The sequence below is a fragment of the Nocardioides sp. zg-1228 genome (genome assembly GCF_017086465.1).
Taxonomy (GTDB): Bacteria; Actinomycetota; Actinomycetes; order Propionibacteriales; family Nocardioidaceae; genus Nocardioides.
The window spans coordinates 282285-337915 of the sequence record NZ_CP070961.1 but is presented as its reverse complement, the minus strand read 5'-3'; the positions used below and the strand labels follow the sequence as shown (position 1 = coordinate 337915).

Here is a 55631-nt window from a genome sequence, read left to right as displayed (position 1 = left end):
TCGGTGAGGGCCTCCCACCGGACGCCGGCGAGGTCCTCCATGCCGAGCAGCCGGTCGAGCCCGGGGCCGAGGGGGTCGCCGTCGACGAGCAGCGTGGGCGCGCGCCGCGCGTGCCACTGGGCGAGCGCGCAGGCGAGCGTCGTGGCACCGGCGCCGCCGGCTCCACCGACGACCCCGACGAGACGACCGGGTGAGGCCCGCTCGCCCACGTCGCCGAGCTCCTCCGACAGCCACGAGGCCCCCTCCGACAGGTCGACGGCGGAGGTCGCGCCGAGCTCCACCGCGGAGCGGAACGCGGTGTCGGAGAGGCCGACCCCGACGACGTGGACGCCCGCCCGTCGCGGCGGGGCGAGCCCGGCCAGCGCGGCGGCGAGGTCGTCGCCGACCAGCACGAGGTCGGCCTCGCGCCAGGCGGCCAGTGACAGGGCCGGCTCGGCGCACACCTCGACCCCGGCCCCCGCCGCCGCACAGAGGGGGACGACCGAGTCGTGGACGATCGGGGACCGGGTGATCAGGAGGACGGACATGCGGCCAGCGTCGCCGCCGGGCGCGACGCCGGAAAGCCCGCACCCGCGCGGCCTGTGGACGATGGCCGTACGCCGGCACCTGTGGACGTCGGCTGGCCCGACCGAGAACGGCGCAAGCCCTCGGCGTCGCGGGTCGGCGCCTACGATGGCCACATGACCCGCCCCCAAGCGGCCTTCTTCGACCTCGACAAGACGATCATCGCCAAGTCGAGCACGTTGGCCTTCAGCCGCGAGTTCCAGGCGGGCGGGCTCATCTCGCGGCGCGCGATGCTGCGCTCGGCGTACGCCCAGTTCGTCTTCTTCACCGGCGGGGCCGACCACGACCAGATGGACAAGATGCGCGAGTTCATGTCGCAGCTGTGCGCCGGCTGGGACGTCGCCACGGTGCGCGACATCGTCCACGAGACGCTCAACACGATCGTGGAGCCGCTGGTCTACGACGAGGCGGTGACCCTCATGGAGGAGCACCGGGCCGCTGGGCGCGACATCGTCATCGTCTCCGCCTCCGGCGTCGAGGTCGTCGAGCCGATCGGCGAGATGCTCGGCGCCGACCGGGTGATCGCCACCCGGATGGAGATCGTCGACGGCCACTACACCGGCAACATCGACTACTACGCCTACGCCGAGGAGAAGGCGCGGGCCATCGAGCACCTCGCCGAGACCGTCGGCTACGACCTCGACGAGTGCTACGCCTACAGCGACTCGGTCACCGACGTGCACATGCTGGAGGTCGTCGGACACCCGTTCGCCGTCAACCCCGACCGCGAGCTGCGCCGCATCGCCGCCGCCCGGGACTGGCCCGTGCTGTTCTTCGTCCGCCCGGTGGCCCTGCGCCGCCGGCTCCCCGTGCCCCCGGCCCGACCCACGCTGGCGGCCCTCGCCGTCGGCGGCGCGGTGGCGGCGGGCGGCTTGATCTGGGCCAGCCACCGACGGCGCGCGGCCGGCTGAGCCGACCCACCGGCACCGGGCAAAGTCAACCCTTGAAGGTCGCCGCGGACCGGGCTAGAACTGAAGCAGAACTCCACAGCAGCACGTGATCCGGGTACCCACGCGGCGATCCACCCATCCGATGGGGTGCTGGCCAGTTCGGGGTCCGCCCGAGGCAGCGATTGAGAAGTGCACGCTTGGTAGCCACGGTGTCACGTGTCGGCGGCGGCACCCGATCTACGCGAGCGGGTGCCGCTCGCACGTCCGGACGCAGCTACCTAGCCCCGCAACGGTGACGCCTCGGCGCCGGCGGCGAACGCCTCGGCACCGTAGAGCGCCCACGCGTGCACCCCGCTCGGCCCGCCCTCGCTGTAGGCGCGCAGGTTGGACTCGTACGCCGCGCGGAGGGCGAGGTGCCCGGCCTCGGGGACGACGAGTGACTTCGAGTCCACGCCGCGCGAGACCAGCACGAGCCGCTCGAGCGCGCGGGCCACGATGCCGTTGTGGGAGGCGAACGGCGCGGCGGTCGCCACGTCGGCGTGCGCGACGGCGGCCACCAGCAGGGCCGGCGCCGCGCTGTCGGCGAGCAGCAGCTCCGCGACCCCGCGCAGCCGGTCGGCGGACGCGGCATCGCGCGGGCGACCGAGCTGGTCGGGCGGCAGCGCCGACGAGGCGACCACGGTGTGCAGCCGCGCGATCGCCTGCAGCGGCGCGGTCTTGAGCAGCGGGGCGAGCGCGAGCATCGACGCCGAGAGCCGGACGGCGTCGGCCGCGATCTCGTCGGCCTCGCCCGCGCGCACCTCCTCGAGCGTCGACGACGACCCCTCCAGCACCGCGCTCGCGTGGGCGCCGCGCAGCAGCGACTCGGCGGTCAGCTCCGGCGACGTGCGCCGCAGGCCGCGGTCGCGCAGCATCGCATCGATCCCGTCACGGGTGCCGGCGTAGGCCGAGGGCACTCCCTCGAGGTCGACGAGCCAGGCGAGCGGGTCGGTCATGGCGACGACGGTAGTCGCGACCACCTCCGGTCCCGGCGCCGGCTCATCCCGCCCGGCCCCCGAACGATCGGCGCTCGCCCGGGGCAGGTCGCTGGCGCACCGGGCCGGGCCCCGCTTGTAGCCTGAGGCGGATGAGCGACGACCACCGCGAGACCTCCGCCACCGTCGACCTCGCACGGTCCTTCGGGCCGGTGGCCGAGGCGTACGACCGTGGCCGGCCGAGCTATCCCGCCGAGGCCGTCGCCTGGCTCGCCGGCGGCGATGCGAAGGTCGTCCTCGAGCTCGCGGCCGGCACGGGCAAGCTCACCCGTCAGCTGGTCGACCAGGGCCACGCCGTCTTCGCGACCGAGCCCGACGAGGCGATGCTCGAGGTGTTGCGCGCGCGGGTGCCGGAGGTGAGCGCGAAGGTCGCGGCTGCGGAGTCGCTCCCGGCCAACGACCGCTCGGTCGACGTGGTCGTCGTGGGCCAGGCGTTCCACTGGTTCGACCACGAGGCCGCCCTCTCCGAGGCGGCCCGCGTGCTCAAGCCGGGCGGCCACCTCGCGCTCGTGTGGAACAGCCGCGACGAGCGCATCCCGTGGGTCCGCCGGCTCGGCGACCTCCTCGGTCGCCAGGACCTCGACACCAGCTCCGCCGGCCACCTCGTGCAGAGCGAGCTCTTCGGCTTCGTGGAGGAGGCGACCTTCAAGCAGTGGCAGGAGGTCAACCGCGAGACGATCCTCGACCTGGCGCGCTCGCGCTCCAGCTTCGCGGCGATGGAGCCCGACGAGCGCGAGCACAACCTCGCCCGGGTGCGCGCCTTCTACGACGACTACGGCCGCGGGATGGACGGGATGCAGATCCCCTACGTCACCCGCTGCTACCGCGCGGTCGTGGTCGACCCGGACGACACCGGGCCCGCCCCGGACGACGAGGACCCCGACGGTCCCGTCGTGAGCGACGGCACCGACACCGACATGCTGCTCATCGACTTCCGCTAGGCCCACAACCTTCTGCGGATACGGTGCGTCCCACCGGCGACCGGCTGACACCAGATCTCGGGGGACCCCATGCGTGGTACGACGTCACTGACCGCTTGCGCCCTGCTCGGCCTCGCCCTGCTCGGGCCGACGGCGACGGCGAGTGGTGCCGAGGATGCCGACCCGCCCACCTGCCTCGGCCTGACCGCCACCATCGTGGGGACGCCCCGGGAGGAGCTGGCCGGCACGCCCGGTGACGACGTGATCGTCACCAACAGCGCCCAGCCCGTGGTCGCCGGCGACGGTGACGACGTGGTGTGCGTGACGACGGCCGAGAACGACACCTACCCCAGCGGCGTCGACCTCGACGCCGGACCCGGAGACGACGTGGTCGTGGCCACGGCCACGGGGTCCAACACGCAGACCGACCTGGGACCGGGGCGGGACGTGTTCCATGGAGGCGACAAGGAGGACTGGATCGAGGCCAGCCTCGACGACACCGTCGTCGCTGACCGCGGCGGCGACCTCGTGACCTACACGATCGCCCGCGGCGCACCGGTCCCCGACATCGTGGGCACACTGACGGCCCGGCGGACGGATGGCTGGATCAAGGTGGTGGCGCCCGGCCGCCGGCTCGTGATGGACGGACGGGAGGGCGTGGTCCGCCTCGACGGCCGCGTCGTGACCACCATCGGTGTCCCGCCCCGGATGCTGTACGGCGTCGCGCAGCGGGTCACGCTCCTGGGGACGCCCGGCGTCGACCGCCTGGCCGGCGCCGCGTGCGGTCAGAGCGTGCTACGGGGACTGGGTGGCGACGACGAGCTCGTCACCTTCCTCGACCGCGCGACCCCGCGCCCGGAGTGCCCGCACCGCCGGGTGTCCGCGTTCGGCGGGGCCGGCGACGACGAGATCATCGGGACGGCGTACGACGACGTCCTGCGCGGCGGACCCGGCCGCGACGACATCCGGGGCCAGGGCGGCGACGACGTGCTGCTCGGCGGCCCGGGCCGCGACCGGGCCGACGGCGGCAAGGGCCGCGACCGCTGTGACGCCGAGCGCGAGCGGCGCTGCGAGCGCTGACCCCGAGCGGGTCGAGTGCCGAGCCCGCCGTCGTACGCGCGTGGCCCGGCACTCGACCTGCGGCCGCTAGGGTCTCGCCATGGCCTGGAGATGGCGGCGCACGTCGCTGGGCGGCGAGGCGGACCGCGCCGCGTTCCGCGCCCTCCACAACGCCTCCCTCGCCAGCCCGGCCCTGCGCGAGGGCCTGACCACCGCGAGCGCGCAGCGCTCGGTGCACCACCTGCGCGCGCTGCTCGGCACCCCGGCCGCCGGCCTCGGTGACACCAGCGGGCTGCTCGCGTGGGACGGCCTGGGCAGCCACCACCGCCCCCAGCTCCCCGGCACGATCGGGCAGGTCGCCGAGACCGGGCGCACGATGATCGTCGACGCGCGCACCCTGGTCTGCGACGACGGCGGCTGCCAGGTCCGGCAGGCCATCGTCAGCCCGCTCGTCGTGGACGACACCCTCGTGGGAGCGCTCGTGGTCGGCGCCCCGCACACCACCGGCGGCCTGGTGCGGGCGGCCGACGAGGTGGCGTCGTGGGTCAGCGGCCAGCTCGAGCTCGCCGAGCTCGACCTCTCGCGCACCCGGCTGATGGAGGCCGAGGTGCGCGCCCTGCGCGCGCAGATCAGCCCGCACTTCATCTACAACTCGCTCGGGGCCATCGCCAGCTTCGTGCGCACCGATCCCGACCGCGCGCGCGAGCTGCTGCTCGAGTTCGCCGACTTCACCCGCTACTCCTTCCGCCGCCACGGCGAGTACACGACACTCGCCGAGGAGCTGCGCTCCGTCGAGCGCTATCTGCTGCTGGAGCAGGCCCGTTTCGGTGAGCGGCTGCAGGTGACCCTGCAGGTCGCGCCCGAAGTGCTCCCTGTCGCGGTGCCCTTCCTGTGCATCCAGCCGCTCGTGGAGAACGCCGTGCGCCACGGCCTCGAGGCCAGCGCCGACAAGGCCGACGGTGTCGGCCGGCTCTCGATCGTCGCGCGCGACCACGGCCAGGAGTGCGTCCTCGAGGTCGAGGACGACGGCACCGGCGAGGACCCCGAACGCGTCCGCCAGGCGCTGGCCGGCGACGCGTCGATGGACTCCATCGGGCTCGGAAACGTGGACGCGCGGCTGCGCAACGCCTACGGGGACGACTACGGTCTGGTCGTCGAGACCGCACCCGGGGCGGGCACCAAGGTGATCGTCCGGGTGCCGAAGTTCGCCCCCGGAGTGCAGGTATGACACAGCTGAAGGTGCTCGTCATCGACGACGAGCGTCCTGCCCTGGACGAGCTGGCCTTCCTGCTCGGCCGCGACCCGCGCATCGGCGAGGTGCGCAGCAGCGACTCCGCGACCGACGCGCTGCGGGTGCTGCAGGCCGAGGAGGTCGACGCTGTGTTCCTCGACATCCAGATGCCCGGCCTCACCGGCCTCGACCTCGCCCAGGTGCTCTCGCGCTTCCGGTCACCGCCGCGGGTGGTGTTCGTGACCGCCCACGAGGAGCACGCGGTCGCGGCCTTCGAGCTGCGCGCGGTCGACTACGTCCTCAAGCCGGTGCGCGAGGAGCGCCTCGCCGAGGCCGTGCGCCGGGTCGTGGAGGCCGCCGCCCCGGCGCCGTCGGGCGACGTGCAGATCCCCGTGGAGCGTGGCGGCGTCACCCGGTTCATCAGCCGATCCGAGATCACCCACGTCGAGGCGCAGGGCGACTACGCCCGGCTGCACACCGCCGACGGCTCCCACCTCGTGCGCACGCCGCTCTCGTCGCTCGCCGAGCAGTGGGCCGCGGCCGGCTTCGTGCGCATCCACCGGTCCGTGCTGGTCGCGCTCCCCCACGTCGAGGAGGTGCGCAGCGAGAGCGGACGGGTCAGCGTCGTCATCGGCGGCGCCGAGCTGCCGGTGAGCCGGCGCCACACCCGCGAGCTGCGCTCGGTCCTCACCCGGCGCGAGACATGAGCGAGCCGCCCGTCGAGCGCGTCCGGGTGACCGGACCGCCGCGGCGTCGCGCGGACGTCGTACGCCCCGTCGGCACGCGCGAGATCGACGCGGAGACGGCCCTGGGCGAGGTGTTCATGCGCTCACTGCTGCGCGAGCAGCTCATGCTCGCGCTGCGGGTGCTCGCCGCGCTGGCCGTCACCGTGGGCATGCTGCCGCTGCTCTTCCACCTCGTCCCCTCGCTCGGCGACGCGCGAGTGGGGCAGGTGCCGCTCGCGTGGCTGCTGCTCGGGGTGCTGACCTATCCGTGGCTGGTGCTGCTCGGCTGGCTCTACCTGCGCCGCGCCGAGGGCCACGAACGCGACTTCGCCGACCTCGTCGGGTCGGCCGGCACCCCCGGACCGGCGGACCCGCCGTGAGCACCGACATGGTGCCGGGCGTCGTCGCCGTCGTCCTCGTCTCGATCGCGACGCTGGTCATCGGCACCTGGGGGCTGCGGATCTCGCGCACGACGAGCGACTTCTTCGTCGCCTCGCGCACGGTGCGGCCTCGGCTCAACGCGAGCGCGATCGGCGGGGAGTACCTCTCCGCGGCCTCGTTCCTCGGCGTCGCCGGCCTGCTGCTCACCTTCGGCGCGGAGATGCTCTGGTATCCCGTCGGCTGGACCGCGGGCTACCTGGTGCTGCTGGTGCTCGTCGCCGCTCCACTGCGCCGCTCGGGCGCCTACACGCTGCCCGACTTCGCCGAGGCGCGGCTCGGCTCCCGCGACGTGCGCACGCTCTGCTCGGTGCTGGTCGTCGCGATCGGCTGGCTCTACCTGCTGCCGCAGTTCCAGGGCGCCGGCGTCACCCTGCGCGCGACGATCGGCGCGCCGCCCTGGGCGGGCTCCCTGGTGGTCGCCCTGGTGGTGCTCGCGTCGGTGAGCCCGGGCGGGATGCGCTCGATCACCTTCGTGCAGGCCTTCCAGTACTGGCTCAAGCTCACCGCGCTGCTGGTGCCGGTCTTCGTGCTGATGGCGGTGTGGGTGGCCGACGGCGCGGCCGACCCGGCGGCAGCAGCCCCGCACTCGTGGTCGATCCCGCTGGCCTCGCCCGGCGGCGGCATCGGGCTCTACACGACCTACTCCCTGATCGTCGCGACGTTCCTCGGCACGATGGGCCTGCCGCACGTGGTGGTGCGGTTCTACACCAACCCCGACGGCCGGGCGGCGCGTCGTACGACGCTCGCGGTGCTCGCGCTGCTCGGCGTCTTCTACGTCCTCCCGCCGGTCTACGCCGCGCTCGGGCGCATCTACGCGCCCGGCCTGGTCTCGGGGCGCTCCGACGTGCTGGTGCTGGAGCTGCCGTCCCTGATGGTGGGCGGCGCGGTGGGCGCCGTGCTCACCGGCCTCGTCACGGCCGGCGCGTTCGCGGCGTTCCTCTCGACCAGCTCGGGCCTGACCATCGCGGTGGCCGGGGTGCTGTCGCAGGACGTGACGGGACGGCGCTGGGGGTCTCGGCGGCTGGGCGGGGTGGCGGCCTTCCGGGTCGCGGCGGTGATCGCGGTCGTCGTCCCGCTGCTGCTCTCGCTGCCCGCCCAGGACGTGGCGGTGGCGCGCACGGTCGGGCTCGCGTTCGCGGTCACCGCCTCGACCTTCGCTCCCCTGCTGATGCTCGGGATCTGGTGGCGCGGGCTGACGCCGGCCGGCGCCGTCGCCGGGCTGCTGGTGGGCGGCCTGGGCTCGGGCGCGGCCGTGGCGTGGACGCTCGCCACCTCGTCGTCGACCGGCTGGACCGCGGCGCTGCTCGGCCAGCCGGCCGCGTGGTCGGTGCCGGCGTCGTTCCTCACGATGGTCGTGGTGTCCCGACTGACCCGCGCCACCGTCCCGGCCCACGCCGGGCGCTTCATGGTGCGCCTCCACACGCCCGAGGCGGTCGAGCTCCAGCGCTGAGCCGCCCAACTGCCTGCAGGGTGGTCACTCCCGCCGGAGGTGGAACTCGTTGCCGTCGGGATCGGCCAGCTCGACGTCGTCGCCGCGCGAGACGAGCGTCGCGCCGAGGGCCACCAGCCGGTCGACCTCGGCCTCGAGGTCGTCGGTGACCAGGTCGAACCACATCCGGTTGCGTCCACGACGCTCGTCCAGCGGCGGCCCGCCCCAGGCGATCTTCGGCCCGCCCCCGGGCGGCTGGATCGCGGTCTCGCCGTCCTCGTCGTGCACGAGCGGCCACCCGAGCGCCGCTGACCAGAACACCCCGACGTCCCGCGTCCCGTCGCACGCGAGCTCGCCGAGGAACGGCGTGCCGGCGAGCCAGCGGTTGCCCTGCTCGACGACGCAGAAGGCGTTGCCCTCGGGGTCGGCGAGCACGACGTGGTCCTCGTCGGGCAGCTGGCCGACGTCGAGATGGGCGGCACCCAGGGCGATCGCCCGGTCGACGGTCTCCTGCTGCGTCGAGGAGCTGCTCCTCAGGTGGAGGTGGACCTGGGCGGGCAGCCGGACCGGCTCGGCGGAGTCGACGAAGGTGATGCCGAAGGGCGCATCTGCGTCCGGGAGGAGCCCGGCACCGGCTCGGCGCCAGCCGAGCAGGCCGCCCCAGAAGGTCGCGGCGACCTCCACGTCCGCGGTGCGGACGGCGAGCGCGCGCAGGTGGGCGGTCATCCGGTGAGGCCGGGCGGTCCAGGGAGCTCGACGAGCTCCGGGCGCATCCCGGCCAACACCGCGAGCTGCTCGGGCGTGACGTAGGACGGGTTGCTGCCGGCCGGCATCCGCAGCACCTCCATCGCGGCGAGGTCGGGGTGCCCGACGAGCTCGGAGCGCAGCAGCGGGTCGCCGAGCGGAGCCAGGACCATCGGCATCACGCCGTCGCGAGCGGGCCCCGTGGTCCGGCCGTGGGCGTAGAGGCCCGCCGGCTGGTCGGCCTCACGCCCGCTGACCCACAGCAGGACCGACTGCCCGGCGGAGACGAGGTCGGTGCGGTAGGTGGGACGCGCGCACCACGTCCCCACCTCGGCGAACCCGGCGCGCACGTGCTCGCGGGTCGACGGTGCGGCGCCGCTGGCCTTGACCAGCCAGGCGCCGAGCGTGTCGGGCGAGAGGGCACGGTCAGCCATGCACCGAGCCTCGCACGCTGCGCGAGGCGCCGCCTCACACGTAGGGGTCGGTCAGCTCGCGCAGGCGCACCAGCGCCTCGCGCAGCCGGTCCGCGAGGTCCGGGCCGAGGTGATCGGTCCACTCCCGCTCCACGGCCGCCACGACCTGCCCCGCGTGGCGCGCGGCCTCGCGGCCCCGCGCGGACAGCCGGATCAGCCGGGCCCGACCGTCGTCGGGGTCGAGCACCCGCTCGACGATGCCCTCCCGCTCGAGGGCGGCGACGAGCAGGCTGGCGGTCTGCTTGGTGACCTGGGCGCGCTCGGCGAGCTCGGTCAGCCGTGAGCCCTCGTCGGCGATCCGCTGCGCCAGCCGCGACTGCGCAGCGGTGAGGTCGTAGCCCGCCTCGCGCATGGCTCGCAGCACCCGCTCGTCCATCGCACGGTAGGACACGTACATCAGCGTGGCCAGGTCCATCGTTCCCCTTGACATTGGTCAGCGTTGCTGACCATATTGGTCAGTATCACTGACTATCGTAGGGGATACCTCATGAGCAGCAGACTTCCTCCGGTCCGGGTCGCCCGGGCGGCCACCTCCGCCCGCACGGCGATGCAGGGCCTGACCCGGCGCATGGTGCCGCCGCAGGTCGGCGTGCTCGAGCTGGTCTCGGGCCTCATCGGCGCCAACACGGCGTACGCCCTCGCGCGGCTCGGTGTCGCCGACGAGCTCGCCGCCGGGCCGAGGACGGGAGCCGACGTGGCCGCCGGGCTCGGCACGCACCCCGACGCGACCCACCGGCTGATGCGGGCCGCCGCCGGGCTGGGGCTGCTGCGGCAGGACGGCGACACCTTCGCGCTGACGCCGCTCGGCCAGACGATGCGCTCGGACGTCGACGGCTCCATGCGGGCCGTGGTGCTGATGATCGGCGACCCGCGCTACCAGTCGGTGTGGGGCCGCCTGCCCGAGGCGATCACCACCGGCACCGCCCAGGCGGAGGCGGTGCACGGGATGTCGATGTGGGAGCTGCTCGACCGCGAGCGCGACTACGCCGACATCTTCCACGAGGCGATGTCGCGGCTCACTGCGCTCGACTGGCCCACCGTCGCCGCGGCCTACGACTTCGCTCCCTTCCGGCGGATCGTCGACGTCGGCGGCGGCCAGGGCCAGCTGCTCGCCCTGATGCTGGGCGCCGCCCCGCAGGCCGACGGCGTGCTGCTGGAGCAGCACGCGCTGCTGCCGGTCGCCGAGCGGCGGCTGCGCGAGGCCGGGGTGTTGGACCGGTGCCGCCTGGAGGCCGGGTCGTTCTTCGACCGGGTGCCCGACGACGGCGACCTCTACGTGCTGCGCCGCGTCGTGCACGATCTCGACGACGACCGGGCACTCGCCCTCCGGTCCACCGTGCGCGACCACGCGCCCGCCGACGCCACCCTGCTGCTGATGGAGGGCGTCGTCGCGCCCGGGAGTGGCCCCGACTTCACCAAGTCCCTCGACCTCGACATGCTGCTCTTCGTCGGCGGACGCGAGCGCACCGAGCAGGAGTACGCCGCGCTGCTCGAGCGGGCGGGCTTCCGGATGACGCGGGTGGTGCCCACCATCTCCACGATCTCGCTGGTCGAGGCACGACCGGCGGCCTGACGCCGGCCGGGCCGCGCCGGGTCGGCGGCGGGGGCCTGCTCAGCCGCGCAGGCCCTGGCGCAGCTCCTCGAGCGCGTCGGCGAGGCCGATCCGGGGAGTCCATCCCCAGCGCTGGGCGCGGTCGGAGACGATCCGGCCGGTCCACGCCGGACCCTCCTCCCAGACCGGCTCGAGGCCGAGCGCCTCGGTCACCGCGCCCAGGTAGTCGCGGTAGGCGGCCGGGCCCCCGGCGACGTTGACGGGCGTGCACCCGCCCGCGACCGGCCCGGCCTCGGGGTCGTCCGCCGTCGCGATCGCGCCGGTGGCGAGGTCGGCGGCGAGGTCCGCGAGGTCCGTGACGTGCACCCAGGCGAAGGCCTGGTCGGGGTTGCCGTGCCGCTGGGCCTCGTCGTCGCGGATCTCGGCCGGGCGGATCGAGTTCCAGATCGAGGTGTCGCCGGCGCCGAGGATGGCGGGCGGGCGCAGCAGCACCCGGGTCGCCCCGCCCAGCCGCTCCAGCGCCGCGTCGACGTCACGCTTGACCACGCCGTAGGCCGACGCGTCGTCGGGCACCAGCGGCGAGGACTCGTCCACGTCGCCCATCCCGGGACTGCGGTCGTAGACGCCGGCGGTCGAGACGTGGACCAGGAGCGGCACCCCGGCGTCGACCGCGGCCTCCGCGATCGCCATCGTGCCGTCCAGGCCGACCCGTCGCTGGTCGTCGCGCCGGCTGCCCAGCGGGTGGACCGTGGTGACGAGGGCGTCGGCGCCGGCCACCACGGTCGCGGCGAAGGCCGGGTCGGCGAAGTCGCCGACGTGCTCCTCGACGCCCGGGTGCTGTGGTGCGGTGCCGACGCGGCGTACGACGGCACGCACCGTCGCACCCCGCTCGCTCAGCGCGGAGACGACGTGGCTGCCCACGAATCCGTTGGCACCGGTCACGACGACGACGGGAGAGGTCACGATGGGGGAGCTCATTCCCCCACCATGTCAGCCGGGACCTGACCGCGCGCCCGCCCCGGTGCGCAACGACCGGGCAGCAGGATGTGTCCCGTGACCGACGCCTTCGACATCCGCACCGGGTCCGCCGCGATGGACCTCGACCTCGTGCACCAGTGGCTCAGCACCGACGCCTACTGGGCCACGGGCCGCTCGCGGGAGGCCGTCGCGACCGCGGCCGAGCACTCGCTCAACTTCGGCACGTTCGCCGGCGGGCGGCAGGTGGCCTACGCCCGCGTCGTCACCGACCACGCCAACTTCGCCTGGCTGTGCGACGTGTACGTCGACCGCGGCCACCGCGGGCGCGGGCTCGGCACCCGCCTCGTCGCGGCGGTCGTCGAGCACCTCGACGACCTGGGGGTCAGGCGGACGCTGCTGGCCACCCACGACGCGCACGGGGTCTATGCCGACGTCGGCTTCGGCGCCCTCCCCGACCCGACGATGTGGATGATCAGGACCCCGCACCCGGGGTGAACAGCGTCAGCTGCATGCCGTCCGCGGCCGCGACCCGCGCGTTGCGGTCTCCCCACGGGGTGTCGACGGCGGGCGCCACCGGCGTGGCGCCGGCCGCGACGAGCGCCGCGGCGGAGGCGTCGGCGTCCGCGACGTGCAGGGCGAGCCGCACCGGGCCCGAGACGCGCTCCCCCACCTCGAGGTCGTCGACCATCGCGGCCTGCGCCTGGTCGAAGAGCTCGAGCGTCGCGCGACCCGCGTCGAGGAGCAGCACCCGTCCCTGCTCGCTGCTCCAGTCGGCCACCTCGGGCAGCCCGAGCGCGTCGCGGTAGAGGCGTACGGCCGCGTCGAAGTCGTCGACGGTGAGGGTGATCCGGAGCTCGCGGACGAGGGGCTGGTCGTCGGTCATGGGTCGATCGTGGATGCTCAGGTGCACCTGACGTCAACCCCCGGACGCACGAGGAGCCCCGACCGCAGCGCGGTCGGGGCTCCTCGGGGTGTGTCAGATGACGCTGACGTTCTCCGCCTGCGGGCCCTTCGGGCCCTGCGTGACGTCGAACTCGACCTTCTGGTTCTCGTCGAGCGACTTGTAGCCGGAGGACTGGATCGCGGAGAAGTGGACGAACACGTCCTCGCCGCCGCCGTCCTGCGCGATGAAGCCGAAGCCCTTGTCAGCGTTGAACCACTTGACGGTGCCCTGAGCCATGATGATGTTCCTTTGTTCTCGCATCGGGGGCACGTTGCCTCCGAGCTGCTGAAGACATCCATTCCGTACTGATGTCCAGCGAACCGAAAACCAGGAAAACGAGATACGAGCCGCAGCATGGTGCGCGGCCAGGTCGGTGGTGCCGACCCTTCAACAAGACCCAGCGTAGCGCACCGAGCCGCGAACGCCACTTCGTCGGCTCGACGCCTCCCCGCGGCAGGCTCGGATCCCTAGCGTCGCAGCAGCAGCGCCGCGTCGCCGAACTCGTGCCAGAGGTAGCCCTCGGCCACCGCGGCGTCGTACGCCGCCTGGCTGAGGCGCTCGCCGGCGACCGCCTCGACGAGCAGCAGGTGTGAGGCCATCGGGTCGTGCCAGCCGGTGACCAGGCCGTCGACGACCCGCGGCGGCCGGCCGGGGGTGACGACCCGCGAGGTCCAGCCGCGGCTCGCGACCACGCGCCGGCCGAGGACCGACGACTCCATCGCGCGGGTCGCGGTCGTCCCCACCGCGATCACCCGACCTCCGTCGTCCCGGGCGGCGTTGACCACCCTCGCCGACGCCTGGGGCAGCTCGAACCACTCCGGACCGGGGGCCTCGCCGGCCTCCTGGGAGGAGACCCCCGTGTGCAGCGTGACCGGGGCGAACTGCACCCCGGCCGTGACGAGCCGCGTCACCAGCTCGGGCGTGAACGGCCGCCCGGCGGACGCCATCTCGGCGCTCCCGGGACGGGTGCCGAAGACGGTCTGGTAGGCGTCCAGCGGGTAGGGCCGGTCGAGGTAGCCGTAGGCGATCGGCCGCCCCGTGCGCGCGAGCAGGTCGTCCAGGTCGCCCCGGACGGAGGTGCGCCAGAGCCGGTTGCCGCGCCCCGTCGGCGACGACGGTGCGCTGGCGGGCCACGGCTCGACCAGCACGAGCCGGACGTCGCCGATCGCGACGACCTGTCCGGGCGTCGCGTCCAGGAGGGCGCGCGAGGCGTCGGGTGCGGTGCGCAGCTCGACCACGCGGTCGCCGTCGTCGAGGCGGTGCGCCACGTGCAGCACCACCGCGTCGCCGTCGAGCGTCGCGTCCACCTCGCCGGGGACCGTCGCCGAGGTGTTGACCACGAGCACGTCGCCCGCGTGGAGGTGGTCCGGCAGGTCGCGGAACCTCCCGTGCGAGAGCCCATCCGGCGTGCCGACCAGGAGCCGCACCTCGTCTCGCGCGAGGCCGCGCTCCTCGGCCGGACGGGGCGCGAAGGTGGACGCGGCGAACCTCGTGCGCGGCGTCTCGTCCAGCGGCCTCACGCGACGTCCGCCGCGCGGTAGCGCCCCGACGCGGGCCGTTGCGCGAGCAGGGCGAGCAGACGCGGCACGACGGTGTCGGGGAGGGGGCGGTCGGAGATGTCCTCGCCCGGGAAGGCGTCCTGGTGCATGGCCGTGCGCATGTCGCCCGGGTCGACGGCGTACGCCCGCAGGCCTGTCTCGGCGCCGTAGGTCAGGGTGACGTGGTCGAGCGCGGCCTTGGTGGCGCCGTAGAGCCCCCAGGTCTCGTAGTGCTGGACCGCGGCGTCGGAGCTGATCGAGAGGAGCACGCCGTCCGCGGTCCGCAGCCACGGCAGGAGCGACGAGGTCAGGACCAGTGGCCCGCCCACGTTGACGCGCCAGACCTGCCGGAGGTCGTCGACGCCGACCTCTGCGAGTGCTCGCATGGGCAGCGGGCCCAGCGTGCTGGCGTTGTGGACGAGCAGGTCTAGCCGCCCGCGTTCCTCGACCTCGGCCACGAGGCGGCCCCGGTGGTCGGCATCGGTGACGTCGCCGACCACGACGGTGACCTCGGGAGGGAGCCCCGCCTCGGTGAACCTCTGCGCGCTGCGACCGTCGGTGAGGACGTCCCAGCCCTCGCGGACGAGCGCCTGCGCGAGGGCGAGTCCCAGCCCGGTGGATCCTCCGGTGACGAGCGCCACCCGTGTCGTCGTGGTTGTCATGCGGCTATCGTTCAAGTTGAAGTGAACTTGAGTTCAAGGGGTCAGGATGGACGGCCGGGATCTTCTTCCGATGGGCGAGGTCACCAGGCGCAGCGGCTTCGCGGCGTCGGCGGTGCGCTACTACGACGCCGAGGGGCTGATCGAGTCGCAGCGCTCGGCCGGGGGGCAGCGACGGTTCGAGCGCAACGTGCTGCGCCGGCTGGCGTTCATCCGCGCCGCCTCCAACGTCGGCCTGACGATCGACGAGATCCGCGACGAGCTGGCCCGGCTGCCTGGCAACCGCACGCCCACCAAGGGCGACTGGCACCGGATCTCCCAGCACTGGCGCGGCCGGCTCGACGAGCAGATCGCCGCGCTCCAGCGGCTGCGCGACGGGCTCGACGGCTGCATCGGCTGCGGCTGCCTGAGCCTGCGCAGCTGCTCGTTCTCCAACCCGGGCGACGTGCACGGCGCGAGCGGCCCCGGCGCACAGCTGCTGCCCGACACCCTCCGCAAGCCGCACCCGACCCGGCGGTCCGGGGGCTGACCGGCCCCGGCGCGACCGCTCGTCGTACGACAGCGACCGCTGGGCGACGAGCGGCGCCCACCGACCGACCGGCGCGGGCGCGAGACTCCCCCGTCCGGCATGAGCGGTGTCACCGTGACGGCGGTCACATCTCGGTGACCCCGGCGGAAGGACCCCTCCGTGACACAGCAAGACCGGGCTGAGCGCCACGATCCCATCTACGACAGGCTCCACGCGACCCCCGAGTTCGCCGAGCTGCGCCACCGCTACCGCAGCTTCGTCTTCCCGGCCACGGCCGCGTTCCTCGTGTGGTACCTGCTCTACGTCGTCCTCTCCAACTGGGCCGGCGACTTCATGTCGACCAAGGTCGTGGGCCACATCAACGTCGCCCTCATCTTCGGGCTGCTGCAGTTCGTGACCACGTTCGGTCTCGCGTGGTACTACGCGCGCTACTCGCAGTCCAAGCTCGACCCGCTGGCCCGCCAGCTCGACGCGGACTACCGCAAGGGAGGAGACGCCTGATGGACACCCAGGTCCTCACCACGATCCTGTTCCTGTCGGTCGTCGCGCTGACGATCGGCATCACGTTCTGGGCGAGCCGGCAGACCAAGACGGCCGCCGACTTCTACTCCGGGGGTCGCTCGTTCTCCGGCTTCCAGAACGGCCTGGCCATCGGCGGCGACTACATGTCGGCGGCGTCGTTCCTCGGCATCTCCGGCGCCATCGCGGTCTACGGCTACGACGGGTTCCTCTACTCGATCGGCTTCCTCGTGGCGTGGCTCGTCGCGCTGCTGCTGGTCGCGGAGATGCTCCGCAACGCCGGCCGCTACACGATGGCCGACCAGCTCGCGTTCCGGATGCGCCAGCGCCCGGTGCGCACGGCGGCGTCGATCTCGACCGTCGTCGTCTCGATCTTCTACCTGCTCGCCCAGATGGTCGGCGCCGGCTCGCTCGTCGCGCTCCTGCTCGGCGTCGACAGCCAGGCGATCAAGAACATCACCATCATCGGCGTCGGCGCCCTGATGATCTTCTACGTCGTCGTCGGCGGCATGAAGGGCACGACCTACGTCCAGATCGTCAAGGCCGTGCTCCTGATGATCGGCTCCGCGCTGATCGTGCTGCTGGTGCTCGCGAAGTTCGACTTCAACCTCTCCGAGCTGCTCGGCTCGGCCGCCGAGAACTCCGGCAAGGGCGAGGCGTTCCTCCAGCCGGGCCTTCAGTACGGCGCCACCTTGACCTCGCAGATCGACTTCCTGTCGCTCGGCCTCGCGCTCGTGCTCGGCACCGCCGGCCTGCCGCACATCCTGATCCGCTTCTACACCGTGCCCACCGCGCAGGACGCGCGCAAGTCGGTGCTCTGGGCGATCGGGCTGATCGGCGCGTTCTACCTGATGACGCTGGTGCTCGGCTTCGGCGCGGCTGCGCTGCTCGACCGCGACCAGGTCGACCCGCTCGAGGGTGGCAACCAGAACCTCGCCTCGCCGCTGCTCGCCGAGGCCGTGGGCGGCGGGGACGGCTCCACCGGCGGCGCGGTGCTGCTCGCGCTGATCGCCGCGGTGGCGTTCGCGACGATCCTCGCGGTGGTCGCCGGGCTCACCCTGGCCAGCTCCTCCTCCGTGGCGCACGACCTCTACAAGGGCGTCATCAAGAAGGACCAGCCGGTCACCGAGAAGGATGAGGTGCGGGTCGCCCGCATCGCGGCGTTCGTCATCGGCGCGGTCGCCATCGCCCTGTCCATCCCGGCGCAGCGCCTCAACATCGCGTTCCTCGTGGCGCTCGCGTTCGCCGTCGCCGCCTCGGCCAACCTGCCGGCGATCATCTACAACATGTTCTGGCGGCGCTTCAACACCCGCGGTGCCACGTGGAGCATCTACGGCGGCCTCATCGCCGCCGTCGGCCTGGTGTTCTTCTCGCCGGTGATGTCCGGCCTGCCGACGTCGCTGTTCCCCGACGCCGACTGGTCGATCTTCCCGCTCAACAACCCCGGCATCGTCTCGATCCCGATCGGGTTCCTGCTGGGCTACATCGGCACGGTCACCTCGCGTGACCCCGAGGCCGAGGAGCGCTTCACCGAGCTCGAGGTCCGCGCGCTCACCGGCGCCGGCGCCGAGCAGGCCGCGCCGCACTGATCCGGCCCCGGCCGGCTCATCCCGGTGGTCCCCTCGCCGATCCGAGTAGGTTCGGCGGCGAGGGGATCACCCCGCCGTTTCCCCGCCGTTCCCCTCACCCCCGACCCCGCACGCGTCCCGCACGAGGAGAGAGCCTTGTCCGAGCAGACACTGTCCAACCTGATGCAGGAGGACCGGCGCTTCGAGCCCCCGGCCGACCTGGCCGCGAACGCCAACGTCAAGGAGGAGGCCTACGCCCGCGCCGACGCCGACCGCGAGGCGTTCTGGGCCGAGGCCGCCGAGCGCCTCGACTGGGGCCGGAAGTGGGACCAGGTCCTCGACTGGACCGACCCGCCGTTCGCCAAGTGGTTCGTCGGCGGCACGATCAACGCCTCGGTCAACTGCGTCGACCGCCACGTCGCGGCCGGCAACGGCGACAAGGTCGCCATCCACTGGGTCGGCGAGCCGGTCCACGACGGGGTGGCCGACACCCGCGACCTCACCTACGCCCAGCTCAAGGACGAGGTCTCCAGGGCCGCCAACGCGCTCACCGAGCTCGGTGTGAAGAAGGGCGACCGGGTCGCGATCTACATGCCGATGATCCCCGAGGTCGTCGTCGCGATGCTCGCCTGCGCGCGCCTCGGCGCCCCCCACACCGTGGTCTTCGGCGGCTTCTCCGCCGACGCCCTCGCCTCGCGCATCACCGACTGCGAGGCCCACGTCGTCATCACCTCCGACGGCGGCTTCCGGCGCGGCGCCGCGAGCGCGCTCAAGCCGGCCGTCGATGAGGCCGTGGAGAAGACCGGCGACCTGGTGCGCCACGTGCTCGTCGTACGCCGCACCGGCCAGGACGTCGACTGGCACGACGAGCGCGACGTGTGGTGGCACGACGTCGTCGACGGCGCGTCGGCCGACCACGAGCCGGAGATGCACGACTCCGAGCACCCGCTCTACGTCATGTACACCTCCGGCACCACCGGAAAGCCCAAGGGCATCCTGCACACCACCGGCGGCTACCTCACCGGGACGTCGTACACGCACTGGTCGGTCTTCGACCTCAAGGACGACGACGTCTACTGGTGCACCGCCGACGTCGGCTGGGTGACCGGCCACTCCTACATGGTCTACGGGCCGCTCGCCAACGGCGCGACGCAGGTCATGTACGAGGGCACGCCCGAGAAGGGCCGCTGGTGGCAGATCATCCAGGACTACAAGGTCTCGATCTTCTACACCGCGCCGACCGCGATCCGCACCTTCATGAAGCAGGGCCGCGAGATCCCCGACGGCTACGACATGTCGTCGCTGCGCCTGCTCGGGTCGGTCGGGGAGCCGATCAACCCCGAGGCCTACGTCTGGTATCGCGAGGTCATCGGCGGCGACCGCTGCCCGGTGGTCGACACGTGGTGGCAGACCGAGACCGGCCAGATCATGATCAGCCCGCTGCCCGGAGTCACCGCCGGCAAGCCCGGCTCGGCCATGAAGGCACTGCCCGGCGTCGTGGCCGACGTCGTCGACGACGAGGCGACCTCGGTCGGCCACGGCAACGGCGGCTACCTCGTGCTCAAGGAGCCGTGGCCGGCGATGCTCCGCACGCTGTGGGGCGACGACCAGCGCTTCAAGGACACCTACTGGTCGCGCTGGCCCGGCCTCTACTTCGCCGGCGACGGCGCCAAGCTCGACGACGACGGCGACGTGTGGCTGCTGGGCCGCGTCGACGACGTGATGAACGTGTCGGGCCACCGCCTGTCCACCACCGAGATCGAGTCGGCGCTCGTGTCGCACCCCAAGGTCGCCGAGGCGGCCGTGGTGGGCGCGGCCGACGAGACCACCGGCCAGGCCGTGTGCGCGTTCGTCATCCTCCGCGACTCCGCGGGCGACGGCGGCGAGGACATCGTCGAGGAGCTGCGCAAGCACGTCGCCAAGGAGATCGGCGCGATCGCCAAGCCGCGCCAGATCATGGTCGTGCCCGAGCTGCCCAAGACCCGCTCCGGCAAGATCATGCGCCGCCTGCTCAAGGACGTCGCCGAGCACCGCGAGGTCGGCGACGTGACCACCCTCGCCGACTCCACGGTGATGGACATGATCAAGTCGAAGGAGACCTCCGCCCCGGCCGAGGACTGACCCTCTCCACCCGCCGGCTCCCCTCCCCACCCACCGGGTACTGAGGGACGTTCTGGTAGGCGATCCGGCCTTCGGACCTACCAGAACGTCCCTCACTAGGTCGCGCTTGCGGCCGGCCCGGCTGGCCACGGGAGGCTCGCGACTGCGCGCCGGCCGGCGGCGGGACCGTCAGTGGGAGGCGTCCTCGCTCGCCGCCTCGTCGGCGGCCGGGTCCGGACGTACGCCGCGGGTGGCGAGGAGCAGGAGCGCGACACCCACGACCGCCGCGATGAGGGAGGCGAGCAGGATCGCGATCTTGGCCTCGGCGGTGAGCAGCTCGACACCGGGAAAGGACAGCCCGGCGATGAAGATCGAGACCGTGAAGCCGATGCCGGCGACGGCACCGAGGCCCAGGAGCATCGACCACGAGGCGCCCTCCGGCAGCTTGGCGACGCCGAGGCGCACGGCGAGGGCCGACGTCAGCACGATGCCGACCGGCTTGCCGAGCACCAGGCCCAGGACGATGCCGAGCCCCACCGGCTCGGTGAAGACCTCGCCGATCGCGCCCAGCTCGACGCCGGCGTTGGCGAGGGCGAAGACGGGCAGGACGACGTACGCCGACACCGGGTGCAGCGTGCTGATGAGGCGCTCGACGACCGAGACCGACTCCTTGAGCAGGAAGCGGAGCCGGGCGAGCTCGTCGGGGTCGAGCTGCCGGTCGCGCAGCGCCCGCGTGGCGTGCTCGCGAGCGACCTCCTCGTCCAGCAGCGGCCTGGCCGGGGCCAGCAGGCCGATCGCGACGCCGGCCAGGGTCGCGTGCACGCCCGACTCGAGCAGGGCGAACCAGACGACGACGCCGAGGACCGCGTAGACCACGGTCGCCCACACGCGCACCGCCCGCAGCGCCGCCATGACGGCCAGGAGCGCGACCGCGATCGCCAGCCAGGTCAACGACAGGTCGCTCGTGTAGAACACCGCGATCACCAGGATCGCGCCGATGTCGTCGACGATCGCGAGCGTCAGGAGGAACAGCCGCGCGGCGGACGGGATCCGCCGCCCGAGCACGCCGAGCACGCCCACCGCGAAGGCGATGTCGGTGGCCATCGGGATGCCCCAGCCGGCGTTGCCGGCGGCACCGGGCGGGTTGAGCGCGAAGTAGATGCCCGCGGGCACGACCATCCCGCCGACGGCAGCGAGGATCGGCAGGGCCGCGGTCCGAGGGTCGCGCAGGTCGCCGTTGACCAGCTCGTACTTGATCTCGAGGCCGACGACGAAGAAGAAGATCACCATGAGGGCGTCGTTGACCCAGTGCTGCAGCGTCTCGTCGAGGTGCAGCGGCCCGACGTCGATGGCCAGCCGGGTGTGCAAGAGCGCGTCGTACGACGACGCCCACGCGCTGTTGGCCCAGATCAGGGCGGCGGCCGCCGAGAGCAGCAGCAGGATCGATCCGGCCGCCTCCACGCGCAGGAACTCGCGCATCGGGCGGGCCACGAGGCGGGCCAGCGGCTTGTCGCTGGCGATGTAGACCGGGCCGGTCTTCCACAGCCGGTCCTTGGACCCGGGCTCGTGGGGCTTGCGGTGTGAGGCCATGCGTCGGCGCATCCTTCGGGGGTCGTCGGGGCACTGTCACCGCGGAAATCCACCACGGGCCGACCAGACTTCCCGGCTCACCTGTGGCCCACTGTAGTCGGGGCGCTGCCGCACGCGGCCCGTTGGTAGGGTCGCAGCATCCAGCCCCGGCGTACACCGAAGGACACCTCACCCATGGCAAACGAACCGGTCAAGGACACCGATCCGACGCTCGGCAAGCTCGTCATGGACGCGCAGCGTGACGTCTCGACGCTGATCTCCAAGGAGATCCAGCTCGCCAAGAGCGAGCTCAAGGTGAGTGTCAAGCACGGCGGGGTCGGCATCGGCCTGTTCGCCGGCGCGGCGTTCCTCGCCGTGCTTGCGATCATCATGCTGTCGGTGGCGATCGTCTACTTCATCCACTGGAACGGCGCGGGCCTCGACCTGCAGTGGGCGTTCCTGATCGTCTTCGGCTTCTACGTCCTCGTCGCCGCGGTCCTCGCGATGATCGGGCTCAAGCAGGTCAAGCAGGTCAAGGCCCCCGAGAGGGCGATCGAGCAGGGCCGCCAGATCCCCCAGGCGCTCAAGGGACAGCCCTGATCTAGCGCACGCAGGTGCCGGTGTCGACCGGCGCCTCCCGGGTCAGCCCGGACGCCGCGGAGTCGGCGAGCTGGTCGGACGTCAGGGCGTAGCCCGTGTCGGGGTCGCTGACCGACGCCGCGAACACCATGCCCGCGACGTCGCCGGCCGACGTCACGATCGGCCCGCCGGAGTTGCCCGGCCGGATCAGCGCACGCAGCGAGAAGACCTGCCGGATCACGGTGCCCTCGCCGTAGATGTCGGGCGAGCGGAGCCGCTGCTCGGAGCGGATGCGGCCGGACGCCACGGCGTAGGGACCGTCCTGCGGGTAGCCGAGGACCGCGACCGGGTCGCGGGGCTCGGCCTGGGTGTCGAAGGCGAGCGGCGACGAGCCGGTGTCGGGGAGCGCGAGGACCGCGACGTCGAGGTCGGCGTCGTAGAGCACCACCGTGGCGGTCACCGAGGAGCCGGCGACCTCGACCTCTGGGCGGGTCACGCCCGCGACCACGTGGGCGTTGGTCATCAGCCGGGTGGGGGCGTAGAAGAAGGCGGTGCCCTCGACGCCGCTGCCGCAGCCGTTGGTGCCGCGGACCTTGACCACGCTCGGCGCGGCCGCCAGCACGTCGGGGTCGGTGAGCATCCGCGGGTCGCCGGCGCGGACGGCGACGATGCGCTCGGGCGCGAACGGCTCGAGGTAGCGGGGGAAGAACGTCGTGCCGACCACGTTGTTGAACGCCTGCAGGACCCGCCCGGAGTCGGTCGGCAGCACCGCATCGACCTTGGCGAGCACCGTCGAGTCGCGCACCAGCGGCGTGATGGCGCCGATGCGGGTGCCGGAGACGGCGACGCCGAGGGCCCAGGCGACCAGCAGGACCGCGACGGCGCTCAGCGCGGAGCCGCCGATGGCGTCGACGGCGCGGATGGGCTGCCAGGTGATGCGGTCGCGCAGCCGCGCCCCGACGTACTGGAAGAGCGCCTGGCCCAGCGACGCGCAGATGATCACGATGAACAGCGCGCCCAGCGACACCCACAGCGACGGCGCGGCGTCGCCCAGCGCCAGGGGGGCCACCCAGACGCCGACGAGGCCGCCGAGCAGCAGCCCGACGGTGGCGCTCGCGCCGGTGATGAAGCCCTGCCAGTAGCCCGAGAGGGCATAGATCCCCACGAGTGCGATGAGGCACCAGTCGAGGCCGTTCATGCGCGCTACTCCTCGAGCCGGGTGTTCTGCGGGGTGTTGGGGGCGAGGTCGGTGCCCCGGGGGACACCCTGCAGCATGTGGTCGGGCAGGTCACGCACCCGCGCCCGGTCCCAGTCGTCGGCCCACCCGAGATGGCTGAAGAGCCGCGCGACGATGCCGGCGGTGAAGCCCCAGAGGATCACGTCGCGATCGGGCCCGATGAGGAACCCCGGGCCGAGCCAGCCGCTGGGGTGGCGCACCGTGATGCGGTTGTCGGGGTCGAGCAGGTCGGCGATCGCCACGTGGTGGATCTCGTGGACCTCGTCGGGGCTCGCGATCCGCACCTCGCCGCGGTCGCGCCAGTAGCCCAGGACGGGCGTGACGGCGAAGTTGCTCGGGGGCAGCCACAGCTCGGGCAGCTCGCCGAAGACCTCGATCTCGGCCGGCTGCAGGCCGATCTCCTCGTAGGCCTCGCGCAGCGCGCCCTCCACCGGGGTCTCGCCGGCGTCGAGCGACCCGCCCGGGAACGACACCTGGCCGGGGTGGGAGCGCATGTGGTGGTTGCGCTCGGTGAGCAGCAGCTCGCCGCGGTGCGCGAGGTCGTCGGGGGACGACGGGTCGGCGTCGCGGTCGGCGAAGACCATCAGGACGGCGCCGCGCCGCGGCTCGACGTCCTCCGGCGGCATGAACCGGGTGAGCTGGTGGACGGTGATCGTCGACGCCGCCTCGACGACCGGGGCCAGCCACCCCGGCAGCGAACCGCTCGCGTCGGGGGGCGGCGTCGCGCTCACAGGTCGATCCCGAGGTGCTCGGCGACCAGCTCGCGGACGTCGTCGACCGAGTCGACCCCGCCGGAGTCCTGGCCCACCACGACGCCGTCCTCGTCGACGAAGACGAACGCCGGCAGCCCGCGCCGGGCCACGGCGAACGTGTCCTCGGTCATCAGCTCACCACCCGGGTCGGCGACCGAGGGGTAGGTCGCCCCGGTCTCCTCGGCCAGCGTGAGGGCCGCGGCGGGGTGCACGTCGTTGAAGTCGACGCCGAGCACCGGCACCCGGTCGCCGTACTGCTGGTGGAACGCCTCCAGCGCGGGCATCTCCTCGCGGCACGGACCGCAGTTGGCCTGCCACACGTTGATCACGACCGGCCCGCGCAGGGCGGAGAGGTCGACGTCGGGACCGCCGCCCAGGCACGGCAGGGTCAGCTCGGGCAGCCCGCCCTCGACGGGGGCGCCGGTGCCCGGCTCGCACGCCTCCATGCCGATGCGCGCCTTGGTCTCGCGCAGCGCGGGGGTGTCGACGTCGACGTCGGGCGGGCGTACGTCGACGCGTCCGCCGTCGGCCGAGCAGGCGGACAGCACGGCTGCGACCAGCAGCCCCAGGACGACCTTCTTCATGCGGGCCTCATGCGGGTCCCTGGGTGGTGACCAGCTTCTCCGCCTCGACCGGGTCGGTCGGACCGATGCCGAAGGACGGGCAGAGGCGGGCCACCGGGCAGGCGCCGCAGGCGGGCTTCTTGGCGTGGCAGCGCCGGCGCCCGTGCCAGATGAGGTGGTGCGACAGCATCGTCCAGTCGCGCTTGGGGAAGAGCGCGCCGACGGCGTGCTCGACCTTGACCGGGTCGGTCTCCTCGGTCCAGCCCAGGCGCCGCGCCAGCCGGCCGAAGTGGGTGTCGACGGTGATGCCGGGCTTGCCGAAGGCGTTGCCGAGCACGACGTTGGCGGTCTTGCGCCCCACGCCGGGCAGGGTGACGAGGTCGTCGAGGCGGTCGGGCACCTGGCCGTCGTAGCGCTCGACCAACGCCTGGCTCAGCTTGAGCAGCGCGTCGGTCTTCTGCCGGAAGAAGCCGAGCGGGCCGAGCAGCTGCTCGAGGTGCTCGCGCGGCGCCGCGGCCATCGCCTGCGGCGTGGGGTAGGCCGCGAAGAGGGCCGGGCTGGCGGCGTTGACCCGGCGGTCGGTGGTCTGCGCGGAGACCACCGTGACGACGAGGCACTCGAAGGGGTTGGTGAAGTCGAGCTCGGCGCGGGCGTCGGGATAGGTCTGCGCCAGGATCCGGTCGACCTTGCGCGCCCGGCGTACCAACGCGGTGTCGGGCTGGGGGATCACGACCGGGACGGCCTTGCGGGCGGGGGCTGGCACGCGCTCAGCCTACGGTCCGGTCCCGACACCGCCGAAGCCGGCGAAGCGTCCGCCGCACCGCCCGGTGTCGCGCGTGTGAGGCGGACCACGGCTAGGATCGGTGGTGATCCCGGGCGTGACCCGCCGGGACGCACCCGACCGGGAGGAATGACGTGGACAACGACGTGCTTCGGCAGGCACCGCTGTTCAGCTCGCTCGACGACGAGGCAGCGACTGCACTGGGTGGATCCATGGCCGAGACCCGGCTCCGTCGCGGTGACGTCCTCTTCCACGAGGGCGACTCCGGCGACAAGCTCTACATCGTCACCGAGGGCAAGGTGAAGCTCGGCCGGTCCTCCTCCGACGGCCGGGAGAACCTGCTCGCGATCATGGGTCCCGGACAGATGTTCGGCGAGCTCTCGCTCTTCGACCCCGGCCCACGCTCGGCGACGGTCACGGCCGTCACCGACGCCTCCTTCGCCTCGCTCTCCCACGACGACCTGCTGAAGTGGCTCGAGGGCCGCCCGCAGGTGGCGCGAGGCCTGCTGTCGCAGCTCGCCTCGCGGCTGCGCAAGTCCAACGACGTCGTCGCCGACCTGGTCTTCTCCGACGTCCCCGGCCGCGTGGCCAAGGCGCTGCTCGACCTGGCCGACCGCTTCGGGCGCACCGCCGACGACGGCGTGCACGTCCACCACGACCTCACCCAGGAGGAGCTCGCCCAGCTGGTCGGCGCCTCCCGCGAGACGGTCAACAAGGCCCTCGCCGACTTCGCCTCGCGCGGCTGGCTGCGCCTGGAGCCCCGCTCCGTCGTGATCATGGACATCGAGCGCCTCGGCCGCCGCGCCCGCTGACTCCGACCTCCACCCCGGCGCAGACGCGGACGTTGGTCCGCTCGGCCGCGCCGGCTGAGCGGGGACGCGAGCGCGGTCCCCGATCAACGTCCGCGCGTCTGCGCGGGCGGGACGCCTCAGGCGCGCGGGTCGCGGCCGGCGAACGCGGCCAGCCGGTCGTAGCGCGACGCGTCGTCGGGCAGGTCGACCGCCGCACCGAAGGCGTCGCCGCGGTTGTCGGCGGTCAGCCCCTGCTGCAGGAACGCCAGTCCGCGCTCGGCCACCTCGTCGTCGAGCGGTGTCAGCGGGGGCAGGCCGAGCGCCCGGACCAGGTCCCAGGTGTGCACGCCGAGCTCGGCGCTCTGCCAGTCGGCCTGGGCGACCTGGTCGTCGGGCTGGGTGTGCCAGTGGTGGAGCAGGTCGTCGGCGTGCGTCCGGAAGTGGGCGGCCAGCTGGGAGGCGTCGACTCCGGTGCGTGCGCTCCAGTCGACCTGCTCCCCGCGCGCCAGCTGCAGGAAGTGCTCCGGCGCGGCGGCCAGGTGGTCGGCGAGCTCGGCCACGGTCCACCCCTCGCAGGGCGTGGGCCGGTCGAGGTCGTCGGGGTGGACGGCGGCGAGGGCGTCGCCGGCCTGGTCGAGGGCGCGGGAGAGGACGACGACGGGGCGGCGCGGCTGGTCCATGACCCCACCTCACTCCTCACGCCGACCGGGCGCAAGGGGTCATTCGTCGAGGTGGGCCAGCTGGGCCCGCACCGACAGCTCGGCCGCACCCCACAGCACCGGGTCGACGTCGGCGTAGACGATCTCGACGATGGCGCGCGGCAGCGTGTCGTGGGGGAAGGACCCGCCCTCGCGCTCCACCGCGTGCAGGTCGCGCAGCGCGTCGCGCACCTGGTCGAGCCGCCGACGGCGGTGGGCGAGGTAGTGGTCGAGGGCGCCGAGGGCGTCGTCGATGACCGGGCCGTGGCCGGGCCACACCGTGGTGATGCCCTGCTCGCCGCACAGGGCGTGCAGCCGCTGCAGCGACGACAGGTAGGCACCGAGCTGCCCGTCGGGGTGCGCGACGACCGTCGTGCCGCGCCCCAGCACGGTGTCGCCCGTGAGCACGGCGCGGTCCTGCGGCACGACGAACGACAGCGAGTCGGACGTGTGCCCGGGCGTCGCGACGACGTGCACCTCCAGCCCGCCGACGGCCACCACGTCGCCCTCGTCGAGCCCTTCCGAGCCCAGCCGGTGGGCCGGGTCGAGCGCGCGTACGCCGCACCCGTGCCGCTCGGCGTAGTCGCGGGCCGCCTCGCTGTGGTCGGCGTGGTGGTGGGTCAGCAGCACCACCGCCACGTCACCGGCCGCCACGTCGACGGCGTCGAGGTGCGCGGCGATCGAGGGCCCCGGGTCGACGACGACCGAGCGCGACGACCCGGGGTCGCGCAGCACCCAGGTGTTGGTGCCGTCGAGGGTCATCACGCCGGCGTTGGGCGCCAGCACGCAGGTGCCCGTGGACCCGAAGGCGCCGCCCGACCAGCTCATCGCCGGCCCCTCAGCGCTGGGCCATCAGCGCGGCGTAGGCCGGTGGCGTCGAGAGGACGAACTCGTCGCCGTCGGCGACCACCTCGGGGGTGAACATCTCCACCCGACGCTCGCGCGCCTGCGCGAGCACCGCGTCGGGGTCGGCCTGCTGGCCCACCTCGAGGCAGGTCAGCCAGGTCGGCGGCAGCATGAGGATGTCCTCGCGCTCGACCTGCTCGACGGCGTCGAGGGCGGGCACCCACATCACCGAGGACGACTCGCTCGACACGTCACGGGTCACCTGTCCCTCGGGCAGCCGCGCGACGAAGAACCAGGTGCGGTAGCGCCGGGGCTCGAAGACCGGGGTCAGCCAGCCCGACCAGGCGCCGAGGAGGTCGGTGCGCAGCACCAGCGAGCGCCTCTCGAGGAAGGCGGTCATCGAGACCTCGCGCGTCTCCAGGGCGACGCGGTCGGCCTCCCAGTCGTCGCCGGTCGTGTCGGCCACGACCGAGTCGGCACCGGCGCCGGCGAGCAGGACGCCCGACTCCTCGAAGGTCTCGCGCACCGCGGCGCACACGAGCGCGACGGCCCTCGGCTCGTCGCAGTCGAGCCGGAAGGCCCACTCGGCCGGCGACGGCCCCGCCCAGAGGCCGCGGCCGACCAGCTCGTCGTCGAAGTCGCGCGGGTCGACCCCGCCGCCGGGGAACACGCACATGCCCCCGGCGAAGGCCATCGAGGTCTGGCGGCGCAGCAGGTAGACGTCGGACCCGCGGCCCGACGCGGACGGGCGCAGCAGCACCACTGTGGCGGCGTCGCGCGGCTCGGCCGGCGTCGCGTCACCCGCGGCGTACGAACGGGCCTGGGCGACGAGGGCCTCGGGGAGCGGAAGGCGCTCCATGCTCAGACTTCGACGACGATCTCGACCTCGACGGGCACGTCGAGCGGGAGCACCGAGACGCCGACGGCGGAGCGGGCGTGCTTGCCGGCGTCGCCGAAGACGTCGCCGAGCAGCTCGGAGGCGCCGTTGGCGACCTTCGGCTGGCCGGTGAAGTCGGGCGTCGAGGCGACGAAGACGACGACCTTGACCACGCGCTTGACCGCGTCGAGCGAGCCGACCTCGGCCTTGACCGCCGCGAGGGCGTTGAGGGCGCACTGGCGCGCGCACTCGTAGCCGACTTCCTCGCTGACGTCGCCACCGAGCTTGCCGACGGCGATCATCTCGCCGTCGCGGGCAGGGAGCTGTCCGGAGGTGAAGACGAGGTCACCGGTGCGGGACGTCGGCTGGTAGGCCGCGACCGGCGGGACGACGTCGGGGACGGTGATCCCCAGCTCGGCGAGGCGTGCCTCGGCGCCCACGTCAGGCCCCCGGCTTGGCGCGCTTGAGGAACGCCACCAGGCCGCCCTGGGCGTTGGTGTGGATGGCCACCAGCTCCCAGCCGTCCTGGCCGAAGTTGTTGAGCATCAGGGCCTCGTTGTGGAGCGGAATCGGCGCCACCTGGTATTCCCACTGGGTCATGGCTCGCACCCTACTCGGGACGGACGAGCGCGGACCGGGGTCCTCCCGTGGGCTGACGCAACGGCACCGCGCGCTGGTTAGGGTCCGACCATGGACCAGCACCCGTGGCGCCTGGGACCGCGCGCGCGGCGGTGGCTGGACGTGTCGATCGTCGGCGGGCTGGTGGTGCTCGGGATGGTCGCCCACCTCGCCGTCGGGGAGCCGGTGGCCGCGCTCCTCACGACCGCCGAGGTGGTCCCGCTGCTCTGGCGCCGCACCCGCGCCTGGGGGGTGTTCCTCGCGGTGGCCACGGCGTCCGCGGTGCAGGCCGTGGCCTACCACGAGCCGGTCGTCGGCCAGCTCGCGTTCCCCATCGCCGTCTACGCCGTGGCTCGCTGGTCGCCGCGCTGGCAGGGGGTGACGGCGCTGCTCGTCGGCTACGCCGCCTCGCTGGTCGCGGCGGTCCGTTGGACCCTGGGCTTCGGCGGCGAGCTGACCGCCGGCAACATCGTCCCCTACGCCGTGACTATCGGCGCTCTCGTCACGACCGCCTGGGCGCTGGGCTTCGCCGCCCAGGAGCGGGAGAGGTACGTCGCCTCGCTGGTCGCGCGCGCCGAGCAGGCCGAGCGGATGGCCGAGCGCGAGGTCGAGCTCGCCGCCCGCGACGAGCGCTCGCGCATCGCCCGCGAGATGCACGACGTCGTCGCCCATGGGCTGTCGGTGATCGTCGTGCAGGCCGACGGCGCCCGCTACGCCGCGGCGAAGGACCCCGGCGTGGCGGTCGCCACCCTCGAGACGATCGCCGCCGCGGGCCGCGAGGCGCTGACCGAGATGCGCCGCCTGCTGGGGCTGCTACGCGAGGGCGACACGGGCGTGGCGCCGCAGCCCGGGCTCGGCGACGTGCGCCACCTGGTCGAGGAGGCGCGCACCGCCGGCATGCGGGTCACCGCCGACCTCCCCGACCGGGTGGCCGAGGTGCCCGAGGTGCCCGACGGCGTCGGGCTGGCGGCCTACCGGATCGTGCAGGAGGCGCTCACCAACGTGCGCAAGCACGCCGGACCGAACGCGAGCGTGGACGTGCGGGTCACCGTCGACCGCGAGGTCGCCATCGACGTGCGTGACGACGGGCGGGGTGCGGCGGCGGGTGCCGACGGACGTGGGCTGGGCCTGGTCGGCATGCGCGAGCGCGCCGCCGTCCACGGCGGCACCCTCGAGGCCGGCCCGGCGCCCGGCGGCGGCTTCGCGGTGTCTGCGAGGCTGCCGCTGTGAGCGAGCACCGCACGGCCGACCGGATCCGGGTCTTCCTCGTCGACGACCAGCAGATGGTGCGCGCCGGCTTCCGCATGCTGGTCGAGAGCCAGGACGACATGGAGGTCGTCGGCGAGGCGGGCGACGGCGCCGAGGCGCTGGAGCGGTTGGCGGTCACCGCCGCCGACGTGGTGCTGATGGACGTCCGGATGCCCCGCGTCGACGGGGTGGAGGCCACCCGGCGGCTGCTGGCGGGCGCCGCGCCGCCGCGGGTGATCGTGCTGACCACCTTCGACCTCGACGAGTACGCCTTCGCCGCGATCCGTGCCGGCGCCTCCGCGTTCCTGCTCAAGGACGCCGCCCCGCCCGACCTCCTCGGCGCGATCCGGGCCGTGCAGGCCGGCGACGCCGTCGTCGCGCCGAGCACCACCCGCCGGCTGCTCGACCACTTCGCCGCGCTGCCCGACCCTGCCACGACCGGGCTCGTCGACGACCGACTCGCACAGCTCACCGACCGCGAGGTCGAGGTGCTGACCCTGGTCGCCCGCGGCCTCAGCAACACCGAGATCGCCGCCGCGCTCGTCGTCGCCGAGACGACCGTGAAGACCCACGTCGGCCGGGTGCTGGCCAAGACCGGCTCGCGCGACCGCGTGCAGCTCGTGGTGCTCGGCTACGAGTCGGGCCTGGTCACCCCCTAGCCCGTCCCCGCGTCCTCCCCCGGTCGTACGCCGACCCGCCGGGTGCGACCGCAGGGGGACGGGAGGTCCGTGCCGGGGACCGACGACCCGGGGGCCGCGAACGACGAGCGTTGTCCCCATGACGACGACACCCGACCTGACCACCCGCACGGCGGCGAGCGCCCGCGGGCTGACCCGCACCTACGGAGCCGGCGACAGCGCCGTGCACGCCCTGCGCGGCGTCGACCTCGACCTGCCCGCCGGGCGCTTCACCGCGATCATGGGCCCCAGCGGCTCCGGCAAGTCGACCCTGATGCACTGCCTGGCCGGACTCGACGCCGCGACGAGCGGCACGGTGAGCGTCGCGGGACGCGACCTCGCCGGGCTCGACGACACCGCCCTGACCCTCTTCCGCCGCGAGCACATCGGCTTCGTCTTCCAGGCGTTCAACCTGCTGCCGATGCTCACCGCCGGGCAGAACATCGTCCTCCCGCTCGAGCTCGCCGGCCGGGACGTCGACCGCGACCGCTACGACCAGGTCGTCGGTGTCCTCGGCCTCGCCGACCGCCTCGGGCACCTGCCCAGCCAGCTCTCCGGCGGCCAGCAGCAGCGCGTCGCCATCGCTCGGGCCCTGGTCACCCAGCCTGCCATCGTCTTCGCCGACGAGCCCACCGGCAACCTCGACAGCGAGGCCAGCGCCGAGGTGCTCGATCACCTGCGCCGCTCGGTCCGCGAGCTCGGCATGACGGTCGTCCTGGTGACCCACGAGCTCGACGCGGCGGCCTACGCCGACGACGTGGTGGTCATCCACGACGGCGCGCTCACCGCCCACCTCACCGACCCCGGCCAGGACGAGCTGGTCGCCGCACTGCGCGGGAAGGGCGCCTGATGCGCACCGTGATCCTGGCGTCGATGCGCCACCACACCCGCAGGTACGTCGCCGCGTCGCTCGCCGTCGTCATCGGCGTCGCCTTCATCGTGGTGATCGGGATGCTCACCGGAGCCACCCGGTCCGGGCTGACCGAGGACACCGGAGCGCCCGTCGCGGGCGTCGACCGGGTCGTGTCGACCTACGACACCGACGAGGTGAACGGGCTCGTGGACGCCGCGGCCGAGGGCGGCTTCGCGGTCCTGACGCTCGGCTACGCCATGGAGCCCGTCGCGCGCGACGGCGTCCAGCTCGCGGCGTCGGCGGACATCGCGGAGGCGTCCCTCGACCCGCGCGTGCAGTGGCAGCAGCTCGAGGACGGACGGTTCCCCGCGGAGGCCGGCGAGGCGCTGGCGGACGTCAACCGGAGCAAGGCCGCGGGCATGGCCATCGGCGACGTGGTCCGCATCGGCAGCGGGTCTGCCGCGACGGACGTCGAGATCGTCGGTCTGGTGGACAGCCCCGCGGCGCTCGGCGCCGCGCTCTACGTGCCGTGGCAGGACCTCCGGCGGTTCGAGGACACGCTGTGGATCGACGCGGTCGGGTGGGACGGCCCGGCGGACCTGGCCCGCGAGGTGGCTCCCGACGCCACGGTCGCGTCCTCGTCCGACTGGACGGCCGCCCGCCAGGCCGAGATCACCCGCGGTGTCGACGTCATCGCGATCATGGCGCTGCTGTTCGTCGCGATCGCGCTGTTCGTCGGCGTGCTGGTGATCACCAACACCTTCGCCATCCTCTTCGCGCAGCGCATGCGCGACTTCGCGCTGCTGCGCTGCGTCGGCGTCACCCGCCGGCAGCTGCGAGGCGCGATCCGGCTCGAGGCCCTCGTCCTGGGGGTGGCCGCATCGGCGATCGGCGTCGCCGTCGGGACGCTCGCCGGGGCCGGCCTCGTCGTGCTGGTGCGCCGGTGGTTCACCGACATGGGTCCGGCCGCGCTCGACCCCGTCTGGACCGCCACGGCCTTCGCGGTGGGGACCCTGGTGACGCTCGGTGCCGCCTGGCTGCCGACGCGCGCGGCCGTGAGGGTCGCCCCGCTCGCCGCCCTGCGACCTGCCACCGGCGTGGACGTGCGGTCGGCCGCCGGACGCTGGCGCCTGGCCCTCGCCGCTCTCGGCATCGGGGCCGGCGGGGTCCTGCTGGCGGCGGCGATCGCCACGAAGTCGGTGCCGGTGATGCTCGCCGGCGGCGTGCTCGCCTTCGTCGGTGTGCTCCTCCTCGGCCCGGTGCTGGTGCCGCGACTGATCCGCCTCACCGGCGCCCTGCCGGGCGGGGGGCCGGTGCGCCGGCTCGCCACCGGCAACGCCGTGCGCAACCCGCGGCGTACGGCGACCACGGCCGCCTCGCTCCTCGTCGGGGTGACCCTGACGACCGCGATCCTCACGGGGCTGGCCTCCTCGCGCACCGCGATCGACCAGGACATGGACGACTCGCACCCGCTGGACTCCAGCATCACCGCGGTCGACGAGCCGCTGGACGGCTCGCTCGTCGACCGGGTCGCGGCCACCGATGGGGTCGCCGAAGCCGTCGCGCTGGACGGCACCACGGCCACCATCGGACAGGTGGCGCTCACCCTCCTCGCAGCGGACGACGGCACCCGGGTCGTGCGCGGGTCCGCCGACCTGGTGCCCGACGACGGTGTGCTGCTCCTGCCCCACAGCGTGGTCGCGGAGCTTCCGGCACGGCTGTCCGAGCGCGCCGGGCAGGGGGAGGCGACCGTCACGGTCGGCGGCCGCGAGCACACCCTCGAGGTGCGGACCGACAGCGGCTGGGGACGCTCGGGCCTGGTGTCCGCCACCACGCTCGCAGCGCTCGACCCCGACGCGCGAGCGATGGCGGTGTGGGCCAGGGCCGCGGACGGCGCCGACGCGGATGAGCTGTCGGGCGACCTCGCGGTGCTGGCCGGGGCGGCGGACGCCGACCTGGGCGGCGGCTGGACCGAGCGCAGCTGGGTCTACCTCCAGGTCGACATCCTCACCGGTGCCGTCGTCGGCCTGATGGCCGTGGCGATCCTCATCGCGCTGGTCGGCATCGCCAACACGCTGGGGCTCTCGGTGCTCGAGCGCGGCCGGGAGAACGCGCTGCTGCGGGCGATGGGACTCACGCGCGAGCAGCTGCGCCGCGCGATGGCGGCCGAGGGCCTGCTCCTGTCGTCGGTGGCGACGCTGATGGGCCTCGCGATCGGCCTGGCCTTCGCCTGGGTCGGGGTGCAGGTCATGGTGGCCGGGGTCGTCGACGGCGCCGGGTTCACCGTCCCGGTGTGGCAGCTCGGAGCCGTCGCGCTGGTCGCGGCCCTCGCCGGGTTGGCCGCCTGCGTCGTGCCCGCGCGCCGGGCGGCGCGGGTGACGCCTGCCGCGGGACTCGCGCTCGTCTGAGCGCGGGCCTCGGGCAGGAGAAGGGCCCCGGACCTCCTCGGGGGAGGGGTCCGGGGCCGATCCGACCCGCTAGGTTCCGTCCATGGAGCGCACCGAGGCGGCGGAGAGCCGCAAGCAGCACGACGGGCTCGACCCCTTCGAGCGGTTCGTCGAGCTGTCGACCAGGGCCATCAGCCGGGCGCCGTTCTTCGCCGTCGTCGTGGCGGTCGTGGTGATCTGGGCGGCGAGCTATCCGTTCTGGTCGAGCACCACCAAGTGGGAGCTGGCGATCCACACCTTCGGTGCGGTCCTCTCACTGCTGCTGCTCGTGCTGTTGGAGAACGCCGGGCGTCGCAACACCGAGGCCATGCAGGAGAAGCTCAACGTGATCGCCGAGGCGATGGCCGCGCTGATGGACTCACGCGCCGCCGACGACCCCGGTCTCCGTGGCGCGGTCGAGGACCTGCGCGAGGCGGTCGGGCTCGAGAAGCGGCACTGAGGGCCCTCAGCCGACGAGCAGCCGCAGCGTCTCCTCGCGCGCCGGCGAGGTGCGTACGTCGGTGCCGGCCGCGGCGCCCGCGACCGGGTGCACCATCACCTCGTCGACGCCGAACTCCTGGGCGAGCTCCTCGATCCGGGCGCGCGCCTGCTCGGGGGCGCCGACGATCCAACGCCGCGCCATCGCCTCGGCGAGCGCGCGCTGGTCGGGCGTCAGCTCGACCGCCTCGGCCTCCTCGACGAGCCGCTGGGCGTGCAGGGGGGCGCCGGTGCGCAGCGCGATCATCTGCTGCACGTTGGGCAGCGCGCGGCGGCGCGCCTCCTCCTCGGTCTCGGCCACGACGGCGTTGACGGTCAGGAACGTGCGGGGCTCGGGATACTCCGGCGACGGGCGGTAGGACGAGCGGTAGAGGTCGAGCGCCACGCCCGTGCCCTCCCCCGAGAAGTGGTGCGCGAAGACGTAGGGCAAGCCCTTCTCGGCGGCCAGGCGGGCCGAGTAGTCGCTCGAGCCGAGCAGCCACATGTCGGCCAGCGTGCGGGCCGCGGGGGTCGCGCGGAGCGGCTGGCGGCGCGGGCCGACCTGGAGCTCCACGCCCTCGGTGGTCATCAGGGTGCGGATGTCCTCGACGTAGTCGGGGAACTTGGTGACCGCCTCGTCGGCGGACTCCGCGCTCCCGCCGCGCAGGACGTACCTGGTGAGCGGGTCGGTGCCGGGGGCCCGGCCGATGCCCAGGTCGATGCGGCCGGGGAAGGCGGCCTCGAGCAGGGCGAACTGCTCGGCGACGACCAACGGCGCGTGGTTGGGCAGCATCACGCCGCCCGAGCCGACCCGGATGCGCTCGGTCGCGGAGGCGAGCATCGCGATGAGGACGGGCGGGTTGGTGGCGGCGACGGCCGGCATGTTGTGGTGCTCGGCGACCCAGAAGCGGCGGTAGCCGAGGTCGTCGGCGACGCGGACGAGGTCGCGCGAGGCGGCGATGGCGTCACCGGTGGTCTGGTCGCTGCGGACGGGCACGAGGTCGAGCACGGAGAGAGCAGTCACTGTCGGCGCAGCGTCCGCGACGCCGCGATTATTCCGGAGCACAACCCGGTTGACCTCGTGTGCACGGCAGGCCCTACCGTCACCGAGTGAGCACCAGCACCACGCCGGGCACCGACGAGCCGCGCGAGCGGATCCTCTCCCCGGCCTACGCCGCCACGACGGTCGGCCTGTTCTCCCTCATCGCGTTCGCCGCCTTCGAGGCGATGGCGGTGACCACCGTGATGCCGACCGTCGCGCGCAGCCTCGACGGCTTCGACTACTACGCCCTCGCGTTCGCCGCCCCCTTCGCCAGCGGCGTCGTCGGCATGGTGGCTGCGGGCATGTGGGCCGACCGCCGCGGTCCGTTCCAGCCGCTGCTGGCCTCGCTGGTGACCTTCTCGCTCGGCCTCCTCGTGTGCGGGACGGCACCGGCGATGGAGCTCTTCGTCGTGGGGCGCATCGTGCAAGGGCTGGGCAGCGGCGCGATGATCGTCGTGGCCTACGTGCTGGTCGGGCTGGTCTACCCCGCCCGGCTCCGCGGCGCCATCTTCGCCGCCTTCGCCGCCGCATGGGTCCTGCCGGCCCTGTTCGGACCCGGGGTGGCCGCGTTCGTCGCGCACGCGGTCGGCTGGCGGTGGGTCTTCCTGGGGATCGTGTTCCTGGTCGCGGTGTCGGCGGTCCTGGTGACCCCCACCGCCCGGCGGCAGCCCGCCCCCGCGGAGCCGGGCGCGGCGTCCCTGTCCCGCCTCGGCTGGGCGGTGCTCGCCGCCGCAGCGGTGCTCGCGCTCGAGCTGCTCGGCTCCGGGACCGGTGCCACCCTGGTGGCCGCGGCGCTCGCGTTCGTGCTGGTCGTCGTCGGCGTCCGCCCGCTGCTGCCCGCGGGAACGCTCACCGGCGGGCGCGGCCTGCCGGCCGTGATCGCCACCCGCGGCCTGCTCGCCGCCTCGTTCTTCTGCGCCGAGGCCTACATCGTCTACGTCCTCCAGGAGCGGTGGGACCTCACTCCCGGCCAGGCCGGCATCGCCCTGACCCTCGTCGGCGTGGTGTGGGCGGCGTCCAGCCAGGTCTCCTCGCGCCTGGGTGAGCGCGTCTCGCACGGCGCCGCGTTCCGGTTCGGCACGAGCGTCGTGCTGCTCGGTGTCGCGGGCATCGCGGCCCTCGTCTGGCTCCGCTCCAGGGGCACGGGCGTCCCGGCGCCGGCTCCCATCGCGGCCTACGTCCTCGCCAGCATCGGCATGGGCTTCGCCTATCCCCGCACGGGCGTGGCGATGCTCGCCTCGGCCACCGACGAGGACCGTGGCTTCAACTCCTCGGCCCTCACCGTCGCCGACTCGCTGGGCGCCGCGCTGGCGCTGTCGGTGAGCGGCATCGCCTACGCCGCTGCGGTGCGCGCCGACGTCGATCCCTTCTCGGTGGTCTACGCCCTCGCGGTCGTCATCGGCGTGCTCGGGGTGGTGGTCGGTGCCCGGGCCGCGGCGCGTCCGGAGGTCAGCGGTAGGTCACCTGCCTGACGAGCACCTCGAACGGTCCGCGCCTGCCGGTCCGGCGCATCCAGTCGGCGAGCGCCACCGTGAGCAGCCAGGTGAGGACGGCGAGCACCGCGTTGGCGGCGATGGTCAGGTCGTCGGAGAGCCCGAGCAGCACAGGAGTGAAGGCCAGCGTCCACACCACCGACTGCGCGAGGTAGCACGTCATGGACCGTTGGCCGACGGCCTGCAGGGCCAGCACCGTCCTCCCCTGCGCGCGCCCGGTCTCCTCGAGGCGCAGCGCGACCAGCGCGATCAGGGCCGCATAGCCGAAGCCGCCCAGGACCCCGGTCGCGTCGTGGAGCGCGGCCGGCCCGGAGACGGTGGCACCGCCCGGCACCCGGCCGTCGAGCTGGAGCAGGGCGAGCGGCTGGGCGCCGACGACGGCCGCGGCAACACCCGTCAGGCCGACGACGAGGAGGCCACGGGCCCGCCTGGCCCGCGCCTCGGGCGACGGCGGCTCGAGCAACCGGCGGCGGCCGGCCCACAGGCCGACCAGGAAGGGGCACGCGAAGCCGACCGGTCCCAGAAGGGCGATGAAGCCCGACGCGGTGGCGCGGTCGACCACCATCGTGACGAGGCCGGTCGGCAGCATCGTTGCGACGTCCGGCCCCCCGGTGGCGTCCCCCAGGGCGCCGTCGTCGGGCAGCGCGACGAGCACGAGGAAGGCGGCTGCGACGCCGAGCAGCCATCCGTCCTTCCACCGCACGGCCCAGGCACCGACCAGGAGGAGCACCCCGTAGGCGGCGAGGATGTCGCCCACGAAGAGCAGCACCGCGTGCAGGAATCCGACGCAGACCAGGACGCCGGCGCGGCGCCAGAGCAGGCGACGTACGTCCCGGGGCCTGGCGTCGCCCTGCCGCCGCACGATCTGGCTGACGCCGTAGCCGAAGAGCAGGCCGAACATCGGGAAGGCCCGACCATCGACGAACGTCGTGGTCGCCCACGCGACCGCCCGGTCGAGCGGACCCTGGTCGAGCGGGTAGCCGCCGAGGTACGACGACCCCTCGAGGAAGTAGTGCGAATTGGCCAGTGCGATCGCGAGCAGCATGACGCCGCGCGCGAGGTCCGGTCCCAGCGACCGCGACGCCTGGTCGACGGGTCCGGCAGCGACGGTCATGCTCGGGATACTAGAGTGACTGCTCCATTATTGGAACACCTGCCGTCGCCCGCTCCCCCGCGACCCGCCGCCCGGCCCTCCCCTCGGGGCCGGGCGGCGCGCGCGATCAGCGGCGCCGGAGCGCCGCCTCGACGAGGGCCGGCGGTGCGTAACCCCGGTCTGCCTCGTTGAGCGTGGTGCCGGGGGGGACGATCTCGTCGATCCGGTCGAGCACGTCGGACGGCAGCACGACCTTCTCCACGCCGAGCTGCGACTCGAGCTGCTCGAGGGTCCGCGGGCCGATGATGGCCGAGGACACCCCCGGGTGCGCGAGCACGAAGCCGAGGGCGAGGTGGATCAGCGACAGCCCCGCCTCGTCGGCCAGCTCCTGCAGCGCGAAGACCGCCTCGAGCTTGACCTTGTTCTCCGGCGAGGACGGGTCGTGGCGCGCGGGCTGGCGGCGCAGCCGGCTCGACGTCACCGCCGGGTCCTCGCCGCGGCGGTAGCGACCCGAGAGCCAGCCGCCCGCGAGCGGGCTCCAGGGGAGCACGCCGAGGCCGTACTTCTGTGCGGTCGGCAGGATGTCGCGCTCGACCTCGCGGGCGAGGATCGAGTACGGCGGCTGCTCGGTGACAGGGCGCTCCCGGTTGCGCCTCTCCGCCACCCACTGCGCCTCCACGACCTGGGAGGGCAGGAACGTCGAGGTGCCGATGTAGCGCACCTTGCCCTGGCGGACGAGGTCGGTCAGGGCACCGAGGGTCTCGTCGATGTCGACCTCGGGCCGCGGCCGGTGCACCTGGTAGAGGTCGATGTGGTCGACCTGCAGGCGTCGCAGCGAGTGCTCGACCTCGCGGATGATCCAGCGGCGCGAGTTGCCGGCCTGGTTGGGGTCCTCGTCGTGCATGGTGCCGTGGAACTTGGTGGCGAGGAAGACGTCGTCGCGGCTGCCCGTGCGGGCCTTCAGCGCCTTGCCGACGATCTCCTCCGACTCACCGCGGGCATAGACGTCGGCGGTGTCGATGACGTTGATGCCGGCGTCGAGCGCACGGTGGATGATCGCGATCGACTCGTCGTGGTCGGGGTTGCCCCACGCGCCGAACATCATCGCGCCGAGGGTCAGTGGACTGACCTGGACGCCGGTCCGCCCCAGGGGGCGGTAGTGGTCGAAGCTCATGCGGTCCTCTCGTTGAAGGTGGGTGCGTACTGGCTGGCGGGTCGTTCGAGGCCGAGGTGCTCGCGGAGGGTGCTTCCTGTGTACTCCTCGCGGAACAGCCCGCGTGCACGCAGGATCGGCACGACCTCGTCGATGAAGACCTCGATGCCTCCCGGCAGCCACGGCGGCATCACGTTGAAGCCGTCGGCGGCTCCCGACTCCGCCCACTCCTGGATGGTGTCGGCGACCTGGTCGGGGGTGCCGGTGACGACCCGGTGGCCGCGGGCACCGGCGAGGCGGTGGCAGAGCTGGCGCAGCGTCGGCTGCTCGCGCTCGACGATGTCGAGCACCAGCTGGAACCTGCTGCCCTCGCTGCGCTCCTCGCTCGCGTCGATCACCTCGCGCGGGAAGGGACCGTCGAGGTCGTACGCCGAGAGGTCGACGCCGGTCAGCCGGTTGAGCTGCGCGAGCGAGTACTCCGGCTGGGTGAGGTCGTTGAGCTGCTGGTGCAGGTCCTCGGCCTCCCGCGCCGTGGACCCGATGAACGGGCTGATGCCCGGCAGCACCTTGAGCCCCCGTGGGTCGCGACCCTGCGCCTGCGCCCGCCGCTTGATGTCGGCGTAGAACTCCTGGGCCGACCCGATCGTCTGGTGGGCGGTGAAGATCGCCTCGGCCCAGCGGGCCGCGAAGGCGCGCCCGTCCTCCGACGAGCCGGCCTGCACGTAGACCGGCCGGCCCTGCGGCGAGCGGGGCGCGTTGAGCGGGCCCGCCACCCGGAAGTGCTTGCCGACGTGGTCGACGCGGTGGATCTTGTCGGGGTCGGCGAAGATCCCGCTCTCCCGGTCGGCGACGACCGCGTCGTCCTCCCAGCTGTCCCAGAGCTTGGTCACGACCTCGAGGTACTCCTCGGCCCGCTCGTAGCGGTCGCGGTGCAGCGGGTGGGCGTCGAGGCCGAAGTTGAGCGCCGCGTCGGCCGCGCCCGTCGTGACGATGTTCCAGCCGGCGCGGCCACCGCTGAGGTGGTCGAGCCCGCAGAACTGCCGGGCGAGGTTGTAGGGCTCGGTGTAGGTGGTCGACGCGGTGCCGATCACGCCGATCCGCTCGGTCGCGGCCACGATCGCCGTCATCACGGTGATCGGCTCGAGGCGGAAGCGGGCGGCGTACTGGATGTTCTCGGCCAGGGAGGGGCCGTCGGCGAAGAAGACGGCGTCGAACTTCGCCGCCTCCGCGCGCTGGGCGAGCTCCTGGTAGTAGGTGATGTCGAGGATCCGGTCGGTCTGGCTGTCCGGGTGCCGCCAGGCCGCCTCGTGGTGGCCGTCGGGGTAGATGAAGAGGTTGAGGTGGAGCTGCCGGCCGGTCATGACGCCGCCCGGTCCACGGCACGGTCGAGGCGCGCCGGTGCGGCGTCGTGGTCGTCCTCGACACCGAGCTCGGCCAGCAGCCGGGCCCGGAGGCGGGCGAAGGCCGGGTCGGCCTGCGAGCGCCGGCCCTCGAGCTCGACGCGCGCGTCGTGGCGTACGACGCCGCCGTCCAGCACGATGACGCGGTCGGCCAGCACGATCGCCTCCTCGACGTCGTGGGTCACCAGCAGGACGGCCGGGCGGTGCACCTCGCACAGCTTGCGCAGCAGCGTGTGCATCCGGATCCGGGTCAGCGCGTCGAGCGCGCCGAAGGGCTCGTCGGCCAGCAGCAGCTGCGGGTCGCGGACCAGCGAGCGGGCCAGGGAGGCGCGCTGCTGCTCGCCGCCGGAGAGCTCGTGCGGCCATGCCCTCTCCCGCCCGGCGAGACCGACCTCGTCGAGCGCCCGGACGCCGCGCTCGGCGGCGTCTCGGTCGCGCAGGCCCAGGGTGACGTTGTCGAGCACGCGCTTCCACGGCAGCAGTCGGGAGTCCTGGAACACCACCGAGACCTTCTCCGGCACCTCGATGACTCCGGTGCCGGCGACGTCGCGGTCGAGGCCGGCCAGGGCGCGCAGCAGGGTGCTCTTGCCCGACCCGCTGCGACCCAGCAGCGCCACGAACTCGCCCGGGGCGATGTCGAGGTCGAGGCCGTTGAGCACGCCTCCCGCCTCGTTGAAGCTGCGGTGCAGGGACGTGACCCGCACCGCCTGCTCGTGCTGGGTGCTCAGCTCGCCAGTGTGCGACGCCATGACAGTGCCTTCCTCTCGATCAGTCGGACGATCGCGTCGGCGGTGACGCCGAGCATCGCGTAGACGACCAGGCCGACGACGATGACGTCGGTCTGTCCGTAGTTGGACGCGAGCGTGATCATGTGGCCGATGCCGCTCGTGGCGTTGATGACCTCGACGACGACCAGCGCGAGCAGCGAGGAGGTCACCGCGAAGCGCAGGCCGAGCAGGAAGCCGGGCATCGCGCCGGGGAGCACCACGTGGCGGATGAACTCACCGCGCGTGGCACCGAGCGTCTCGGCGAGCTCGGCATACCTGCCCTCGATGGTGCGCAGGCCGTTGTGGGTGTGGATGTAGATGGGCACGAACACCGCGAGGGCGATCGTGATGACCTTCATCGGCTCGCCGATCCCGAGCCACAGGATCAGCAGCGGGATGAGGGCGAGCGTCGGGATGGAGCGCTTGACCTGGATCGGCCCGTCGATGAGGGACTCCCCGATCCGGGACAGGCCCGACAGCAGTGCGAGAACGGTGCCGACGACGACGCCGAGGCCCAGGCCCAGGGCCGCCCTGAGGCCCGAGGTGAGCAGCCCCTCCTGGAGGCGGCCGTTCTCGATGAGCGTCCCGGCCGTCTCCAGCACCGTCCATGGCTCGGTGAGCGTGCGCGGGTCGAGGAGTCCGGTCGCGGACCCCACCACCCAGGCCGCCAGGAGCGCGGCGATGCCGATGAGGCCACCGAAGCGGATCGGCCTGCCCGGGCCGAGCCGCCGCCGGGCCGGGCGTACGTCCTCCGCCTCGGCGAGTGCGCGGGCGGGTGCGGCGAGGGTCGTCATGAGCCCTCCAGCGCGGCCGCGATGGCCTTCTCGTAGCGGCGGTCGTAGAGGGTCTCGACCTTCAGCGGCTCCTGGCCCTGGGCCTCGACCAGCGTGTCGACGGTCTCCTGGTGGCGCGCGATGAACTCGTCCCAGTCGGTGGGCACCGTGTACTCGCCGAGCGCCTCGACGACGTGCGTGGCGTCCTCGGGCGCGAGGCCCTCGTGGTCGACGTAGTAGGCCTGGGCGAACTCGTCGGGGTGCTCGGAGATCCACTGCTGCGCCTTCGCCCAGGCGACGACGAACTCCTTGATCGCGGCGGCCTTGTCGGCGTCCTCGAGCACGGCGGTCGGCGCGTAGAGCGTCCACGCGTCGTCCCGCACGCCCGGGAGGATCGTCGTGGCGCCGTCGCGCTCGTACTTGGCGAGGTAGGTCTTGACCAGGGTCTGGCCGAGGGGCGCGACGTCGACCTGCTTGCCGGCGAGCGCGACGGAGAACGCGTCGTCGACGCTCTGCATCTCGACGAACTCCACGTCGTCCTGGCTCAGGCCGGCCGCGCGGAGCACGTTGAGCACCAGCGCCCCCTGCGCCTGGCCAGGGCTGTAGGCGATCTTCTTGCCCTTGAGGTCCTCGATCGACTCCACGTCGACGCCGGGGGCCACGCCGAGCTCGTACGTCGGGTGCTCCATCGGGTCGACGGTCTCCCGCGCGGCGACGATCCGGACGTCGGTGCCGGTCCAGTGGGCGAAGAGCGGCGGGATGTCGGCCACCGAGCCGATGTCGATGGCGTCGGCGCGGAACGCCTCCAGGGTCTTGGGGCCGCCGGTGATGTTCGCCCACTCGACCTCGACGTCGAGCTCGTCGATCAGGCCGGACGTCTCGAGGGCGACCTGCGTGGCGGGGTCGCCGACGCGCAGCACGGTGTCGTCGGCAGGGGCGTCGGGGAGGGCGGCGGTCAGCTCGAGCCGCGGTCCCGCCTGGTCGCCTCCGCAGGCGGAGAGGGCCAGGAGGCCGGCGCTGGCCAGCGCGGCCGCTCGGATCAGGGGGCGGGTGAGCCCTCGTCGTGGCATCAGGGATTCTCCTTCTCGGGACTACGGACCTTCAAAGTACTGTAAACAACTCGACTTTATTGTTTTTGGAGTGACAGGAGTTCCCGTGCACCCGCGCTCGGCGGACCCGGCTCGCGGGTGGAGATCAGCGCAGGAGCGGCAGCAGCGCGTCGCCGACGCGCGCGATCTCCTGCTCGTACGGCGTGTCGCTCAGCACGAAGTGGGTGACGCCGAGGTCGGCGTAGCGCCGCAGCGCCTTGGCCACGTCGTCGGGCGAGCCGACCAGCCAGGTGGTGCCCGCGCCGCCACCGCCCACGCGACCGGGAGCGGTGTAGAGGCAGTCGTCGAGCACGTCGCCCCGCTCCGCGAGGTCGAGGAGGCGCTGCTGGCCGACGGCGACCCGGCGGCCCGGGTCGGCGGCCCACTCGTGCTGGCCCTGCGCCATGGCGGCGACCTTGGCCTCCGCGTCGGCCCACGCCTGGTCGGTGGTGTCGCGCACCAGGGTGGTGATGCGCAGGCCGTACTCCAACGGGGGCAGGTCGCGATCGAGCTCGGCGCTCAGCGCGCGGAGGTGCTCGATCCGTGCGGCGACACCGTCGAGGGGCTCGCCCCAGAAGAGCTGCACGTCGGCCTCCGCGGCGGCCGTGCGCTGGGCGGCCTCGGACGCGCCGCCGAAGTAGAGCTGGGGGTGCGGACGGCCCTCGCGCGCCACCGGCTTGTGCTCGAGCGTGGCGCCCGAGGCGCGATAGTGGGCGCCGTCGAAGGCGATGTCGTCCTCGGTCCAGTAGCGGCGCACCAGGCGCATGAACTCGCGCGTGCGGGCGTAGCGCTGCGCCTGGTCGCCCTCGTCGTCGCCGTACTGCGGCTGGTGGTCGGGCCCGCTCACGATGTTGACCTTCACCCGGCCGCCGGAGAGCCGGTCGAGCGTGGCGGCGGACGAGGCGAAGTGGGCCGGCGTCCAGTAGCCCGGCCGGATCGCGATGAGCGGGTTGAAGGTCGTGGTCGCCGCAGCCAGGGCGGTGGCGACGGTGAAGGTGTCGGGTCGCCTCCACCCGGTGCCGATCAGGGCGCCGCCCCACCCGTGGTCCTCGGTGAGCCGGGCGAGGTGGGCGAGCCGCTGCAGGCTGTTGTGGCCCTCGACCGTGTCGTCGAGCCGGTGCCCGGGCGATGCCTGGTTGGGGATGTACCAGAGGAACTCCATCACGCACGACCTTTCATGATTATCTGTAGTGAGTTACTAGAGATATCACGCGGGCCGTCATGGGGGGCGATCGCCCACCTGGTGTCGGCGGCGCGATCGGACGGCCTTGAGGTCAGCCGGTGACCTGATGCGGTCCTAGCCTCGGTCGATGGACATGAAGCTGGAGCTGGTGATGGTGCCCGTGACGGACGTCGACCGGGCCAAGGAGTTCTACGTGAAGGTCGGCTTCGTCGCCGATCACGACCAGACGGTCAGCGACGAGGTGCGCTTCGTGCAGCTGACGCCGCCGGGGTCGGCCTGCTCGATCGCCGTCGGCAAGGGGCTGACCCGGCTCGAGCCCGGCTCGCTCGACAACCTGCAGATGGTGGTCGCGGACGCCGACGCCACCCGCGCGGAGCTGCTCGAGCGCGGCGTCGAGGTCAGCGAGGTGGACGAGCTGGCGTGGGGGCGCTTCGTCCACTTCACCGACCCCGACGGCAACGGCTGGGCCCTCCAGCAGCTGCCCGACTGGTCGGCCGGAGCCGGCGGCGAGGCCTGACGCGGGTCCAGCACCGGCCGGGCTGAGCCTCCCGGCTCGGGGCCAGGCACGGCACGACCCCCCTTGGGGGTGTTCTTCGGACCGGCCTGCCCGACACCACGCGTCTTTCTGCCGGATCCAGCCAGGACGTTTGAGACGATCCCCTGGCGGAGGACCGCTCCGCCGGCATCAGCGCCCCGCAGGACGACGCGAAGGATCCCGCCATGCCTGACGAACGACCGCCCCTGTGGCGCGGGCTGGAGATCGGGCGGCTGCTGCGCGGCTCGCTCGTGGAGATGTTCATCAAGGCCTACGGCGCGGGAGCCGCCCTCAGCGTCGCGCTGAGCGACGCGGAGACGGTGGCGGGCAAGGCCGGCGACGCCGTGCGGGCGGTGCCCAACCTGGCGGAGCGGTACGAACAGGCGAGCTACGCCGTCGACCACCGCGAGGAGATCCAGTCAGCGATCGCCTACCTCAACGACCACACCGTCTCGCAGGACGAGCTCGAGCGGACGGCGGACGACAGCGTGGAGACGTTGGGCGCGATCGAGTCGACCTATGAGCAGCTGGGCGAGGCTCGATCGGTCCTCGAGATCGACGGCATCCGGGGCACCTACGACAACGTCCGCTCGGCCGTGGAGCACGTCGACAACGCCTGGGACGCCAAGCCCGACCTCGAGGCGGTGAGGCAGCTCAGCGAGGTCGCCGAGCAGGTCCGTCCGCTGGTGGGAGAGGTGGACGTGCTCATCCCCGTGTACTACGGCGGGCTGCTGGCCCTGATGGACAACTTCGCTCGCGACGAGATCGTGGGCACCCTGGTCGTGATGGGCGCGGCCCTCGGGATCTCCGTCGTCCTCGGCCGGGCGGTCGGCTTCTGGGTCCGGCGCGGCAGACCGGGGCTCGTCGCGCACGTCGTCCAGCAGGTCGGGGCGCGGGTCTTCCGGCGCTGGTACGTCGACAACCTGCCGCACGTCCTCGGCCCGCCGCTCTACGATGCCGCGCGCGAGCACCTCGAGCGCGAGATCGCGGCGGACCCGGAGCGCGCCCTCGACCCGGCCACCCTGCGGGAGCTCGAGACGTACTTCGCGAGCGACCGCCCCGACCGCGCCGGCCAGTGAGCGACGTCGACCCGGTCCTCAGACCAGCGGCGGCTGCGTCTTCTCCCGCACCTCGTCCTCGGTGACCCCGGGGGCGAGCTCGACGAGCCTGAGCGCGCGGTCACCGAGGGTGCCGGAGGGGGCGACCTCACCGGTGGCGGGGTCGATCACGTCGATGACGGCGAGGTCGGTGATGATCCGCTGCACGACCCGCTTGCCGGTGTAGGGCAGGTCGCACTCGTCGAGGATCTTCAGCGAGCCGTCCTTGGCGGTGTGCTCCATCAGCACGATCACCCGCTTCGCGCCGTGGACCAGGTCCATCGCGCCGCCCATGCCCTTGACCATCTTGCCGGGGATCATCCAGTTGGCGATGTCGCCGTTGGCGGAGACCTGCATCGCGCCGAGGATCGCGGCGTCGATCTTGCCGCCGCGGATCATCCCGAACGACTGCGCGGAGTCGAAGAACGACGCGCCCTTGCGCAGCGTCACCGTCTCCTTGCCCGCGTTGATCAGGTCGGGGTCCTCCTCGCCCTCGAACGGGTAGGCCCCCACGCCGAGGATGCCGTTCTCCGACTGCAGCACCAGCTCCACGTCGTCGCCGACGTAGTTGGGCACCAGCGTCGGCAGCCCGATCCCCAGGTTGACGTACGAGCCGTCCTGCAGCTCCGAGGCCGCCCGCGCGGCCATCTGCTCACGGGTCCAGCCCTTGCGCTCTGCCATCGCCGATCAGCCTCCCAGTCCGAAGCTCGCCGCGTCGTCCGAGCCCGGCACGGGATCCGGCTCGGGCCGCGGGCGCGTGGTGACCTTCTCGATCTTCTTGTCCGCCGACTGCTCGGGCGTCAGTGCGACCACCCGCTGCACGTAGACGCCCGGGGTGTGGATGTCGTTGGGGTCGAGCTCGCCGGGCTCGACGAGCTCCTCGACCTCCGCGATCGTGATCCGCCCGCACATCGCGGCGAGCGGGTTGAAGTTGCGCGCGGACTGCCGGTAGATCAGGTTGCCGTGGCGGTCGCCCTTCCAGGCCCGCACCAGCCCGAAGTCGGCCACGATCGCCTCCTCCAGCACGTACTCCTTGTCGCCCTCGGGCGTCGCGAAGACCTTCGTCTCCTTCGGCGGCGAGGCCACGATGACGTTGCCGGAGTCGTCGTACCTCCACGGCAGCCCGCCCTCGGCGACCTGGGTGCCGACACCGGTCGCGGTGTAGAACGCCGGGATCCCCGAGCCGCCCGCGCGCATCCGCTCCGCGAGCGTGCCCTGCGGGGTCAGCTCGACCTCGAGCTCACCGGAGAGGTACTGCCGCGCGAACTCCTTGTTCTCCCCCACGTAGGACGAGATCATCCGCCGGATCCGCTTCGCGAACAGCAGCCGGCCCAGCCCCCACTCGTCGACGCCGCAGTTGTTGGACACCGCCTCGAGGTCGCTCGTGCCCGCCTCGAGGATCGCGTCGATCAGCACCGACGGGATGCCCGAGAGACCGAACCCGCCCACCGCCAGCCGCGCCCCGTCGGGGATGTCAGCGACCGCCTCGGCCGCGGAAGAGACCACTTTGTCCATGGCGCAGACCCTAGCGGCCGACGACGGGCCGGGTCCGGGAAGGAGGCACCCTTCCCGGACCCGGCCGTCTCACCGCTGGTCGCGCGACCTCACCGCTTGGCCAGGCGCTCCTTGACCTGGGCGAGCAGGGCGGCACGAAGGTCGCCGTCCACCTTGGTGCGGACCAGCTTCCGCAGCGCCTTGAGCTGCTTCCTCGCCGCCCGTCGGTCGCCCGACCGTTCGGCTCGGCGGGCGTCCTTGTCGGCCTCGAGCAGCCTGGCGGCGAGCCTGGGGCCGAGGTCGCCGTCGGCGGCCGCGGCCTTGACGACCTTCTTCAACGACGACGCGCCGGTGGCCCGGACGACGAAGACCACCGTGCGCGAGCCTGTGTTGCCGGCGCGGTCCGTTGCCGTGACCACGAGGGTGTGGCGGCCCGTGGGCAGCGTCCACATCCGCCACTCACCGGCCTCGACGGGCGCGCCGTCCAGCGTGGCGCGCACGCTGCGTACGCCCGACACCGCGTCCGTGGCCGTCCACGCCGCGTCGGCCGTCTTGTGGCTCGGGTAGGTGCGTGCCCGGATCCCGGAGACCGTCACCTGCGGGCCGCCGGTGTCGACGGCGACCGCGGTGGACTGCGCCGTCTCGACGTTGCCCGCCTTGTCGGTCGAGCGGTAGCCGACCGTGTGCTCGCCGTCGGCGACCTTGACCGGTCCGACGTACGCCGTCCAGGGGCCACCATCGATGCGGTGCTCGGTGGACGCCACACCCGAGCCGTCGTCCGTCGCGGCGAGGGTGAAGCTCGGCCCGGTGACGAACCAACCCGCCTCGCCGTCGGCCCTCCCGGGCTGCCAGGTGAGGGTGGTGGCCGGGGCCTTGTCGTCGGTCGGCTCCTCCGTGGGCGGCTCCTCGTCCTCCCCGGCGGCGAGGTGGAAGTAGTCGAAGCCGACCGTGACCGGCTCCTCCTGCTCGGGGCCGATCGCCATCAGGCCGAGCGAGTTGAGCGGCCCGTCGTAGGTGATGCCGTCGCCGATGGGCGTCCACGACGCACCCGCGGTCGACTTCACCGCCGCGGCGTAGCGGGTGCCGACCTTGGTCACCTGCACCCACCAGTAGCCGCTCTCCGTGGTGTCAGGGAGGTCGACCTGGTCGCCGCCGCCGACTCCGTTGCCGCCCTTCTCCGCCGCGAGCTCGGCTCGCAGGTCGAGCACGCTGCCGGGCGCGTTGTAGGCCACGATGTCGGCCTTGGCGTAGTTGTCGTCGTCGCCGTACATCAGCAGTCCGGCGAGCTGCCAGCGCTGCTCGAGCGGGGCCTTGACCTTGGTCTCGGCCACCCAGTCACCCTCCGGCGCGTCCTGCAGGATGAAGTTGCGCGGCGAGACCGGGTTGGCGGCGTTGATGTCGCCCGGCTCCGTCTCGATCTCCAGGTGGCCGCCGGTCACCGACGCCGTGCCCGAGCTGTAGCGCACCGACTCCGCCCAGCGGCAGCCGTCGAGCGCGGTGCCGTCGAACTCGTCGTCGGCCTCGACGCTCGCCGCCTCCCGGTCCGGGGTCACCCGGAACCAGTCCACCTGTGCGACACGCGGGGTGCCGCCGAGGTCGCCCGCGGCCATCAGCCCGATCCGCGCGCCCGACCCGGTCTTGAGGGCGAGCGTGCCGGCGAGGTCGGTCCACGTCGAGCCGTCCGCGGAGTACGCCCCGCGCAGCGTGCCGCCCGAGTTGGTCAGGCGCAGGTGGATGGTGCTCGGGAAGTCGGCCGCCACCACCGGCGCGGCGGGCGTCGCGCGGGTCCCGCCCGTCTCGGACTGGAACTCCACCAGCCGCGAGCCGTTCTGGTGCCGCACGAAGCCGAGCTTGTTGTACTCGTCGTCGGACTGGTGCACGACCAGGCCGGCCCACTGCCAGTGCGAGCTGTGCTCCAGCGTGAGCCTGGTGGTCGCGGTCCAGTCACCGGCGGGCACGGGCTGGCCGGCGAAGCTCACCGGTCCGGCACTGTCCTCGTTGATGTCGCCGGTGGTCACCGGCAGGCGCAGCGAGCCGCCGGCCTGGGTGATCGACGCGCCGGGCGCGTGTCGCATCGCCCACTTGGGCAGCAGTGCCGGCGAGTCGAACTCGTCGCTCACCGGGCCGGTGGCGCAGGTCAGCGGGTCGCCGGGGGTCTCGGGCTCCGGCTCCGGCTCCTGCGGGTCGCTGTCGATCGCGAACTGCGAGAAGTCGGCCGTGCGCACCGCGGACTCGTGGGCCATGACGAACATGCCGACGTCCTGGGTGGACCCGATGCCGGCCAGCGTCGCGGCGGTGCCGACCTGCGTCCAGGCGGTGCCGTTGATGGACCAGTACGCCGACACCTGGTCGCCGCGGCGGCTCAGCTTGAGCCACTTCGGGACCGTGCTGGTGCCGCCGGCGACGGACGCGTCGAGCTGGCCGTTGCCGTCGGGGTCGGTGAGGAACTCCACGCCGTTGGCGCGGCGCCACGCCAGCATGGCGTAGCCGGGCGAGGTGCCGGGCTGCGTCATGTCGTTGCGGATGATGAGCCCGGCCTTGCCGGAGTTGTTGACGAGCGTGCTCGCGTCGACGCGCACGACGGCGTCGTAGTCCTCGTCGCCGCCGGCCGGCTGGTAGAGCGTCGTGTACTGGTCGGTGCCCTGCCAGGCGTTGGCGCCCGCACCGGAGATGCGGAACGCACCGGCGCCGAGCCGCTCGACCTCGCCGTCGACGTTGCTGAACGGCACCAGGTCGCCGAAGAGCTCACCCACCTGCACCTGCACCAGGCGCGAGGTCGTGGTGTTGCCGTCGTCGTCGGTCGCTCGCGCGGTGAGCTCGTGGAGGTCTTCCTCGGCCGGGGTCGTCCACGCGGCGGTGTAGGGCGCGGTGGCGTCCTCGCCGATCTTGGTCTCCCCCGCGAAGAACTCCACCTTCTCGATCGAGCCGTCGGCGTCGGCCGCCTCGGCGGCCACGGTGACCTCGGTGCCGGGGTCGAGCTGGTCGCCGTCGACCGGCTCGGTGATCGACACGACCGGCTTGGCGGTCGGCGAGCTGCCCTGGCCGATGGCCTCGAAGAAGTTGAGCTTGATGTCGTGGGGGCCGGTGAAGACCAGGAACAGGTCCATCGTCTCGTTGCCGAGCTCGCTCACGTCGACCGCGACGTCGCGGTACTGCAGTCCGGTGGCCGGGACCTCGGCGGTGCCGACCACCTCACCGGTCGGGCCGTCCTTGCGCAGCTCGATGGTGCCGCCGGCGGCGTTGGCCTGGACCCGCAGGTTGAAGGTGTCGATGCGGTGGAAGCTGACCGGCTCGAACTCCAGCCAGGCGCCGTCCCTGCCGACCACGACCTGGCCGCCGCCGGCCGCGTCACGGCCCGGTGCCAGGGTGGCCGTGTCCGACTTGGCGTCGAACCACTCGGCCTGGCGCAGCTTGGGGAAGATCACCGAGGTGTCCGAGCCCAGGAGCGGGTTGTCGCCGTCGGCGCCACCGGTGTCGGTGTAGCGCGCGTCGATGGCGTAGAAGATGTTCTCGTCGGCGGCGTGGCCGCCGATGCTCGTCACGGTGCTGCCGGTGAGGCCGCGTGAGGCGACCAGCGGGTGGGCGTGGTCGTCGTGGCCCAGCGCGGGCTGCACCTCGACGGCCTGCGGGTCGACCGACTCCTCCTCGGGGTCGGTCACCTCGACGTTCCAGCTGATCTCGTCGCCGAAGTCGAAGAACGAGCCATCCGGCGGGGACTCGAGCTCCACGACCGGCCGGGTGTTGCCGACCGTGATCGGGGAGGTCGTCGTGCCGATCTTGCCGGCCGGGTCGGTGACCGTCAGGCGGGCGTCGAAGACACCCTCCTCGGTGTAGGTGTGGGTGGCGGTGACGCCGGTGGCGTCGGTGGTGCCGTCGCCGTCGAAGTCCCACTCGTAGGTGAGCTCCTCGCCCTCGGGGTCGGTGGAGTCGCCGCCGTCGAAGCTCACCTCGAGCGGCGCGGGACCCGAGTCGGGCTCGGCGTCGATGCGGGCGACCGGCGAGCGCGAGCCGCTGATGTAGTCGATGCGGTAGAGCCCGGACGTGGGGTTGTCGCGGCCGTAGCCGCCGCCCCAGTCCAGGACGTACATCGAGCCGTCGGGGCCGAACTTGGAGTCGATCGGCGCGAGGAACGGCACGTCGGGCAGGAACGGGTTGACCTTCTCGACCTCCGTGCCGGGGGTGCCGGACGCGGGGTCCTTGAGCTGGATCGAGAACATCTTGTTGCGCGCCCAGTCGTAGAAGAAGGGCTTGCCGTCGTAGTACTCCGGGAACTTGGTGTCGGACTCGAGCTCCTCGTCGAAGCGGTAGACCGGGCCACCCATGGGCGCGAGGCCGCCGCCCTGCGGGATGGCGCCGACCGACGAGCGGCGGTAGCCGTAGTACATGTCCGCGGCACGAGCCGGCGGCAGGTTGGTCAGGCCGGTGTTGCGCACCGAGTCGTTGACCGGGTTGGCGCAGTCGAAGTAGTCGCCGACGACCGGCGGGTTGAGCGGGGTGGTGCTCCCGTAGTCGACGTCGCGGAAGGGCTCGCCGTGGGGGTTCTGGCCCTGGTGGTTGCCGCCCATGCACAGCGGCCAGCCGTAGTTGCCGGGGCTCTTGATGAGGTTCCACTCCGCGATGCCCGCCGGACCGCGCGTCGCGGGTGCGTCGGTGCCGTTGTCGGGCGAGTAGTCGGCCATGCTCAGCCAGCCGGTCTCGCTGTCGACGGAGAACCGGAACGGGTTGCGGAAGCCCATCGCGTAGATCTCGGGCAGCGTCTTGTCGCGACCGGCGTCCTCGGCCTCGGGGAACAGATTGCCGTCGGGGATGGTGTAGCTGGAGCCGGCACCGGGCTGGCCCGGGTCGTCGACCGGGGTGATGCGCAGGATCTTGCCGCGCAGGTCGTTGGTGTTGGCCGAGGTCTCGCGGGCGTCGTGGAAGGTGCCGGCGCGCTCGGAGAGCGGGGCGTAGCCGCCGGAGGGCTCGGAGTGCGGGTTGACGTCGTCACCCACGCCGATGAAGAGGTTGCCGCCGTCGTCGATGTCGAGGCCGCCGCCGGTGTGGCCGGGCTCGTCGGGCAGGCGGCGGGCAGGGATCTCGATGATCACCTTCTCCGAGGCGGGGTCGACCGAGCCGCCCTCGAAGGTGAAGCGGGAGACGGTGGAGACGAAGTTGTCGGGGTCGGCGTTGTCGGGCGACTCGGCGGAGCGGTAGAGGAAGACGTGGCCGTTGGTCGTGAAGTCGGGGTCGAGCGCGACGCCGAGCAGGCCGTCCTCGCCGCCGGAGTAGACCGGGAGCGACAGCACGGTGGTCACCGCCTGGGTCTCCGGGTCGTACATGCGCAGCTGGCCGCGGACGAGCTCGGTGTAGAAGACCAAGCCGTTGTCGGCGACGTCGATGGCGTAGGGCGCGGAGGTGTTCTGGTCGAGCGGGATACGCTCGAAGTTGCTCCACACGGTGCCGCCGCAGTCGCCCTCCTCGAGGCCGGCGACGTACTTCACGCCGCCGACGAGCTCGGCCATGAACTCCGGCTCGTCGTAGTGGGACGGGAAGTGGCCCAGGGCGGTGCCCCAGAAGCGGCCGCCCTCGTAGGGCTTGCACCAGGTGATCGGGTGGTCGTAGCCCATGGTGCCGCCGGAGTAGGTCGACTCGTCCATCGACTGCAGCACGTGGGCGGAGCCGCGCACGTTGTTGCTGAAGTTGTACCACTCGTCGTTGCGGGTCCAGCGGGTCACGTCGTCGGTGCCCGTGAAGTGCCGGGTCGAGGGGTGGGTGGTGTCCTCGTTGCGCACCACGCCCGACGGGCCCGGGTCGGTGCCGGTGGGGGCGTGGCCGGGCATCATCGAGCCGACCATCTCGTCCCACCAGGGGTAGTTGCCGCGCATGTCCAGCGCGTTGTGCACCGCCGCGATGCCGTTGCCCTGCGCCATCCAGCGCTCCATGGCCGCCTTCTCCGAGGCGTTCCAGGGGTCGCCGTTGGCCTGGAAGACGAGGATCGCGTCGTAGGGCGCGAGGCCCTCGTCGGTGAAGACGGCCTCCGACCCGCCGGCGGTCTCCTTGTGCACCACCGTGACCGTCATGCCCTCGGCCTCGAGCGCCGCCTTCACCTTCGGCGTCGCCTGGGCGATGGCGGCGTCGTGCCAGTCACCCGCCTGGTCCTCGGTGAAGATCAGCACGTGGCCGTGGCCGTCGTGGGCCTGGGCGGGCAGCGCCGCGACGACGCCGAGCAGGACGCCGCCGACGAGGGCGAGCACGGCGGTCAGCGCGGTGGCGACGGTGGACCGGCGTGCGATCCGTCGCGAGGTGGTGGTGGACATCCCAGGGCCTCCGAGAGTGCGGCGTGCGGGCGGGCGTGGTGGCAGTGCCGGACAGGCCTGTGATGTGGGTCACTGGTGGTCCAAGCCAGACGCTCCCAGACTTTTGTCTGATGGTCAACCAAAAGACGGTGCCAGTCATGGGAAAGACGCGCGGGCAGAGGTAGAAGCACCCGGCGCGCGGCACGGGCGGGCTGGCTATCCTCGGCAGCGTGTGCCCCCGTGCCGACCACCCCTCCGACTGGCCGAAGGTGCGCCTGCACGTCGTGACGGGCAAGGGCGGCACCGGCAAGTCCACGGTCGCCGCGGCGCTGGCGCTCGCGCTGGCCGGGGAGGGACGCACCGTCCTGCTCTGCGAGGTCGAGGGCCGGCAGGGCATCGCCCGGATGTTCGACGTCGACCCGCTGCCCTACCAGGAGCGCCGCATCGCCAAGGGCGCCCCCGGCGACGGGGGTCGCGCCGGCCAGGTCCACGCCCTGCACATCGACCCGGAGTCGGCGCTGCTGGAGTACCTCTCGATGTACTACAAGCTCGGCCGCGCCGGGAAGGCGCTCGACCGCTTCGGCGTCATCGACTTCGCCACCACCATCGCCCCCGGCGTGCGCGACGTGCTCCTCACCGGCAAGGTCTACGAGGCGGTGCAGCGTCCGCGCGGCGCGCGCAACAAGGAGCAGATCGCCTACGACGCCGTGGTGCTCGACGCGCCTCCCACGGGGCGCATCTGCCAGTTCCTCGGGGTCAACTCCGAGCTGGCCGGACTTGCCAAGGTGGGGCCGATCAAGTCGCAGGCCGACAAGGTGATGGAGCTGCTCCGCTCCCCGCGCACGGCCGTGCACCTCGTCACGATCCTCGAGGAGATGCCCGTGCAGGAGACCGCGGACGGCATCGCCCAGCTGCGTGAGGCGGGGCTGCCGGTGGGCGGGGTCGTGGTCAACCTCGTGCGCCCGCAGGAGCTGGGCGCGAGCGCGCTCGCCCAGGTCCGTGCGGGCGCGGTCGACCCGACCGAGGTCGCCTCCGACCTGGCCCGCGCCCGCGTCGACGTCGACACCGGGCTGGTGGAGTCGCTGGTCGCCGAGGCGCGCGACCACGCCGTACGCCGGCGCCTAGAGGACGAGCAGCGCGCGCTGGTCGCGGCCGAGGGCGTGCCGACCTACGAGCTGCCGCGCCTCGCCGGCGGCATCGACCAGGGTGCCCTCGTCGAGCTGGCCCAGCTCCTGCGACGCCAGGGGATGGCATGAGGCCCGCGGGCGACGGGGTCCCGCCGGCGCCGGCGCTCGACGTCGACGCGCTGCTCGACGACCCGACGACCGAGATCATCGTGTGCTGCGGCGC

The 55631-nt window shown here is 73.1% G+C and carries 56 protein-coding genes (2 of these 56 cut by a window edge); 25 read left to right on the top strand and 31 right to left on the bottom strand.

Translation table 11 applies throughout. The annotated features are described in order from the left end of the window. A protein-coding gene (gene ssd, locus JX575_RS01665; RefSeq protein WP_186339972.1) for a septum site-determining protein Ssd crosses the window boundary here: on the bottom strand, positions 1-527 show its 5' portion. The gene continues 487 nt to the left of window position 1, outside the view; 527 of the gene's 1014 nt are visible here — the first part of the coding sequence; it begins with the start codon at positions 525-527; the stop codon falls past the left edge of the window. Between the two features lie 153 nt (positions 528-680). On the opposite strand from ssd, the gene JX575_RS01660 reads away from it, so the two are divergent. Then, positions 681-1475 carry an HAD-IB family hydrolase gene (locus JX575_RS01660; RefSeq protein ID WP_186339971.1) on the top strand — a complete coding sequence of 265 codons (795 nt, stop codon included), beginning with the start codon at positions 681-683 and terminating at the stop codon, positions 1473-1475. Positions 1476-1732: 257 nt separating this feature from the next. Here JX575_RS01660 and JX575_RS01655 read toward each other — a convergent pair whose 3' ends face one another. Then, on the bottom strand, positions 1733-2449 hold the full coding sequence (locus JX575_RS01655; RefSeq protein ID WP_186339970.1) for an oxidoreductase: 717 nt from the start codon (positions 2447-2449) through the stop codon (positions 1733-1735). 131 nt (positions 2450-2580) lie between these two features. Here JX575_RS01655 and JX575_RS01650 point away from each other — a divergent pair, with 131 nt between their 5' ends. The 6 genes from JX575_RS01650 to JX575_RS01625 all read left to right on the top strand — a co-directional run bounded on the left by JX575_RS01650 (position 2581) and on the right by JX575_RS01625 (position 8314). Further along, on the top strand, positions 2581-3429 hold the full coding sequence (locus tag JX575_RS01650) for a class I SAM-dependent methyltransferase (protein ID WP_186339969.1): 849 nt from the start codon (positions 2581-2583) through the stop codon (positions 3427-3429). 69 nt (positions 3430-3498) lie between these two features. Beyond that, positions 3499-4488 carry a calcium-binding protein gene (locus JX575_RS01645; RefSeq protein ID WP_186339968.1) on the top strand — a complete coding sequence of 330 codons (990 nt, stop codon included), beginning with the start codon at positions 3499-3501 and terminating at the stop codon, positions 4486-4488. 79 nt (positions 4489-4567) lie between these two features. Further along, the gene (locus JX575_RS01640) at positions 4568-5695 is read left to right on the top strand and encodes a histidine kinase (RefSeq protein ID WP_186339967.1); all 1128 of its coding nucleotides are present in this window, start codon (positions 4568-4570) and stop codon (positions 5693-5695) included. Next, positions 5692-6405, top strand: a complete 714-nt coding sequence (locus JX575_RS01635; RefSeq protein ID WP_186339966.1) for a LytTR family DNA-binding domain-containing protein — start codon at positions 5692-5694, stop codon at positions 6403-6405. Before JX575_RS01640 ends, JX575_RS01635 begins: the two co-directional genes overlap by 4 nt. After that, positions 6402-6803, top strand: coding sequence for a hypothetical protein (locus tag JX575_RS01630; protein ID WP_186339965.1), 402 nt, complete (start codon positions 6402-6404; stop codon positions 6801-6803). Before JX575_RS01635 ends, JX575_RS01630 begins: the two co-directional genes overlap by 4 nt. Continuing rightward, positions 6800-8314, top strand: a complete 1515-nt coding sequence (locus JX575_RS01625; protein ID WP_313960513.1) for a cation acetate symporter — start codon at positions 6800-6802, stop codon at positions 8312-8314. The genes JX575_RS01630 and JX575_RS01625 overlap by 4 nt, the downstream gene beginning before the upstream one ends. A 24-nt stretch (positions 8315-8338) precedes the next feature. On the opposite strand, the gene JX575_RS01620 is transcribed toward JX575_RS01625, so the two are convergent. Genes JX575_RS01620 through JX575_RS01610 form a run of 3 tightly spaced genes read right to left on the bottom strand, consistent with a single transcriptional unit; the run spans position 8339 to position 9925 of the window. Then, the gene (locus JX575_RS01620) at positions 8339-9019 is read right to left on the bottom strand and encodes a VOC family protein (protein WP_186339964.1); all 681 of its coding nucleotides are present in this window, start codon (positions 9017-9019) and stop codon (positions 8339-8341) included. Beyond that, a complete protein-coding gene (locus JX575_RS01615) occupies positions 9016-9471 on the bottom strand; it encodes a hypothetical protein (protein WP_186339963.1) in 456 nt (151 codons plus the stop codon). Before JX575_RS01615 ends, JX575_RS01620 begins: the two co-directional genes overlap by 4 nt. Before the next feature lie 34 nt (positions 9472-9505). After that, a complete protein-coding gene (locus tag JX575_RS01610) occupies positions 9506-9925 on the bottom strand; it encodes a MarR family transcriptional regulator (RefSeq protein ID WP_241005291.1) in 420 nt (139 codons plus the stop codon). A 72-nt stretch (positions 9926-9997) separates the two neighbouring features. On the opposite strand from JX575_RS01610, the gene JX575_RS01605 reads away from it, so the two are divergent. Continuing rightward, positions 9998-11083: a methyltransferase gene (locus tag JX575_RS01605; RefSeq protein WP_186339961.1), complete on the top strand. Its 1086-nt coding sequence runs from the start codon at positions 9998-10000 to the stop codon at positions 11081-11083. A 39-nt stretch (positions 11084-11122) separates the two neighbouring features. On the opposite strand, the gene JX575_RS01600 is transcribed toward JX575_RS01605, so the two are convergent. Continuing rightward, the gene (locus JX575_RS01600; RefSeq protein WP_186339960.1) at positions 11123-12040 is read right to left on the bottom strand and encodes an NAD(P)-dependent oxidoreductase; all 918 of its coding nucleotides are present in this window, start codon (positions 12038-12040) and stop codon (positions 11123-11125) included. 75 nt (positions 12041-12115) lie between these two features. On the opposite strand from JX575_RS01600, the gene JX575_RS01595 reads away from it, so the two are divergent. Continuing rightward, complete coding sequence (locus tag JX575_RS01595; RefSeq protein WP_241005290.1) at positions 12116-12535, top strand: GNAT family N-acetyltransferase; 420 nt, start codon at positions 12116-12118, stop codon at positions 12533-12535. Here the strand turns inward: JX575_RS01595 and JX575_RS01590 are convergent. The 4 genes from JX575_RS01590 to JX575_RS01575 form a co-directional block, all read right to left on the bottom strand. Next, entirely contained in the window at positions 12513-12923 is a 411-nt protein-coding gene (locus tag JX575_RS01590) for a VOC family protein (protein WP_186339958.1), read from the bottom strand. The genes JX575_RS01595 and JX575_RS01590 overlap by 23 nt on opposite strands. A 93-nt stretch (positions 12924-13016) precedes the next feature. Further along, positions 13017-13220, bottom strand: coding sequence for a cold-shock protein (locus JX575_RS01585; RefSeq protein WP_186339957.1), 204 nt, complete (start codon positions 13218-13220; stop codon positions 13017-13019). Between the two features lie 230 nt (positions 13221-13450). Further along, positions 13451-14503: an S-adenosylmethionine:tRNA ribosyltransferase-isomerase gene (locus tag JX575_RS01580; protein WP_186339956.1), complete on the bottom strand. Its 1053-nt coding sequence runs from the start codon at positions 14501-14503 to the stop codon at positions 13451-13453. Next, positions 14500-15183, bottom strand: a complete 684-nt coding sequence (locus JX575_RS01575; RefSeq protein ID WP_186339955.1) for an SDR family oxidoreductase — start codon at positions 15181-15183, stop codon at positions 14500-14502. Before JX575_RS01575 ends, JX575_RS01580 begins: the two co-directional genes overlap by 4 nt. Positions 15184-15253: 70 nt before the next feature. Here JX575_RS01575 and soxR point away from each other — a divergent pair, with 70 nt between their 5' ends. The 4 genes from soxR (at position 15254) to acs (ending at position 19917) form a co-directional block, all read left to right on the top strand. Continuing rightward, positions 15254-15709, top strand: coding sequence for a redox-sensitive transcriptional activator SoxR (soxR, locus tag JX575_RS01570; protein WP_241005289.1), 456 nt, complete (start codon positions 15254-15256; stop codon positions 15707-15709). 159 nt (positions 15710-15868) lie between these two features. After that, the gene (locus tag JX575_RS01565; protein ID WP_186339953.1) at positions 15869-16210 is read left to right on the top strand and encodes a DUF485 domain-containing protein; all 342 of its coding nucleotides are present in this window, start codon (positions 15869-15871) and stop codon (positions 16208-16210) included. Next, on the top strand, positions 16210-17817 hold the full coding sequence (locus tag JX575_RS01560; RefSeq protein ID WP_186339952.1) for a cation acetate symporter: 1608 nt from the start codon (positions 16210-16212) through the stop codon (positions 17815-17817). The genes JX575_RS01565 and JX575_RS01560 overlap by 1 nt, the downstream gene beginning before the upstream one ends. 135 nt (positions 17818-17952) lie before the next feature. Beyond that, entirely contained in the window at positions 17953-19917 is a 1965-nt protein-coding gene (acs, locus tag JX575_RS01555; RefSeq protein WP_186339951.1) for an acetate--CoA ligase, read from the top strand. 168 nt (positions 19918-20085) lie between these two features. Here acs and nhaA read toward each other — a convergent pair whose 3' ends face one another. Further along, complete coding sequence (gene nhaA / locus JX575_RS01550; protein ID WP_186339950.1) at positions 20086-21486, bottom strand: Na+/H+ antiporter NhaA; 1401 nt, start codon at positions 21484-21486, stop codon at positions 20086-20088. A gap of 174 nt (positions 21487-21660) precedes the next feature. On the opposite strand from nhaA, the gene JX575_RS01545 reads away from it, so the two are divergent. Further along, positions 21661-22065, top strand: a complete 405-nt coding sequence (locus JX575_RS01545; RefSeq protein WP_186339949.1) for a phage holin family protein — start codon at positions 21661-21663, stop codon at positions 22063-22065. A gap of 1 nt (position 22066) precedes the next feature. Here the strand turns inward: JX575_RS01545 and JX575_RS01540 are convergent, their stop codons facing one another. The 4 genes from JX575_RS01540 to nth are packed head-to-tail and all read right to left on the bottom strand — an operon-like array spanning position 22067 to position 25359. Beyond that, positions 22067-23242 (bottom strand): MarP family serine protease, encoded by a 1176-nt coding sequence (locus tag JX575_RS01540; RefSeq protein ID WP_186339948.1) that lies wholly within the window; start codon positions 23240-23242, stop codon positions 22067-22069. Positions 23243-23247: 5 nt separating this feature from the next. Next, entirely contained in the window at positions 23248-24012 is a 765-nt protein-coding gene (locus JX575_RS01535; RefSeq protein WP_241005288.1) for a CoA pyrophosphatase, read from the bottom strand. Continuing rightward, positions 24009-24617, bottom strand: a complete 609-nt coding sequence (locus JX575_RS01530; protein ID WP_186339947.1) for a TlpA disulfide reductase family protein — start codon at positions 24615-24617, stop codon at positions 24009-24011. Before JX575_RS01530 ends, JX575_RS01535 begins: the two co-directional genes overlap by 4 nt. 7 nt (positions 24618-24624) lie before the next feature. Further along, positions 24625-25359 (bottom strand): endonuclease III, encoded by a 735-nt coding sequence (nth, locus tag JX575_RS01525; RefSeq protein WP_241005287.1) that lies wholly within the window; start codon positions 25357-25359, stop codon positions 24625-24627. Between the two features lie 152 nt (positions 25360-25511). Between nth and JX575_RS01520 the strand changes: the two genes are divergently transcribed. Next, positions 25512-26189, top strand: a complete 678-nt coding sequence (locus tag JX575_RS01520; RefSeq protein WP_186339946.1) for a Crp/Fnr family transcriptional regulator — start codon at positions 25512-25514, stop codon at positions 26187-26189. A 116-nt stretch (positions 26190-26305) separates the two neighbouring features. Here the strand turns inward: JX575_RS01520 and JX575_RS01515 are convergent, their stop codons facing one another. Genes JX575_RS01515 through JX575_RS01495 form a run of 5 tightly spaced genes read right to left on the bottom strand, consistent with a single transcriptional unit; the run spans position 26306 to position 29189 of the window. After that, positions 26306-26848: a maleylpyruvate isomerase family mycothiol-dependent enzyme gene (locus tag JX575_RS01515; protein ID WP_186339945.1), complete on the bottom strand. Its 543-nt coding sequence runs from the start codon at positions 26846-26848 to the stop codon at positions 26306-26308. A gap of 39 nt (positions 26849-26887) precedes the next feature. Further along, complete coding sequence (locus JX575_RS01510; RefSeq protein ID WP_186339944.1) at positions 26888-27694, bottom strand: MBL fold metallo-hydrolase; 807 nt, start codon at positions 27692-27694, stop codon at positions 26888-26890. A gap of 10 nt (positions 27695-27704) precedes the next feature. Beyond that, positions 27705-28571, bottom strand: a complete 867-nt coding sequence (locus JX575_RS01505) for an NUDIX hydrolase (protein ID WP_186339943.1) — start codon at positions 28569-28571, stop codon at positions 27705-27707. A gap of 2 nt (positions 28572-28573) precedes the next feature. Beyond that, positions 28574-29029, bottom strand: coding sequence for a RidA family protein (locus JX575_RS01500; protein ID WP_186339942.1), 456 nt, complete (start codon positions 29027-29029; stop codon positions 28574-28576). 1 nt (position 29030) lies between these two features. Further along, a complete protein-coding gene (locus JX575_RS01495; protein WP_186339941.1) occupies positions 29031-29189 on the bottom strand; it encodes a hypothetical protein in 159 nt (52 codons plus the stop codon). Between the two features lie 90 nt (positions 29190-29279). On the opposite strand from JX575_RS01495, the gene JX575_RS01490 reads away from it, so the two are divergent. From JX575_RS01490 to JX575_RS01470, 5 genes are all read left to right on the top strand, one after another. Next, positions 29280-30437 (top strand): histidine kinase, encoded by a 1158-nt coding sequence (locus tag JX575_RS01490; protein WP_186339940.1) that lies wholly within the window; start codon positions 29280-29282, stop codon positions 30435-30437. After that, positions 30434-31114, top strand: a complete 681-nt coding sequence (locus tag JX575_RS01485) for a response regulator transcription factor (protein ID WP_186339939.1) — start codon at positions 30434-30436, stop codon at positions 31112-31114. Before JX575_RS01490 ends, JX575_RS01485 begins: the two co-directional genes overlap by 4 nt. Before the next feature lie 118 nt (positions 31115-31232). Continuing rightward, positions 31233-31982 carry an ABC transporter ATP-binding protein gene (locus JX575_RS01480; protein WP_186339938.1) on the top strand — a complete coding sequence of 250 codons (750 nt, stop codon included), beginning with the start codon at positions 31233-31235 and terminating at the stop codon, positions 31980-31982. Beyond that, complete coding sequence (locus JX575_RS01475) at positions 31982-34393, top strand: FtsX-like permease family protein (protein ID WP_186339937.1); 2412 nt, start codon at positions 31982-31984, stop codon at positions 34391-34393. The genes JX575_RS01480 and JX575_RS01475 overlap by 1 nt, the downstream gene beginning before the upstream one ends. Positions 34394-34475: 82 nt before the next feature. Beyond that, positions 34476-34871, top strand: a complete 396-nt coding sequence (locus tag JX575_RS01470; RefSeq protein WP_186339936.1) for a low affinity iron permease family protein — start codon at positions 34476-34478, stop codon at positions 34869-34871. A gap of 6 nt (positions 34872-34877) precedes the next feature. Here the strand turns inward: JX575_RS01470 and JX575_RS01465 are convergent, their stop codons facing one another. Next, a complete protein-coding gene (locus tag JX575_RS01465; RefSeq protein ID WP_186339935.1) occupies positions 34878-35912 on the bottom strand; it encodes an LLM class flavin-dependent oxidoreductase in 1035 nt (344 codons plus the stop codon). A gap of 86 nt (positions 35913-35998) precedes the next feature. Here JX575_RS01465 and JX575_RS01460 point away from each other — a divergent pair, with 86 nt between their 5' ends. Further along, positions 35999-37402 carry an MFS transporter gene (locus JX575_RS01460; protein WP_206054473.1) on the top strand — a complete coding sequence of 468 codons (1404 nt, stop codon included), beginning with the start codon at positions 35999-36001 and terminating at the stop codon, positions 37400-37402. Here the strand turns inward: JX575_RS01460 and JX575_RS01455 are convergent. The 7 genes from JX575_RS01455 to JX575_RS01425 all read right to left on the bottom strand — a co-directional run bounded on the left by JX575_RS01455 (position 37380) and on the right by JX575_RS01425 (position 44859). Continuing rightward, positions 37380-38537: a DUF418 domain-containing protein gene (locus tag JX575_RS01455; RefSeq protein WP_186339934.1), complete on the bottom strand. Its 1158-nt coding sequence runs from the start codon at positions 38535-38537 to the stop codon at positions 37380-37382. The genes JX575_RS01460 and JX575_RS01455 overlap by 23 nt on opposite strands. A 106-nt stretch (positions 38538-38643) precedes the next feature. Continuing rightward, entirely contained in the window at positions 38644-39690 is a 1047-nt protein-coding gene (locus tag JX575_RS01450; RefSeq protein ID WP_186339933.1) for an aldo/keto reductase, read from the bottom strand. Further along, entirely contained in the window at positions 39687-41030 is a 1344-nt protein-coding gene (locus tag JX575_RS01445; protein WP_186339932.1) for an LLM class flavin-dependent oxidoreductase, read from the bottom strand. Before JX575_RS01445 ends, JX575_RS01450 begins: the two co-directional genes overlap by 4 nt. Next, positions 41027-41818, bottom strand: coding sequence for an ABC transporter ATP-binding protein (locus JX575_RS01440; RefSeq protein WP_186339931.1), 792 nt, complete (start codon positions 41816-41818; stop codon positions 41027-41029). Before JX575_RS01440 ends, JX575_RS01445 begins: the two co-directional genes overlap by 4 nt. Continuing rightward, positions 41794-42630, bottom strand: coding sequence for an ABC transporter permease (locus JX575_RS01435; RefSeq protein ID WP_186339930.1), 837 nt, complete (start codon positions 42628-42630; stop codon positions 41794-41796). The genes JX575_RS01440 and JX575_RS01435 overlap by 25 nt, the downstream gene beginning before the upstream one ends. Beyond that, positions 42627-43679 (bottom strand): ABC transporter substrate-binding protein, encoded by a 1053-nt coding sequence (locus tag JX575_RS01430; protein ID WP_186339929.1) that lies wholly within the window; start codon positions 43677-43679, stop codon positions 42627-42629. Before JX575_RS01430 ends, JX575_RS01435 begins: the two co-directional genes overlap by 4 nt. A 124-nt stretch (positions 43680-43803) precedes the next feature. Then, a complete protein-coding gene (locus JX575_RS01425; RefSeq protein ID WP_186339928.1) occupies positions 43804-44859 on the bottom strand; it encodes an LLM class flavin-dependent oxidoreductase in 1056 nt (351 codons plus the stop codon). 148 nt (positions 44860-45007) lie between these two features. Between JX575_RS01425 and JX575_RS01420 the strand changes: the two genes are divergently transcribed. Both JX575_RS01420 and JX575_RS01415 read left to right on the top strand, forming a co-directional pair. Further along, on the top strand, positions 45008-45397 hold the full coding sequence (locus JX575_RS01420; protein WP_186339927.1) for a VOC family protein: 390 nt from the start codon (positions 45008-45010) through the stop codon (positions 45395-45397). 203 nt (positions 45398-45600) lie between these two features. Then, a complete protein-coding gene (locus tag JX575_RS01415) occupies positions 45601-46494 on the top strand; it encodes a hypothetical protein (protein ID WP_186339926.1) in 894 nt (297 codons plus the stop codon). A gap of 18 nt (positions 46495-46512) precedes the next feature. Here JX575_RS01415 and JX575_RS01410 read toward each other — a convergent pair whose 3' ends face one another. The 3 genes from JX575_RS01410 to JX575_RS01400 form a co-directional block, all read right to left on the bottom strand. Next, complete coding sequence (locus JX575_RS01410; protein WP_186339925.1) at positions 46513-47193, bottom strand: 3-oxoacid CoA-transferase subunit B; 681 nt, start codon at positions 47191-47193, stop codon at positions 46513-46515. A 6-nt stretch (positions 47194-47199) separates the two neighbouring features. Further along, positions 47200-48027: a CoA transferase subunit A gene (locus tag JX575_RS01405; protein WP_186339924.1), complete on the bottom strand. Its 828-nt coding sequence runs from the start codon at positions 48025-48027 to the stop codon at positions 47200-47202. 89 nt (positions 48028-48116) lie between these two features. Continuing rightward, positions 48117-54302 carry a ThuA domain-containing protein gene (locus JX575_RS01400; protein ID WP_186339923.1) on the bottom strand — a complete coding sequence of 2062 codons (6186 nt, stop codon included), beginning with the start codon at positions 54300-54302 and terminating at the stop codon, positions 48117-48119. Between the two features lie 209 nt (positions 54303-54511). On the opposite strand from JX575_RS01400, the gene JX575_RS01395 reads away from it, so the two are divergent. Further along, positions 54512-55537 (top strand): ArsA-related P-loop ATPase, encoded by a 1026-nt coding sequence (locus JX575_RS01395; protein ID WP_186339922.1) that lies wholly within the window; start codon positions 54512-54514, stop codon positions 55535-55537. Next, a protein-coding gene (locus JX575_RS01390) for an ArsA family ATPase (RefSeq protein ID WP_186339921.1) crosses the window boundary here: on the top strand, positions 55534-55631 show its 5' end (the start). 1060 nt of this gene lie beyond the right edge of the window; 98 of the gene's 1158 nt are visible here — the first part of the coding sequence; its start codon is at positions 55534-55536; its stop codon lies off the right edge, out of view. The genes JX575_RS01395 and JX575_RS01390 overlap by 4 nt, the downstream gene beginning before the upstream one ends.

Coding starts and splice junctions, on each gene's coding strand:
- JX575_RS01660 (WP_186339971.1), top strand. CDS start 681: ATGACCCGCCCCCAAGCGGCCTTCTTCGACCTCGACAAGACGATCATC.
- JX575_RS01655 (WP_186339970.1), bottom strand. CDS start 2,449: ATGACCGACCCGCTCGCCTGGCTCGTCGACCTCGAGGGAGTGCCCTCG.
- JX575_RS01650 (WP_186339969.1), top strand. CDS start 2,581: ATGAGCGACGACCACCGCGAGACCTCCGCCACCGTCGACCTCGCACGG.
- JX575_RS01645 (WP_186339968.1), top strand. CDS start 3,499: ATGCGTGGTACGACGTCACTGACCGCTTGCGCCCTGCTCGGCCTCGCC.
- JX575_RS01640 (WP_186339967.1), top strand. CDS start 4,568: ATGGCCTGGAGATGGCGGCGCACGTCGCTGGGCGGCGAGGCGGACCGC.
- JX575_RS01635 (WP_186339966.1), top strand. CDS start 5,692: ATGACACAGCTGAAGGTGCTCGTCATCGACGACGAGCGTCCTGCCCTG.
- JX575_RS01630 (WP_186339965.1), top strand. CDS start 6,402: ATGAGCGAGCCGCCCGTCGAGCGCGTCCGGGTGACCGGACCGCCGCGG.
- JX575_RS01620 (WP_186339964.1), bottom strand. CDS start 9,019: ATGACCGCCCACCTGCGCGCGCTCGCCGTCCGCACCGCGGACGTGGAG.
- JX575_RS01615 (WP_186339963.1), bottom strand. CDS start 9,471: ATGGCTGACCGTGCCCTCTCGCCCGACACGCTCGGCGCCTGGCTGGTC.
- JX575_RS01610 (WP_241005291.1), bottom strand. CDS start 9,925: ATGGACCTGGCCACGCTGATGTACGTGTCCTACCGTGCGATGGACGAG.
- JX575_RS01605 (WP_186339961.1), top strand. CDS start 9,998: ATGAGCAGCAGACTTCCTCCGGTCCGGGTCGCCCGGGCGGCCACCTCC.
- JX575_RS01600 (WP_186339960.1), bottom strand. CDS start 12,040: ATGAGCTCCCCCATCGTGACCTCTCCCGTCGTCGTCGTGACCGGTGCC.
- JX575_RS01590 (WP_186339958.1), bottom strand. CDS start 12,923: ATGACCGACGACCAGCCCCTCGTCCGCGAGCTCCGGATCACCCTCACC.
- JX575_RS01585 (WP_186339957.1), bottom strand. CDS start 13,220: ATGGCTCAGGGCACCGTCAAGTGGTTCAACGCTGACAAGGGCTTCGGC.
- JX575_RS01575 (WP_186339955.1), bottom strand. CDS start 15,183: ATGACAACCACGACGACACGGGTGGCGCTCGTCACCGGAGGATCCACC.
- soxR (WP_241005289.1), top strand. CDS start 15,254: ATGGGCGAGGTCACCAGGCGCAGCGGCTTCGCGGCGTCGGCGGTGCGC.
- JX575_RS01560 (WP_186339952.1), top strand. CDS start 16,210: ATGGACACCCAGGTCCTCACCACGATCCTGTTCCTGTCGGTCGTCGCG.
- nhaA (WP_186339950.1), bottom strand. CDS start 21,486: ATGGCCTCACACCGCAAGCCCCACGAGCCCGGGTCCAAGGACCGGCTG.
- JX575_RS01545 (WP_186339949.1), top strand. CDS start 21,661: ATGGCAAACGAACCGGTCAAGGACACCGATCCGACGCTCGGCAAGCTC.
- JX575_RS01540 (WP_186339948.1), bottom strand. CDS start 23,242: ATGAACGGCCTCGACTGGTGCCTCATCGCACTCGTGGGGATCTATGCC.
- JX575_RS01530 (WP_186339947.1), bottom strand. CDS start 24,617: ATGAAGAAGGTCGTCCTGGGGCTGCTGGTCGCAGCCGTGCTGTCCGCC.
- JX575_RS01515 (WP_186339945.1), bottom strand. CDS start 26,848: ATGGACCAGCCGCGCCGCCCCGTCGTCGTCCTCTCCCGCGCCCTCGAC.
- JX575_RS01510 (WP_186339944.1), bottom strand. CDS start 27,694: ATGAGCTGGTCGGGCGGCGCCTTCGGGTCCACGGGCACCTGCGTGCTG.
- JX575_RS01505 (WP_186339943.1), bottom strand. CDS start 28,571: ATGGAGCGCCTTCCGCTCCCCGAGGCCCTCGTCGCCCAGGCCCGTTCG.
- JX575_RS01495 (WP_186339941.1), bottom strand. CDS start 29,189: ATGACCCAGTGGGAATACCAGGTGGCGCCGATTCCGCTCCACAACGAG.
- JX575_RS01490 (WP_186339940.1), top strand. CDS start 29,280: ATGGACCAGCACCCGTGGCGCCTGGGACCGCGCGCGCGGCGGTGGCTG.
- JX575_RS01480 (WP_186339938.1), top strand. CDS start 31,233: ATGACGACGACACCCGACCTGACCACCCGCACGGCGGCGAGCGCCCGC.
- JX575_RS01475 (WP_186339937.1), top strand. CDS start 31,982: ATGCGCACCGTGATCCTGGCGTCGATGCGCCACCACACCCGCAGGTAC.
- JX575_RS01470 (WP_186339936.1), top strand. CDS start 34,476: ATGGAGCGCACCGAGGCGGCGGAGAGCCGCAAGCAGCACGACGGGCTC.
- JX575_RS01455 (WP_186339934.1), bottom strand. CDS start 38,537: ATGACCGTCGCTGCCGGACCCGTCGACCAGGCGTCGCGGTCGCTGGGA.
- JX575_RS01450 (WP_186339933.1), bottom strand. CDS start 39,690: ATGAGCTTCGACCACTACCGCCCCCTGGGGCGGACCGGCGTCCAGGTC.
- JX575_RS01445 (WP_186339932.1), bottom strand. CDS start 41,030: ATGACCGGCCGGCAGCTCCACCTCAACCTCTTCATCTACCCCGACGGC.
- JX575_RS01440 (WP_186339931.1), bottom strand. CDS start 41,818: ATGGCGTCGCACACTGGCGAGCTGAGCACCCAGCACGAGCAGGCGGTG.
- JX575_RS01435 (WP_186339930.1), bottom strand. CDS start 42,630: ATGACGACCCTCGCCGCACCCGCCCGCGCACTCGCCGAGGCGGAGGAC.
- JX575_RS01430 (WP_186339929.1), bottom strand. CDS start 43,679: ATGCCACGACGAGGGCTCACCCGCCCCCTGATCCGAGCGGCCGCGCTG.
- JX575_RS01425 (WP_186339928.1), bottom strand. CDS start 44,859: ATGGAGTTCCTCTGGTACATCCCCAACCAGGCATCGCCCGGGCACCGG.
- JX575_RS01420 (WP_186339927.1), top strand. CDS start 45,008: ATGGACATGAAGCTGGAGCTGGTGATGGTGCCCGTGACGGACGTCGAC.
- JX575_RS01415 (WP_186339926.1), top strand. CDS start 45,601: ATGCCTGACGAACGACCGCCCCTGTGGCGCGGGCTGGAGATCGGGCGG.
- JX575_RS01410 (WP_186339925.1), bottom strand. CDS start 47,193: ATGGCAGAGCGCAAGGGCTGGACCCGTGAGCAGATGGCCGCGCGGGCG.
- JX575_RS01405 (WP_186339924.1), bottom strand. CDS start 48,027: ATGGACAAAGTGGTCTCTTCCGCGGCCGAGGCGGTCGCTGACATCCCC.
- JX575_RS01400 (WP_186339923.1), bottom strand. CDS start 54,302: ATGTCCACCACCACCTCGCGACGGATCGCACGCCGGTCCACCGTCGCC.